Source organism: Streptomyces sp. NPDC044002 (assembly GCF_056434525.1).
Genome location: NZ_JBWKEZ010000051.1, coordinates 1 through 45,528 on the forward strand (window position 1 = coordinate 1; position 45,528 = coordinate 45,528).

47 protein-coding genes are annotated in these 45,528 nt (G+C 74.3%); 31 read left to right on the forward strand and 16 right to left on the reverse strand.

Going from position 1 to position 45,528, the window contains the following annotated elements; translation table 11 throughout:
• Positions 1 to 113 precede the first annotated feature (113 nt).
• Both AC07A6_RS29990 and AC07A6_RS29995 read right to left on the reverse strand, forming a co-directional pair.
• Positions 114 to 623, reverse strand: a complete 510-nt coding sequence (locus AC07A6_RS29990; protein ID WP_362473595.1) for a RidA family protein — start codon at positions 621 to 623, stop codon at positions 114 to 116.
• Entirely contained in the window at positions 620 to 976 is a 357-nt protein-coding gene (locus AC07A6_RS29995) for a MerR family transcriptional regulator (protein ID WP_478779223.1), read from the reverse strand. Before AC07A6_RS29995 ends, AC07A6_RS29990 begins: the two co-directional genes overlap by 4 nt.
• Here AC07A6_RS29995 and AC07A6_RS30000 point away from each other — a divergent pair.
• Together AC07A6_RS30000 and AC07A6_RS30005 are read left to right on the forward strand one after the other, a co-directional pair.
• On the forward strand, positions 897 to 2,132 hold the full coding sequence (locus tag AC07A6_RS30000) for an MFS transporter (RefSeq protein ID WP_478779224.1): 1,236 nt from the start codon (positions 897 to 899) through the stop codon (positions 2,130 to 2,132). The genes AC07A6_RS29995 and AC07A6_RS30000 overlap by 80 nt on opposite strands.
• Before the next feature lie 156 nt (positions 2,133 to 2,288).
• Entirely contained in the window at positions 2,289 to 2,690 is a 402-nt protein-coding gene (locus AC07A6_RS30005) for a hypothetical protein (RefSeq protein ID WP_362473604.1), read from the forward strand.
• Between the two features lie 58 nt (positions 2,691 to 2,748).
• Here AC07A6_RS30005 and AC07A6_RS30010 read toward each other — a convergent pair whose 3' ends face one another.
• Positions 2,749 to 3,762 carry an EcsC family protein gene (locus tag AC07A6_RS30010; protein ID WP_362473607.1) on the reverse strand — a complete coding sequence of 338 codons (1,014 nt, stop codon included), beginning with the start codon at positions 3,760 to 3,762 and terminating at the stop codon, positions 2,749 to 2,751.
• Between the two features lie 196 nt (positions 3,763 to 3,958).
• On the opposite strand from AC07A6_RS30010, the gene AC07A6_RS30015 reads away from it, so the two are divergent.
• Positions 3,959 to 5,896, forward strand: a complete 1,938-nt coding sequence (locus AC07A6_RS30015) for a M28 family metallopeptidase (RefSeq protein WP_478779225.1) — start codon at positions 3,959 to 3,961, stop codon at positions 5,894 to 5,896.
• Here AC07A6_RS30015 and AC07A6_RS30020 read toward each other — a convergent pair.
• A complete protein-coding gene (locus AC07A6_RS30020; RefSeq protein ID WP_478779226.1) occupies positions 5,893 to 6,546 on the reverse strand; it encodes a PadR family transcriptional regulator in 654 nt (217 codons plus the stop codon). The genes AC07A6_RS30015 and AC07A6_RS30020 overlap by 4 nt on opposite strands.
• Before the next feature lie 150 nt (positions 6,547 to 6,696).
• On the opposite strand from AC07A6_RS30020, the gene AC07A6_RS30025 reads away from it, so the two are divergent.
• The 6 genes from AC07A6_RS30025 (at position 6,697) to AC07A6_RS30050 (ending at position 12,168) form a co-directional block, all read left to right on the forward strand.
• A complete protein-coding gene (locus tag AC07A6_RS30025; protein WP_478779227.1) occupies positions 6,697 to 7,635 on the forward strand; it encodes an ATP-binding cassette domain-containing protein in 939 nt (312 codons plus the stop codon).
• A complete protein-coding gene (locus tag AC07A6_RS30030) occupies positions 7,632 to 8,441 on the forward strand; it encodes an ABC transporter permease (protein ID WP_478779228.1) in 810 nt (269 codons plus the stop codon). The genes AC07A6_RS30025 and AC07A6_RS30030 overlap by 4 nt, the downstream gene beginning before the upstream one ends.
• Positions 8,442 to 8,513: 72 nt before the next feature.
• On the forward strand, positions 8,514 to 9,161 hold the full coding sequence (locus AC07A6_RS30035; RefSeq protein WP_386274621.1) for a DUF5701 family protein: 648 nt from the start codon (positions 8,514 to 8,516) through the stop codon (positions 9,159 to 9,161).
• Between the two features lie 417 nt (positions 9,162 to 9,578).
• On the forward strand, positions 9,579 to 10,172 hold the full coding sequence (locus tag AC07A6_RS30040) for a helix-turn-helix domain-containing protein (protein ID WP_478779229.1): 594 nt from the start codon (positions 9,579 to 9,581) through the stop codon (positions 10,170 to 10,172).
• Between the two features lie 213 nt (positions 10,173 to 10,385).
• Entirely contained in the window at positions 10,386 to 10,961 is a 576-nt protein-coding gene (locus AC07A6_RS30045) for an ImmA/IrrE family metallo-endopeptidase (RefSeq protein ID WP_478779230.1), read from the forward strand.
• Complete coding sequence (locus tag AC07A6_RS30050; protein ID WP_362473629.1) at positions 10,954 to 12,168, forward strand: DUF6545 domain-containing protein; 1,215 nt, start codon at positions 10,954 to 10,956, stop codon at positions 12,166 to 12,168. The genes AC07A6_RS30045 and AC07A6_RS30050 overlap by 8 nt, the downstream gene beginning before the upstream one ends.
• A 45-nt stretch (positions 12,169 to 12,213) precedes the next feature.
• Here AC07A6_RS30050 and AC07A6_RS30055 read toward each other — a convergent pair whose 3' ends face one another.
• Together AC07A6_RS30055 and AC07A6_RS30060 are read right to left on the reverse strand one after the other, a co-directional pair.
• Positions 12,214 to 13,551, reverse strand: coding sequence for an FAD-dependent oxidoreductase (locus AC07A6_RS30055; RefSeq protein ID WP_478779231.1), 1,338 nt, complete (start codon positions 13,549 to 13,551; stop codon positions 12,214 to 12,216).
• Positions 13,552 to 13,689: 138 nt separating this feature from the next.
• Positions 13,690 to 13,917: a hypothetical protein gene (locus tag AC07A6_RS30060; protein ID WP_362470945.1), complete on the reverse strand. Its 228-nt coding sequence runs from the start codon at positions 13,915 to 13,917 to the stop codon at positions 13,690 to 13,692.
• Between the two features lie 150 nt (positions 13,918 to 14,067).
• Between AC07A6_RS30060 and AC07A6_RS30065 the strand changes: the two genes are divergently transcribed.
• A complete protein-coding gene (locus tag AC07A6_RS30065) occupies positions 14,068 to 14,784 on the forward strand; it encodes a 2-phosphosulfolactate phosphatase (protein ID WP_478779232.1) in 717 nt (238 codons plus the stop codon).
• A 259-nt stretch (positions 14,785 to 15,043) separates the two neighbouring features.
• Here the strand turns inward: AC07A6_RS30065 and AC07A6_RS30070 are convergent, their stop codons facing one another.
• Together AC07A6_RS30070 and AC07A6_RS30075 are read right to left on the reverse strand one after the other, a co-directional pair.
• Positions 15,044 to 15,598 carry a GNAT family N-acetyltransferase gene (locus AC07A6_RS30070; RefSeq protein ID WP_362470939.1) on the reverse strand — a complete coding sequence of 185 codons (555 nt, stop codon included), beginning with the start codon at positions 15,596 to 15,598 and terminating at the stop codon, positions 15,044 to 15,046.
• Between the two features lie 94 nt (positions 15,599 to 15,692).
• The gene (locus AC07A6_RS30075; RefSeq protein ID WP_478779233.1) at positions 15,693 to 16,517 is read right to left on the reverse strand and encodes a helix-turn-helix transcriptional regulator; all 825 of its coding nucleotides are present in this window, start codon (positions 16,515 to 16,517) and stop codon (positions 15,693 to 15,695) included.
• A 138-nt stretch (positions 16,518 to 16,655) separates the two neighbouring features.
• Here AC07A6_RS30075 and AC07A6_RS30080 point away from each other — a divergent pair, with 138 nt between their 5' ends.
• A complete protein-coding gene (locus AC07A6_RS30080; protein ID WP_478779234.1) occupies positions 16,656 to 17,435 on the forward strand; it encodes an NAD(P)H-dependent oxidoreductase in 780 nt (259 codons plus the stop codon).
• Positions 17,436 to 17,587: 152 nt separating this feature from the next.
• Here the strand turns inward: AC07A6_RS30080 and AC07A6_RS30085 are convergent, their stop codons facing one another.
• Complete coding sequence (locus AC07A6_RS30085) at positions 17,588 to 18,592, reverse strand: LuxR C-terminal-related transcriptional regulator (RefSeq protein WP_478779235.1); 1,005 nt, start codon at positions 18,590 to 18,592, stop codon at positions 17,588 to 17,590.
• A gap of 168 nt (positions 18,593 to 18,760) precedes the next feature.
• On the opposite strand from AC07A6_RS30085, the gene AC07A6_RS30090 reads away from it, so the two are divergent.
• Positions 18,761 to 18,967: a hypothetical protein gene (locus AC07A6_RS30090; RefSeq protein ID WP_362470927.1), complete on the forward strand. Its 207-nt coding sequence runs from the start codon at positions 18,761 to 18,763 to the stop codon at positions 18,965 to 18,967.
• Between the two features lie 117 nt (positions 18,968 to 19,084).
• Here AC07A6_RS30090 and AC07A6_RS30095 read toward each other — a convergent pair whose 3' ends face one another.
• Positions 19,085 to 19,567: a GNAT family N-acetyltransferase gene (locus AC07A6_RS30095; protein ID WP_478779236.1), complete on the reverse strand. Its 483-nt coding sequence runs from the start codon at positions 19,565 to 19,567 to the stop codon at positions 19,085 to 19,087.
• A 94-nt stretch (positions 19,568 to 19,661) separates the two neighbouring features.
• Here AC07A6_RS30095 and AC07A6_RS30100 point away from each other — a divergent pair, with 94 nt between their 5' ends.
• From AC07A6_RS30100 to AC07A6_RS30140, 9 genes are all read left to right on the forward strand, one after another.
• The gene (locus AC07A6_RS30100) at positions 19,662 to 20,690 is read left to right on the forward strand and encodes a phosphotransferase family protein (protein WP_478779237.1); all 1,029 of its coding nucleotides are present in this window, start codon (positions 19,662 to 19,664) and stop codon (positions 20,688 to 20,690) included.
• A 118-nt stretch (positions 20,691 to 20,808) separates the two neighbouring features.
• Entirely contained in the window at positions 20,809 to 20,985 is a 177-nt protein-coding gene (locus tag AC07A6_RS30105) for an NUDIX hydrolase (RefSeq protein WP_478779238.1), read from the forward strand.
• 75 nt (positions 20,986 to 21,060) lie between these two features.
• Positions 21,061 to 21,330: a hypothetical protein gene (locus AC07A6_RS30110; RefSeq protein ID WP_478779239.1), complete on the forward strand. Its 270-nt coding sequence runs from the start codon at positions 21,061 to 21,063 to the stop codon at positions 21,328 to 21,330.
• An 89-nt stretch (positions 21,331 to 21,419) separates the two neighbouring features.
• Positions 21,420 to 21,686, forward strand: coding sequence for a DUF6225 family protein (locus tag AC07A6_RS30115; RefSeq protein ID WP_125817431.1), 267 nt, complete (start codon positions 21,420 to 21,422; stop codon positions 21,684 to 21,686).
• Positions 21,687 to 21,803: 117 nt separating this feature from the next.
• Positions 21,804 to 22,283, forward strand: a complete 480-nt coding sequence (locus AC07A6_RS30120) for a DUF2975 domain-containing protein (RefSeq protein WP_478779240.1) — start codon at positions 21,804 to 21,806, stop codon at positions 22,281 to 22,283.
• Entirely contained in the window at positions 22,283 to 22,522 is a 240-nt protein-coding gene (locus AC07A6_RS30125) for a helix-turn-helix domain-containing protein (RefSeq protein ID WP_007268194.1), read from the forward strand. The genes AC07A6_RS30120 and AC07A6_RS30125 overlap by 1 nt, the downstream gene beginning before the upstream one ends.
• 27 nt (positions 22,523 to 22,549) lie before the next feature.
• A complete protein-coding gene (locus AC07A6_RS30130) occupies positions 22,550 to 24,094 on the forward strand; it encodes a serine/threonine protein kinase (protein WP_478779241.1) in 1,545 nt (514 codons plus the stop codon).
• 107 nt (positions 24,095 to 24,201) lie between these two features.
• Positions 24,202 to 24,708, forward strand: a complete 507-nt coding sequence (locus AC07A6_RS30135; protein WP_362470910.1) for a GNAT family N-acetyltransferase — start codon at positions 24,202 to 24,204, stop codon at positions 24,706 to 24,708.
• 105 nt (positions 24,709 to 24,813) lie between these two features.
• Positions 24,814 to 25,308, forward strand: a complete 495-nt coding sequence (locus AC07A6_RS30140; RefSeq protein WP_478779242.1) for a MarR family transcriptional regulator — start codon at positions 24,814 to 24,816, stop codon at positions 25,306 to 25,308.
• 54 nt (positions 25,309 to 25,362) lie between these two features.
• Here the strand turns inward: AC07A6_RS30140 and AC07A6_RS30145 are convergent, their stop codons facing one another.
• Together AC07A6_RS30145 and AC07A6_RS30150 are read right to left on the reverse strand one after the other, a co-directional pair.
• On the reverse strand, positions 25,363 to 26,355 hold the full coding sequence (locus AC07A6_RS30145) for an alpha/beta hydrolase family protein (protein WP_478779243.1): 993 nt from the start codon (positions 26,353 to 26,355) through the stop codon (positions 25,363 to 25,365).
• Complete coding sequence (locus tag AC07A6_RS30150) at positions 26,352 to 27,275, reverse strand: zinc-binding dehydrogenase (protein WP_478779244.1); 924 nt, start codon at positions 27,273 to 27,275, stop codon at positions 26,352 to 26,354. Before AC07A6_RS30150 ends, AC07A6_RS30145 begins: the two co-directional genes overlap by 4 nt.
• Positions 27,276 to 27,364: 89 nt before the next feature.
• Between AC07A6_RS30150 and AC07A6_RS30155 the strand changes: the two genes are divergently transcribed.
• From AC07A6_RS30155 to AC07A6_RS30180, 6 genes are all read left to right on the forward strand, one after another.
• Complete coding sequence (locus AC07A6_RS30155; protein ID WP_478779245.1) at positions 27,365 to 28,297, forward strand: LysR family transcriptional regulator; 933 nt, start codon at positions 27,365 to 27,367, stop codon at positions 28,295 to 28,297.
• Between the two features lie 111 nt (positions 28,298 to 28,408).
• Positions 28,409 to 28,804: a hypothetical protein gene (locus AC07A6_RS30160; RefSeq protein ID WP_478779246.1), complete on the forward strand. Its 396-nt coding sequence runs from the start codon at positions 28,409 to 28,411 to the stop codon at positions 28,802 to 28,804.
• Positions 28,805 to 29,562: 758 nt separating this feature from the next.
• Complete coding sequence (locus AC07A6_RS30165; protein ID WP_478779247.1) at positions 29,563 to 30,654, forward strand: PP2C family protein-serine/threonine phosphatase; 1,092 nt, start codon at positions 29,563 to 29,565, stop codon at positions 30,652 to 30,654.
• Positions 30,655 to 30,698: 44 nt separating this feature from the next.
• Positions 30,699 to 32,258 carry a lipase/acyltransferase domain-containing protein gene (locus AC07A6_RS30170; RefSeq protein ID WP_478779248.1) on the forward strand — a complete coding sequence of 520 codons (1,560 nt, stop codon included), beginning with the start codon at positions 30,699 to 30,701 and terminating at the stop codon, positions 32,256 to 32,258.
• Positions 32,259 to 32,269: 11 nt separating this feature from the next.
• On the forward strand, positions 32,270 to 36,607 hold the full coding sequence (locus AC07A6_RS30175; protein ID WP_478779249.1) for an AAA family ATPase: 4,338 nt from the start codon (positions 32,270 to 32,272) through the stop codon (positions 36,605 to 36,607).
• Between the two features lie 9 nt (positions 36,608 to 36,616).
• Positions 36,617 to 37,159 carry a hypothetical protein gene (locus AC07A6_RS30180; protein WP_478779250.1) on the forward strand — a complete coding sequence of 181 codons (543 nt, stop codon included), beginning with the start codon at positions 36,617 to 36,619 and terminating at the stop codon, positions 37,157 to 37,159.
• A 9-nt stretch (positions 37,160 to 37,168) separates the two neighbouring features.
• On the opposite strand, the gene AC07A6_RS30185 is transcribed toward AC07A6_RS30180, so the two are convergent.
• Positions 37,169 to 38,044: a GNAT family N-acetyltransferase gene (locus AC07A6_RS30185; protein WP_478779251.1), complete on the reverse strand. Its 876-nt coding sequence runs from the start codon at positions 38,042 to 38,044 to the stop codon at positions 37,169 to 37,171.
• A 145-nt stretch (positions 38,045 to 38,189) separates the two neighbouring features.
• Here AC07A6_RS30185 and AC07A6_RS30190 point away from each other — a divergent pair, with 145 nt between their 5' ends.
• The gene (locus AC07A6_RS30190; RefSeq protein ID WP_478779252.1) at positions 38,190 to 38,891 is read left to right on the forward strand and encodes a DUF4232 domain-containing protein; all 702 of its coding nucleotides are present in this window, start codon (positions 38,190 to 38,192) and stop codon (positions 38,889 to 38,891) included.
• Positions 38,892 to 38,896: 5 nt separating this feature from the next.
• Here AC07A6_RS30190 and AC07A6_RS30195 read toward each other — a convergent pair whose 3' ends face one another.
• Both AC07A6_RS30195 and AC07A6_RS30200 read right to left on the reverse strand, forming a co-directional pair.
• Positions 38,897 to 39,424, reverse strand: coding sequence for a DoxX family protein (locus AC07A6_RS30195; protein ID WP_478779253.1), 528 nt, complete (start codon positions 39,422 to 39,424; stop codon positions 38,897 to 38,899).
• Positions 39,425 to 39,546: 122 nt separating this feature from the next.
• Positions 39,547 to 41,181: an FAD-binding oxidoreductase gene (locus AC07A6_RS30200; RefSeq protein WP_478779254.1), complete on the reverse strand. Its 1,635-nt coding sequence runs from the start codon at positions 41,179 to 41,181 to the stop codon at positions 39,547 to 39,549.
• A gap of 71 nt (positions 41,182 to 41,252) precedes the next feature.
• On the opposite strand from AC07A6_RS30200, the gene AC07A6_RS30205 reads away from it, so the two are divergent.
• On the forward strand, positions 41,253 to 41,882 hold the full coding sequence (locus AC07A6_RS30205) for a TetR/AcrR family transcriptional regulator (RefSeq protein ID WP_362471960.1): 630 nt from the start codon (positions 41,253 to 41,255) through the stop codon (positions 41,880 to 41,882).
• A 10-nt stretch (positions 41,883 to 41,892) separates the two neighbouring features.
• Here AC07A6_RS30205 and AC07A6_RS30210 read toward each other — a convergent pair whose 3' ends face one another.
• Positions 41,893 to 42,318 (reverse strand): subtilase-type protease inhibitor, encoded by a 426-nt coding sequence (locus AC07A6_RS30210; RefSeq protein WP_362471957.1) that lies wholly within the window; start codon positions 42,316 to 42,318, stop codon positions 41,893 to 41,895.
• A 359-nt stretch (positions 42,319 to 42,677) separates the two neighbouring features.
• On the opposite strand from AC07A6_RS30210, the gene lanKC reads away from it, so the two are divergent.
• Both lanKC and AC07A6_RS30220 read left to right on the forward strand, forming a co-directional pair.
• Positions 42,678 to 45,317 carry a class III lanthionine synthetase LanKC gene (gene lanKC / locus AC07A6_RS30215; RefSeq protein ID WP_478779255.1) on the forward strand — a complete coding sequence of 880 codons (2,640 nt, stop codon included), beginning with the start codon at positions 42,678 to 42,680 and terminating at the stop codon, positions 45,315 to 45,317.
• Positions 45,314 to 45,457: a SapB/AmfS family lanthipeptide gene (locus tag AC07A6_RS30220; RefSeq protein ID WP_362471951.1), complete on the forward strand. Its 144-nt coding sequence runs from the start codon at positions 45,314 to 45,316 to the stop codon at positions 45,455 to 45,457. The genes lanKC and AC07A6_RS30220 overlap by 4 nt, the downstream gene beginning before the upstream one ends.
• Positions 45,458 to 45,528 lie beyond the last annotated feature (71 nt).

Below are 45,528 nucleotides of genomic sequence, written 5' to 3' on the forward strand. Positions count from 1 at the left end.
ATTGTTCCCCCTATCTCCTAATCCTCCCTTGGCTCCCCCCCCCCCCCCCCCCCCCCTCCCCCACCCCCCGCCCCACCCCCCCCCCCCCCCCCCCCCCCCCCCCCCCGTCCCGGTCAGGAGCGGGGCGAGACCTTGACGATGGCCTCGATCTCCACGAGCTGCTCGGGGACCGACAGCTCGGAGACGCCGACGATGGTGTCGGTCGTGCGGTGCTTGCCGACGTACTCCTTGTGCAGCCGGGCGGCCGTGTCGAAGTTCTGGCGCAGGTCCTTGGTGAAGATCTTGATGCTGATGATCTGGCTCCGCGGCACCTTGTAGTGCGCGAGGACCTTGTCCAGGTTGTCGAACGACGTGCGCACCTGCTTCTCGAAGTCGCCGGCACCCACGAAGTTGCCCGCCGCGTCGTGGGACACCTGACCCGAGATGTAGATCTCGTCCCCGGCTCTGATGCCCTGCGAGTAGCCGTAGGACTCCTCCCACGGCACTCCGAAGGTGAAGTGGTCCCAGCCGCGGCGTGCCTGGTCCTGCGCGCTGGCGCCCTGCGGTCCCGTGAAGGTGATCGTGGTGGCCACGACCGCGGCCACCATCGCGCCAATGCCGAACCTGCGCCTTGACTTGGTCATTCCTCGTGTCCTTTCGTCCCCAGTGGAGCCCGGAGCCCTGACGCTGTCAGAGCGGAAGGGAGAACACCTCGAACGGGAATCGAGTCGATGGTCCGGCGGATGACGCGGGTGGGCAGCCCGGCGGCCAGCAGGGCGCGGACGCGCCGCACCGTCTCCACCGTCCGGCCGTCGTACTCGCGATAGCCGTTGGCCCTGCGCTCCGAGGCGGCGGCGGGTGGCCGGATCCGGTGCCCGCGGCTGCCGGCGGCGGGGCGGGGCTGGCAGCATCTGCGGGTGCTCGGAAAACGTGGTGTTGTCCTGACCGTGGTGGCGGCCGCGTACGGCATGTCCTCCATGGGGGACCAGATGGCCATCCTCTCCCTGACCCTCCGGCTGCACGACCAGGGGCACTCGGGCGTCGCCGTCTCGGCCCTGGTCATCGCCGGGGTGCTGCCGCTGGTCGTGGTCGGGCCGCTGGCCGCCCCGCTGGTCGACCGGGTCGAGAGCGGCCGGCTGGTCGTCGTGGTGACGGTGCTGCAGGCCCTGGTGAGCGCGGGACTGGTGTTCGTGACCGGCCTGGCCGGCACGCTGGTGCTGCTGGTGCTGCTCGGGGCCGGACTGGCCCTGGCGTCGCCGGCGCTGCTGCTACTGGTCCCGCAGATCGTCGGCGCCGACGACACCGCCCGCGGCTACGCCCGGCTCGACGCCTTCCGGTCGGCCGGCAACGTGATCGGGCCGGCGCTGGCCGGTGTGCTGATCTCCGTGTTCGACGTACGGGTCGCCCTGCTGGCGAACACGGCCACCTTCGTCGCCATGGCCGTGGTGCTGTCCTGCCTGGGGGTCCGGCGCGAGCCCGTGGCGGGGGCGGGCGGGAGCTGGCCCGCGCAGGTCCGGGAGGGCGTGCGGGTCCTGGGCGAGGACCGGCTGCTGCGTACCGCGGTCCTCGCGCTGGCGTCGGCGATCGTGTTCACCGCCGTGCTGAGCGTGGCCCGGGTCTTCTTCATCCGGGACGATCTGGAGGTGTCGGGCACGGGATACGGCTTCCTGGTCAGCGCGCACACCGTCGGAATGCTCGCCTCCGCCACGCTGATCGCCCCGCGGGTCCCGTTGGAGTGGCAGCCGCGGGTGCTGCTCGGGGCCGGGGCGCTGATGGGGACCTCGCTCGCCGTCGGGGCCGCCGTTCCGGTCTTCGCCCTCGCGCTGGTCTCGTTCGTCCTGACCGGCGTCGCCAACTCCCTCCAGGGCCTGGCGATCCGCAACCTCATCCACGCCCGGGTCCCCGAGCGGGTACGCGGCCGGGCCTTCGCCACCTCGGGGGCGGCGCTGAACGGGGCCAACCTGGTGGGGACCGCGCTCGGCGGGCCGGCCACGGCGCTGCTCGGCGGGGCCGGGGCCCTGGAGCTGGCGGGGGCGGGGACGCTGCTGGTGACCCTGGCGGGCAGTCCGGTGCTCCTGCGCCACCGCGTCGGGGAGGATGCTCCGGAGCGGTCCCGGGCTCCGGAACGGGGGGCCGGTCCCGCGCAGGAGTAGGTCCGGATGCGGGTGGCCGGTTTGCGCTCCTGCGCGTTGACGGGCCGTCGAGGCGTCCCTAGCGTCGAAAACCGACCGGTATCGGTCGAGTACGTCGTGTCTGATGATCTCAGAGGGTGCCGGGCGGACCCCCGCACCCGTCAGAGGGGGAAACCCATGTCCAGCACGGTACTTCCCGGCAATCCCGTGATCCGAGAACTGGTGCTCCTGGGCGATTCGGCGCCCGGACGCCGGGGCGGGCGCACCATCGTCGCCCAGTCCCACTGCGAGATCGACCTCACCTCCGACGAGGCGCTGGAGCGCTGCGTCCGGGCGTTGCGCGCCTCCGACGAGCGCCTCGCCGAGCAGTCGGACGGCCCGTACGACTGGCAGCGCACCTGGGTGGAACGCAACGGCGAGGGCGGCGGCAAGGTCGTCTTCGACGTGGCCTGGTACGACGAGGACTTCTTCCGGCAGAAGAAGGACACCTTCCTCGCTGCCGGACACCTCGCGATGTACGCGAACATCGGCGCCGAGGACGGAGCGGTGCAGGTCACCCACTGGCACAAGGTCGACTGACGCACCGCCAGGCGAGGGGTGGGGGCCCGGCCCGGCCGCCGGGCCGGGTCTTCGCCCGCTACGGGGCTTCCGTCGCGGGATCCTCGTCCTGGCCGGTCGCCAGCGCGGCCGGCAGCGGCAGCCCGTACTTGTCGCACAGGAACCGGGTCTGGCAGTACCGCTGGGCGTCGGCGGCCACTCCCCCGAGGACCGCCGAGTTCATGCCGGCACCGATGAGGACGCCCACGAACGGGACGACCTTGGCGACGTTCTGGACCGGCACCCTCGCCCCGGCCGGGCCCAGTTGCCGCATCAGCTTCTCCAGGGCGGCCACGAGGCGGTGGTCGTGGCGGAGCTTCTCCGACCACTTCACCCGTCCCTTGAGCGCCTGCGCCGCCCGCGCGGTCTCGCTCAGCGGTTTGGCCTTGGCGGCCTGCGCCATGAAGGACCGGTGCACCAGGCGCTGGATGAAGGCCTGCTCGGCGGGGTCCTTGGCGTCGTAGCCGTAGGAATACGCGATGCGCGCGGCGATCGACGCGCTCAGGACCTGGATGACGAGGATGTCCGCCGTCATCGCGACGGGTATGCCGGCGACGGGGACCATGGCCAGCAGGCCCATGGCGCCGCCTTCGAACGCGCCGGCGGTGCGCCAGGCAAGGGTGTTGCGGGAGAGCAGCCGGTCGCAGGCCTTGAGGTCCTGTTGCCGCAGTTCGGTGAAGCTGTCGAGGTCGACGCCCCGTTTGCGGGCGAGGTCCTCCACGTTCTTCGGGTCGTTGAGCTCCATGGCCCAGTCGTTGACCAGTTCGACGAGCGACGCCGCGGCTCCGAGTACCGGGCGCATGGCCTTGTCGGCGACCGCGTCGCCCGCACGGCGGATCGGTTGCGTGACCGCCTCCGGCACGGCGTCGGCGACGCGTCTGGCTGCGTTCCCCGCGACCTCGCCGGTGCGGCCGAGGGCCGCGCTCGCCCAGTTCGGCAGACCCCGGCGGTTGTTGCGGCGCTGCCAGTGCTCGTTGAGCGCGTCCCACACCTGCGCCTCGTACTCGCTCATGGACATCGCACCGTCGACGAGTGGGGCGGTGTGACTGCTCATCGGTTCTCCGTTCCGGCCGTGATCGCTGGGTCCACCATGCCCTACCGGCCGCCGCGTTCTCCCGGGATCGGGCTTACGGGCCGTCAGGGACGGGCCGTTACGCCGATCGGGTAAGGGCGGGGCGGCGCGCGCGGTGGGCGGGCCGGGCGCGGGCAGAGGACGGGGTGGGAACCCACACACCTCGGAGGCGCTTCACATGTCCGTGCTCTTCTTCGACATCGGGGCCACGCTGGCGGACGCCCGGATGGAGCCCGACGGCTCGCTGACCCTGCGGCCGCGGCCCCGGGTGGCCGCCGTCCTCGATGCCCTCGCCGGCGTGCCCAAGGGCATCATCTCCAACCCCGGGCCGGGCGAAGGGGCGGCCGACCGGGCGGCGGCGGCCCTCGGAGCGGCGTTTCCCGGACGGTTCACGGACGCGGGTCTCGTGCACTGGGGCGTGAAGGACGGCCGCGGGATCTTCGACCGGGCGGTCGCGAGTGCCGACGGCGTACCGGCCGACGGCTGCGTGTTCGTCGGCGAGGACGCCCAGGAGCGGGCGTTCGCGCGGGAGGCGGGCATGCGTACGGCTCCGCATCCGGTGTTCGCGTCCGCCGCGATGGAGGGCCGTCCCGTGTTCTTCGCGCGGATCGGCCTGCCGGAGGGCCGGGGTCTGCCGGAGCTGGCCGCGGTGGCGGAGACGACCGAGGCCGTTCCCGTGCACGTGGCGTCGGAACGGCTCGTGCTCGTGATGGCGAGCGGACTCGGCGCCGAGGTGCTCGAACGCGCCGGCTTCCCGGTGGAGCTGCGGGAGCCGGTGGAGGACAGGTCGGCCTTCCTGATCCGCGACGAGGGCTCCGGCGGCTCGGCGGAGCAGGCTCCCGGGGTGGCGGCCGGGCGCGCCGAGGCCCTGTACGGGTTCATCGCCGAGGCCCTGGCCGCGGGCGGTGCCCCGCCGGCCGCTCTGCTCGGGCCGGCACCGGGGGGCGTGTACCTCGCCGTGCCCGCCGGTGCGCGGGTCGAGGAGGTGCACCGGCCGGGTGCCCGGCCGGGGGACACCGAGTGCCTGCTGCCGGACCCGGCGCTCCTGTCGCGGCCCGGGGAGCGGGCCGGGGAGCGGGCCGGGGGTCCGGGCCCCGGTGTGCGGGGTGCCGCGTCCGGCAGCGGGCTCCCGTCGGCGGAGGTGGTCGCCGCGGTGCGGGCGACGGTGACCGCCGAGTCCCTGCGGGGCCATGTGGCGCGCCTCTCCGGCGCCGAGCCGCTGGTGGCGGGCGAGCCGCTGACGGTCCGCAGCAGGGACGCGGCCGCGGAGGACAACGCGCTGGCCGTCGAGGCGCTGGCCGGCCGGTTCGAGGAGCTCGGGCTGCGGGTCCGGCGGCACCCGTTCCGGTGGCGGGGGCGGCAGCTCTTCAACGTGGAGGCCGAGCACCGGGTCGCCGGGTCGGATTCCGCCGTCCTCATCACGGCCCATCTGGATTCGACGGCGTCAGGTGGTGAGTTCACGGACGAGGACGGTGCGCCCCGGCCCTACGACCCGGCGGTGGACCCCGCGCCGGGGGCCGATGACGACGGGAGCGGGACGGCGGGGGTCCTGGCGGCGGCCGAGTGCCTGGCCTCCCTGCTCGCCGACGGCGGGCGGCCGGCCCGCAGCGTGCGCTTCGTGCTCTTCAACGCCGAGGAACAGGGCCTGGTGGGCAGCAAGTTCTACGCGCGGGCCGCCGCCGCGGAGGGCGACCGGATCGCCGGGGTCTTCCAGATGGACATGATCGCGGGACTCCAGCGGGGTGCCGAGCCCAGGGTCGAGATCCACGCGGGGTCCGCCGTGCCGGGTCCGGTCGTGGGGGCTTCCGACGCGCTCGGCGACCTGGTCGCCCGGACCCTGGCGGCCTTCGACCCCGCGGTGACGGTCCAGCAGCTCACGGGTCCCGGCGATCCGGCGGTGGGCCGCAGCGACCACGCGAGCTTCCACGAGCGGGGGTGGGCGGCCGTCGCCGTGTCCGAGGACCTCTTCTCCACCCCCGAGGGCGCGCCCGGCACGGGCACCCGGCAGTACCACACCCCGGGGGACACGCTCCTCGACGAGGACCACGACTCCGGTTTCGCCGCGACGATCGCCGGTTCGGTGACCGCCGCCGCGCTGGCGTTCGCGGGGCTCTAGGGGGTGTCCCCCTGGCAGGGGTCTTCGGGGTGGGGGCCGGTGGCGTACGGGTTGGGCTGGTCTTCCGCGAGGACGCCCACGAAGGGCTCGCCCTCCCCCGCGAAGGTGTACGCGCCGCCCTCGATCCGGTCGATCAGGCCGCGGGTCCACGCCGCTTCGCTGTCGGCCGAGTGGACCCACATGTTCATGATCTCGCCGATGTGCCCGAGCTGTCCGGGGCCGCCCTCCGGCGTGTAGTACTCCGTGACCGAGGCCCGCCACTGCCGGAGCCGCTCGGTCCGCTCCTTGAGGAGCGCGACGGCCTCGTCCCGGGGCAGGTCGACGATGAATCCGATGCCGGCCGAGAGGACGTCCATCTTCTGGTCGTAGGAGGTCAGCGCCTGGCGCAGCAGGGTGAGGTACTCCCGGGTACCCTGGTCGGTCATCTCGTACTCGACGCGGGGCGGGCCGCCCGCGGTGCTCGGCGCGACCTCGTGGGCCAGCAGGAGGCCTTCCTTGGCCATCTGCTTGAGGGCGTGGTAGATCGAGCCCGGCTTGGCGTTGGACCATTCGTGGGCGCCCCAGAATTCCAGGTCGTTGCGGACCTGGTAGCCGTGTGCCCGTCCGTGCTGGCGGACCGCGCCGAGGACCAGCAGGCGGATCGCTGACATGGGCGTCTCCCTTCAAGACAAGTTTGACTAGCTTATGGCTCCGCGAGCCGACCGTCGGGCACGAGGCCCTCTAATCAAGTTTGACCAATCCCGGTCGGGCGTCGTACGGTGAGGAGGTAGTCAAGTTTGATCAGTGAATCGGAGGGTGACTTGTCCGACCGCGATGCGGCGATCGTCATCGAAGGACTGCGCAAGAGGTACGGCGCCCGACAGGCCCTCGACGGCCTCGATCTCACGGTCCGCGCCGGGACCGTCCAGGGGGTGCTCGGCCCCAACGGCGCCGGCAAGACCACGGCCGTGCGCATCATGGCCACGCTGCTGCGCCCCGACGAGGGACGCGTCGAGGTGGCGGGGGCCGACGTACGGACGCGGGCGGACGAGGTGCGCTCGCGCATCGGGCTGCTCGGACAGAGCACGGCCGTGGACGAGGAGCTCAGCGGCCGCCAGAACCTGGAGATGTTCGGCCGGCTGCACCGTCTCGGCGCGCGGCGCGCCGGCGCCCGGGCCGACGAGCTCCTGGCCCGGTTCGGGCTCGCGGACACCGGCGGCAAGGCCGTCGGGCAGTACAGCGGCGGTATGCGGCGGCGGCTCGACCTGGCGGCGTCCCTGATCGCCCGGCCGGAGGTGCTCTTCCTGGACGAGCCCACGACCGGGCTCGACCCCCGCGGCCGTACGGAGGTGTGGAACGCGGTGCGTTCCCTGGTGGACGGCGGTACGACCGTCCTGCTGACCACGCAGTACCTGGAGGAGGCCGACCAGTTGGCCGACCGGATCGCGGTGGTCGACCACGGGAGGGTCATCGCCCAGGGCACGGCGGACGAGCTGAAGTCCGCGACCGGCGGCGACCGCATCGACGTGGTGCTGCACGACCCGGCCGAGCTGGCGCACGCGGCGGCGCTGCTGCCCGGCGACGCCGTGGTGGACGAGGACCGGCGGCTGGTCAGCGCCCCGGTCGCCGACCGGATGTCCGCCCTGACGCGGACCGTGCGGGCACTGGAGGAGGCCGGGATCGAGGCGCGGGACGTCGCGGTGCGCCGGCCGACGCTGGACGAGGTCTTCATCCACCTGACGAAGGGGGACGCCGCATGAGTACGACGCTCGACGTGGGCGCACGGGCACGGCTGGGCTGGGCCGCCGCCGACTCGTGGACGATGACCAGGCGCGAGCTGGCGCGCTGGGCGCGCCGGCCGGCTCCGGTGGTGGTCGGTCTGGTCTTCCCGGTGATGATGCTGCTGATGTTCGGCCACCTGATCGGCGGCGGCCGCGGGGTCGACGGGGACTTCAAGGCCTATCTGGTGCCGGGCATGCTCACGATGACCATGGCCTTCGGCCTGGAGGCGACGATGCTGTCGGTCACCCAGGACCTCGGCAAGGGGGTCGTCGACCGGTTCCGGTCGATGCCGATGAGCTCCGGCGCGGTCCTCGTCGGGCGGAGCGTCGCCGACATGCTGCAGTCGTCGGCCGGCCTGGCCGTGATGACCGGGGTCGGATACGCGATCGGCTGGCGGGCGCACAACGGAGTCCTCCCCTTCCTGGGGGCCGTGGGGCTGCTGTTGCTGTTCAGGTTCGCGATGCTGTGGGCCGGAATCCACCTGGCGCTGGTCGCGGGCAAGCCGGAACTGGTGCAGGCGGTACAGATCCTGGTCTGGCCCGTCGGCTTCCTCTCCAACGCCATCGCCTCGCCCGGGTCGATGCCCGCCTGGCTGGGCACGGCCGTGGAGTGGAACCCCCTGTCGGCGACGGCCACCGCGGTGCGCGGCCTCTTCGGCAACCCTGGCGGCGGCGACTCCTGGGCCGCGGCCCACGCGGGGCTGCTCGCGGTGGCCTGGCCGGCGGCACTGATCGCGGTGTTCTTCCCGCTGGCGGTCACGCGGTTCCGGAACCTCAGCCGCTAGTGCGCCCTGCTCTCACCGCCCGGCCACGACCGTCCGATGCTTCGATCACGTACCGAAGGAGTAACCGTGCCCCTGCCCGAACCCGTTCCCGGTGACGCCGCGACCGCGCTTCCGCCGCTCTCCGTCCAGGCCGAGCGCCTGATCGAGCTCGGGGTGCCGGCGATCGCCGGGATCCCCGCCGCCGAGCTGCGGGCCTTCGCGGATGCGGGCGGCGACGGGGTCCTGCTCGCCGTCCACCCGGACCGGGCCCCCGCCTCCGCCCTCGCACCGCTGCTCCGGCGGGAGGGGAAGTCCGGCTTCGTCGTCGCCGACATGCACGACGTCGACCGGTTCGCACCCCACCGGGTGGAGCTGCCCGACGCGCCCCTGTACCTCGTCGGCGGCCTCGACCGCGGTGACCGGATGGCCAACTGGAGCCCGGACGAGGCACTTCCCGTCCTCACCGGGGAGGGGCGCACCCCGCTCCTGCTGACCGAGGGCATCCACTGGGTCCTCCAGCAGCCCGCCGTGCTCGACCGCAACCACTGCTTCATGACGATCGGTTCGCGTCTGATCAAGGCCAACGGCACTCCGGACGCCCGGACTCCGGCGATCTGGATCAGCAACGGGACCGGACGGGACGGCCGCGAGCGGCGCAACGCGCCCAAGGTCGGCTGGTGTTGGTGGAACAACCGGCACACGTGGCTGGGGTTCGCCTCCGCGGCGGACCGCCGGGCGTAACCCGCCGGAAAATGCCGTGCGCCGCCCTCGGGCTTCGGTCCGGGCCGCAATCATGCTGCCCGGCACCGAAGTTGCGAACCCTCCCCCGTGGAGATCGCGGCCTTCGGGCGGCGCGTACAGCCATACGGAAGGCCCCTCGCGAAGGCGGGGGGCCGCCCCATTGGCGGCATGGGCAAGATCCTGCTGCACCAGCCTGCGGCTGTCAACAATAGTTTGCACATACCTCAACTCGCAGGTGTTTCGGGGATCTTGTCCCATGCCCGGCACCGGAACCGGCTGCCGGTGGGCCGCCGTCGGCGCGGGGGGCTTTAGACCCTTCCCTGCCAAGGAGAAAGCGGCGATGATCGTGGCACTCGCCATCCCGGCCGCCCCGCGCGCCGGTGCCGGCAGCCGATCGAGCCAGCAGGAAAGAGACCGATGAGCGGCACGGGGGACGAACGGACGTCGCTGATCTCGGCACGTCTCGACTTCCTGTTCGCGCACATCTTCCCGAGGGAAGGCGGTCCGCAGTCACAGGACGCCGTCAGCCTCGCCACAGGGGTTCCGGCCGGCCTCCTGCAGCGCCTCCGCGCGGGCGATCCCGTCACGGAGTGCGTGGACGACGACCCGTTCATCGCCAGGCTCGAACACCTGCTGAAGACCCGGATGACCGCCGAGGGCAAGCCGCACACGATCACGGACGTGGCGCGGGCCTGCGGGAAGTCGCGGACCTGGCTCTACAACCTGCTCGACGACAGGAGCAAGCCGAGCCTGGAGTCCACCAAACTGCTCTGCAAGATCTTCGGAGTGGACCCGTCCTTCTTCACGGACGGCCCCCTGGAGGCCCTGGCGCGGCACTTCGGCATCGAGGCGGGAGCACGGTTCTTCGTGCTCCCCGAGGACGACGACCTGGTGCGGGAGACGAAGAGCCAGGTGGAACTGGTCGCACTGCTGAGGGAAGTCGGTGCCCCGGCCGTCCTCAGCCGCTACCTCGGCAACCTGCCCCCGGGTACGCCCCGCGCCGGGGCCTGACCCGCCGGTCCGAGGGGCGCGGCCGGACCCGGACGCCGGCGTGGCGCGCCGCCGGAAGCCCCGGGCAGCCATTCGGGGCCCGCTCCTTTACGCTGCCGTGAGGTCACAGTGGGCGGTCCGCGGATGCGGCGCCGGTCCCGAGTGATGCGGCAGACCCGTGGACCGGACGAAGTGCGCGTCCCGCAGCGGGTCTTGTGGGAGGAGAGGCCGGCCGTGGCGGGAATCAGGGCAACCGTCGGGATCGTCGTGGAGACGGTCCGGGAGATCCGTACCCTGCGCAGGTTGCGCAACACCTTCTGCTCCCGGCTGGGGCTGCCCGCGCACCCGACCATCGACGAGGTCGTCTCGGCCGTGTCCGGCCACTGCGGGATGCCGATCCGGATCCTCCACCTGCCGTTGAAGTACCCGCTCACGGGAGGCCTCCTGCAGGGCCCGGGCGAGTTGATCGTCGTGGTCGACAAGGAATCGCCGAGCATCCTGCAGAACTTCGTGGTCGCCCACGAGCTGGCGCACGCCTTCCTCGGCCACGATCCGGAGACGGCGGGGCACGACCTCCAGGACGAGCTGCTCGCCAGCCTGGCCCCCGCGCTCAACCCCAAGGTGGCCCGCATGATGCTGGCCCGTACGTACTTCGACGGGGCCGAACCCGCCCATTCCCACGGCCAGAGTCCGCCCGAGCGGGAGGCCGAGACCCTGGGACGGCTCATCGTCAGCATGATCACCAATACCGGCGGCAACTCGGCGACATCGGCGAGCTCTGCCCTGCGCCACAGGGGGACCGGTGTCTGAAGACACTGCGAACGTCGTCTACCTCATCGTCGCCGCGATAGCGTCGTGCACCACCCTGGCGAAGTTCGTCGCCTGGCAGCGGGAACGCTCCCCCGCCCTGCGGCTGATCGCCGTGTGCTCCGCGGTCGGGGTGGGCGCGTTCGTGTTCGCCACGCCCGTGGTCTACCGCGGCGTCGCCGGGCTCACCGGCGCGCAGAACCTCGCCGAGCTGCTGGTCTTCTTCTGCATCCTCGCCTTCTTCGCGCACACGCACGTCATGTCGCTGGTGTGGCGGCCCCTCGCCGGGCCCGCCTCCGGGCGGAACGTGCTGGTGTTCCCGCTCTGCGTCTACGCCCTCGTCGGCGTGGCCATGACCGCCGGGTTCCTCGCCGGCGGGCTCGACGACGCGCCGCACCCGCTGGACTTCAACATCGCGTACGGCCGGGACCCCGGCGCCCTGGTGATGCTGGCCGCGTTCCAGCTGGGCCTCGGCTACGCGTCGGTCTCCACCGCCCTGCGCTTCCGCCGCAACGCCCTCCACGCCCAGGACGACCCCCGGCTGCGCCGGGCGCTGCAGCACATCGCCGTCGCCACCTGGTTCATCGCCGGATACGTGGCGTGCGTCGGGCCGGCCACCCTGGCCGGCGCCTTCGGCCTGCGCGCTCTGGAGCCCCTGCACAGCCTCGGGCCGGTCTCCGGCACCATCGGAGCGATCATCATCAACTGGGGTTTCTCGGGCGCCGCGATCGCCACCTGGCGCACCGACCGCCGGGACTACCTGGCGCTGGCCCCCCTGTGGCAGCTGACGCGCCGCCCCGACCCCAGGATCGCGCTGACCGAGCCCAACCAGGTCACGCAGCTCGGCCTCGTCTACGTCCGGGACTGGCACCTGGTGACGCGCATGGCCGACATCCTCAGCGGCATCCGCAGCCTGTACCCGTACTTCAGCGACGCCCCCGTCGACCGGATCCGCCGGGCAGCCCCGGGCGCCGGCTGGTCGCAGGACGAGGAGCACGCCGCCGCGGCCGCCGCGGTCCTGCTGCGTGCGGTGGCGCTCGCCGAGAGCGGGGCGGCCGTCGTCAGCGAGCGGGGCCGGCCGCTGCCGGGCGCCGGCCTGGAGCCGGCCGCTCAGCGCGCCCACCTGGTCCGCATGGCCCGCCACCTCGAACACCCCGACGTCCTGGCCGCGGCGGGGGTGGACACGGCCGGCCGGCTGGTCGCCGACTAGGGGCGCCGGGCCCCGGGGCGGGCGCCCCGGGGGGGGGCCGGCGCCTCAACGTCCCGGCTGTGCGGCCTGCGCGCGGAGCGCCGACGCGACGCGCCACCAGAACTCGGGGGTCCGCAGGGCGGCCGGCCGCCGCCGCATGTTGACGACGTCGAGGAACCGCTCGTTCACCCACGCGTCCGTCGTGGAGGCCCGGGCCATCCAGTCCGCCATCCTCCGGGCCATCCGGTAGCCGCGCGGATAGGGGCCCGTGACGTGCGGCTGCGCCAGGTCGGAGAGGGTCGATACCTCCCATGCCGCGTCCACGACGACCCTGACGTGGTGGAAGTAGGCATGGGCCGGCGCGTGGAGGTCCTCTCCTTTGCGCAGGTGGGCCGCCAGGCAGGACGCGTGCAGGAAGGCGCTGGTCATCCCCTGCCCGTACACGGGGTTGAAGGAGGCCACGGCGTCCCCCGCCACGAACAGGCCGCCCGGCAGGCGGTCCAGCGCCCACCAGTTGCGCCGCAGCGAGTGCGACATGCCGTACGTCTCGACGTCGCCGATCATCGCGCAGCGGTCGGCGACGACGCCGAACGGAGCGGCCTCCATCCCGCGCATGCGCCGCAGGAACTCCTCGGGGTCTCGGGAAGGGCGCCTCTCGGCGTAGGCGACGATGACCGCCATCCACTGGTCGCCCTCCACCGCCGCCATGGCTCCCGTGTCGGGCTGTTCGGCGGCGCCCGCGGCAGCGGCGGCGCCGGGCAGCTGGTGTGCCACGCTCACGCCGGGCAGTTCGCCGCCCCGGCGGAAGCGGGCGGTGGCGTAGCCCAGATCGATCCGCATGCGGTCGGCCGGGGGTTCCGGCCATCCCTCCGCCCCGAGCCAGGCCGTCAGCCTGCTCGACCGGCCCGTGGCGTCGACGACCGCGTCGGCGGGCACCACGGTCACGTCGGCCGGGCCGGCGGTGCGTACGCGGACGCCGGCCACCCGGCCGCCCCGGATGTCCAGGCCGCAGGCCTTGCCCACCATCACCGAGACCCCGTCGTCCAGGACGGTCCGGCGGCGGATGTGGTCTTCGAGGAGGGTGCGGCTGACACCGATCAGCTCGTTGCCGGGAACGCTGACCTTGCGGGTTCCGTTCTCGTAGAGCTGGATCTCGTCGCCCGATCCGAGGACCGCTCCGTCCGCCACCAGGTCCTTCGACAGGCCGGGGAACCAGCGTTCGGCCTGCGTCCGGCCCATGTCGAGCAGCGCGTGGAGCTGCCCGCCCTGCGGGACACCGCCCCGTGCGCCCGTCGTGGCGAGTCCGTCGGGCTCGACGACGGTGACCGCCAGGCCCTGGCCGCGCAGGGCTCGTGTCGCTGCGAGCCCCGCGATGCTTCCGCCCAGGACTACTACGTGTTGCACGTGCTCGTTCCCCCTCCTCCACCGGCCGGCCTCCCGTCCGGCGATCCGCGCGCTTGGACTCCGGCCCAATCTAAGGCCGTTCGGGTTGACGTCCAACGCGGAGGGGTGCGCCTGCGGGCGGCCGGTGGTGGCGGTGCGTCAGCTCCCGGAAGGGCCGGGCAGCCGGCGGAGTTCGAGGAGGGCCATCGCGATCTTCACACCGGTGGCGATCGTCAGGGCCTGGAGGAACGGCATGCCCGTGAGCCACAGGGCCACCATCATCACGGTCAGGACCAGGAACGCGGGAAGCAGGTTGGTCCGCGTGATGGCGGCCTTCAGGTGGCCGGCCGTGCCTTCCTTCTCCTCTTCCTCTTCGGCTTGCGGCATCGCCCGCTCTCCTTCCCTCGTGCGGCTCTCCCGCCACGAGCCTCCGGCGCGTCCGGCCCCCTTGCCACTGCTGCCGCCCGCCCCGCCGCCATCCGGCGTACAGGTTCACCGCGACGGCGGTCCGTGCCGGGCGTGGGCGATCATGACGGGATGGACACTCGTTTCCTCGGTATCCCCCAGCTGGCCGAAACGCCGTCCGCGGCGGTGGTGGTCGACGTCATGCGTGCCTACACCGTGGCCGCCTGGGCCTTCGCCCGGGGCGCGGAGAAGATCGTTCTCGCCGAGTCGCTGGACGAGGTCCTGGCGCTGAAGGCCCGCCGCCCTGACTGGGTGGCGCTCAAGGACGGCCCGTCGGCCCCCGGGTTCGACGCCGTCAACTCGCCGGCGCTGCTCCGGTCCGCCGACCTCCGTGGGCGGACCGTCGTGCAGAAGACCACGGCGGGTACCGTCGGCGCCCTCGCGGTCAAGGACGCGTCGCTGGTGCTGTGCGCCGGCTTCGTGGTGGCGGAGGCGACGGCGCGGCTCCTGCGGGCGCGCGGGTGCGGCAGCGTCACGTTCGTGGTGACCGGCGAGGACGGGCGCGCCGACGAGGACCTGGCCTGCGCCCAGTACATCGCCCGGCGGGCCACGGGGGCCGCGACGGACGCGGCGGACTTCCTCCGCCGCGCCGCCGCCTCACGCGCGGCCGCCGAACTGGCGGAGGGCGTACGGGAGGGGTCCCACCCCGATGACGTCGCGCTCTGCCTGGAACTCGACCGGTTCCCCTTCGCCATGGTGGCCGCGCTGGAGGACTCGCACATGGTCCTGCGCCCGTTCGACGGGTCCTCGGCTGCCGAGGGCGTTCCGGCCGGCCCCTCCTCCCGGTAGGGGCGGACCGGGGGTCGGCGGCGTCAAGATCGACATCACGCCGGTCAGCGTCCGAGGGTGTTCATCAGGATGATGGCGACGAGGTCCAGCAGGATGACGGTGATCACGCCGCCGATCATGATCCAGGCCCTGCGCGATTCGTCCACGTCCGCCACCTCCCGGCTCCGCCGCTACCCGCCATGGTGGCGCGGTTCCGCGCAGGGCACATCTCGGGCGGGCGGAGCCGGAGCCGGTCAGGCCGGCCGGTCAGGCGGGCCGGTCAGGCGGGCCGGTTCAGGCCCCAGGTCTGCAGGACGAACGGGCGGCCCTTCTCCTCTCCCGTGATCAGCGGGACGTCGAGCAGGGCGAAGCCCGCCTTCCGCGCCACGGCGACGCTGGCGTCGTTCTCGGCCTCCAGTTCCAGGATCACCTGCTCCGCGCCCATCTGCTCGAACGCGTAGGCGGCCATCACCCGCACCGCCCGGGCAGCCAGCCCCTGGCCGCGGTGCGCCGGGCCGACCGCGTAGCCGATCTCCATGCCCTCGGGCGCGCGGCGCAGCATGATCTCGCCGAGCGGTGCACCGCCGTCGACGGTGATGGCGAGCAGGATGGTCTTGCCCTCCTCGCGCAGCTGCCGGTCCCGGGCCAGCCGGGTGTGGGCGGCCGCCTCGTCGAAGGGGGACACGATCGGCGTCCAGTACGCGATGTCGGGGTGGTCGAACAGCTCCGGCATCGCGGCGAGGTCGGCCTCCGTCCAGTCGCGCAGGACGAGCCCCTCCCCGGAAAGCCGGATCCGCTCGGGCAAGGACGAGGACGAGGACGTGGCACTGCTCATGGTGTGGGACCTCCCGGGACCTGGTCAGGACGAGGCAAGATAACCGGGCCGCGGCAGGGCCGCACAAGATTTTTTCCCGGGCGTCCGTCCCTGCTCAGGAGTGGTTCTCCGGGGCGGGCCCGTCCAGGGACGCGAGCAGGCGGAGGCCGTCTTCGGCCGGGGTGTCCGGGGCCGCGGACAGCACCACGAGTTCCATGCCCGGTTCGTGCGGCAGCGCGAAGTTCTCCTGGTGCAGTTCCAGCAGCCCGACCAGCGGGTGCCGGTAGGCCTTCACGCCGTGGGTGCGGGCGCGTACGTCCGCGCGGGCCCAGAGGCGGCGGAAGCGCTCGCAGCCCATCGCCAGTTCGCCGATGAGGGTGGCCAGGCGGGTGTCCTCGGGGTGTTCGCCGGCGGCCAGGCGCAGGTGTCCGACCACGTCGCGGGTGCACTGCTCCCAGTCCGCGTAGAGGCCGGACTCGGCCTCCTCCAGGAAGAGGTGCCGGGCGATGTTCAGGCCCGGCATGGGCCGGCCGAAGAGGAGCCCGGCGAGGCGGTTCCCGGCGAGCACGTCCATCCGGTGGTCCATGACCATCGCGGGTGCGCCGGCGACCAGGCCGAGGACGCGCAGCAGTTCGGGCCGGACCCGTCCGCCCGGTGCCTTGGCGCGACGCCGGGGCTGCCGGGCGAGCCGGTGGAGGTGGCCGCGTTCGGTCTCGTCGAGGCCGAGGACGCGGGCGAGCGCGTCGAGGACCTGCTCGGAGGGCTGGGTCGCGCGGCCCTGCTCCAGGCGTACGTAGTAGTCGACGCTGACCCCGGACAGGTGCGCCACCTCCTCGCGGCGCAGTCCTTCGACCCGGCGGCGGCTGTCGGTGGGTATGCCGACGGCGGCCGGGGCGACCCGGGCGCGCCGGGTCCGCAGGAAGCCCGCGAGATCGTCCATGCCCTCCAGTATGGCCCGGGTCGTGGGCGCGAGGGTGGTACTGCCGTTCCCAGGATGGCCGGTCCGATGGAAGGTCCGTCCCTGAACGGCGGCCGCGGGGGCGCCCAGGATGGGGGCATCCGATCCGAAGGAGTTCCCGTGAAGACGCTGATCGTCCACGCCCACCCCGAACCGAAGTCGCTGAACGGCTCGTTGAAGGACCTCGCGGTTTCCACGTTGGAGGGTGCCGGGCACGAGGTGCGGGTGAGTGATCTGTACGCGATGGGGTGGAAGGCGGTCGTGGACGCCTCCGACTACGGCCCCGACGCCTCCAGTCCGCTGAAGGTGGCGCTGGACTCGGGCCGTGCCTTCGAGGCCGGGACGCTCACCCCGGACGTCCTCGCCGAGCAGGAGAAGCTGCTGTGGGCGGACACCATAATCTTCCAGTTCCCGCTGTGGTGGTACTCGATGCCCGCGATCCTCAAGGGCTGGGTGGACCGGGTGTTCACGTACCGGTTCGCGTACGGGGTCGGCGAGCACAGCGAAACCAAGTACGGCGAGCGCTTCGGCGAGGGCACCCTGGCCGGGCGCAGGGCGCTGCTGTCGGTGACCGCCGGGGGCCCGGAGTCGCACTACGCGGCCCGGGGCATCAACGGCCCGATCGAGGACCTGCTGTTCCCGTTCCACCACGGCATCCTCTACTACCCGGGCATCGAGGTCCTGCCGCCGTTCGTGCTGTACGGCACCGACCGGATGGGCGAGGAGGAGTACGCGCAGGCCGCCAGGGCCTGGGAGGAGCGCCTGCTGACCCTGGAGTCGACCGAGCCGATCGCGTTCCGGCGGCAGAACTTCGGCGACTACGAGATCCCCTCCCTGCACCTGAAGGAGGGGCTGGAGCCCGCGGGCCGCACGGGTTTCGGGCTGCACGTGCGCGGCTGACGGGCGGGGGCGCCGGGCGTCTCCCGCGCCGGCCCCAGGGAGGGGGTTTTGGCTTGAACTCGCCGTTTTCGGGGTTCCGGGGCCTTCCGCCGCCCGGGGCCGGGGCCCTGCGAGCGCCCTTGCCCGCGGGCGCGCCCTTGGCCGCGGCGCCCTCACGGGAGCAGGCGCTCCGGGGACGTCGCCCACCAGAACGTCAGCTGGGGCACCGTCTCCAGGCCCAGCGCCTCGCGCAGTTTGGAGACCTGGGCCGTCACGGTGCGCTCGCTGAGGCCGAGGTTCTCCCCGATCTGCCGGTGGCTCTTGCCGGCCACGATGCCGCGCACGATCGTCCGCTGGATCTTCGTGGTCTTGGCGTCGCCGTCGTCCTTCGGCGCGCCCGCGTCCGCCTCGCCCGGCAGCCACGGGTCGGCCCGCTCCCACTGCTGCCAGAAGTGCGCGGCGAGCACGGCGCACACGCCGCGGTCCCGGGTGTACCAGGCGGCCGCCTGCTGCACGGTGCCGTCGTCGCCGTAGACCTCGAAGAACGCGTGCTTGCGGTCCACGACGATTAACCGCAGGAAGTCCTCGCCGAGGGTGCGGACCTGGGCGCCGGCCCGCGTCATGGTGGCGACCCAGTCCCGCTGCGTGGGGTTGCTCCGCCCGTTGGTCCGGTAGATCGTCCGTACGGTCACGCCGCGCTGGGCGGCCTGCAGGTCACGCGGCAGCGCGCCCTTGAGGACCTGCGGTTTGCGGTGTCCGGGCTGTGCGGTGAGGATCTCGGACTCGGCGGACTGGATGGTGCGTATCGTCTCGGCGTTGACCTCCGGGACGGTGCGGAGCAGGAGCGTCCCGACCGGGCTGGGGCTGTAGTGGTAGCGCTGCTGCTCGGCTTCGAGCTCGCGCACGTGGGCGGGGACGGCGGCCAGGGCCGCGGTGACGCCGGTGAGTGCCTTGAGGACGGCGTCGGTGAGCTGGGTCTCCAGGTAGCGGGACGGGGCGGGGACGTACGTACCGGGTTCGTGGGTGTTGGCGAAGAGGATGTCCCGGGCGATGAGCGAGGCGAGTCCCGGCTCGTCGTCGGGCAGCACTTCGCCCCGCAAGGCCCTGCGGTACGTGCGCAGTTCGACCGCGGTCAACCGGGAGGTGTCGGGGGCGGCGGCTATTTCCCGTTCCGTCATCAGATCTTTCTTCCTCTTCCTGAACTGCGGGTGGACGCAGTATCGCGAAGGTTGATCGCGCCCTTCCCCCGGTAGAGGCTTGATCCCGTGCCACAGGGCCCGTGGCGCGCAGAAGGCCCCGCTGCCCGCATCGTCCGCGGGGGTCGGGCCGGCCAAGGGAGGAACACCTTGATACCGATCAACATCCGGTCAACCATCACCGCCGTGCTGCTCGCGATCCTCGCGGTCACCGGACTCAGTGGTGTCGCGGCGGCCAGTGGGCCGGCCGGCACCAATTGGGGAATCGCAGCCATGGGTGAGGTGGAGCAGCAGGCCGACGCCCCTGTCGTGTCCGCAGATTCACTGATCCAGCCGCCGGACTCCGACTGGGGATGATCCTCCCGCGCTGCGGCGCACAGCACCCGGTGCAGCGGTAACCCCGCCATGCCGGGTGCGACGCCGTGTCCGGGGCCGGTCCGCCACGAGGAGATCGTGCGCCCTCGTGGCGGACCGTCACGGTGCGGTCGGGGCCGTCGTCGCCCCGCGGGGGACGGTGAACCGCAGCTCCGGGCGCTCCCAGGAAACCTTCGGCGGGACCGGGGCGACCGTCCCCACCCGCTGCGCACCCATGCGCCGGTAGAACCGCTCCGCGGGCGGATGGGACACCACGCGTACGCCGGTCAGCCCGGCTTCCGCGGCCTGGCCGAGCATGTGCCCGATCAGGAGCCGGCCGACGCCCAGCCCTTGCGCCTCGTCCGCGACGAAGGCGAGGTCCAGCTCGGGCGGGTCCAGGACGAGGGAGTAGAAGCCGGCCGTCCGGCCGGTGGTGGCGTCGACGGCCGCGAACACCCGGTGCCGGGTCACGTATTCGGGGGTGAGGCGGTAGCCGGAGATGATCGAGGCGTACCGCCCCCGGTAGGCGCTGGACTGCTGGATCAGTTGGGTGAGGCGCTCCGCGTCCTGCGCGACGGCACGCCTGATCGTTATGGACTGCATCCGCCGGAGTATAGGGGCACTGGGCTAGTGCGACCATTACCGCCGTGGGCGTCGTGGGCGCCGGGGTCGACCGGGGAGGATGGAGGATGGGCGCATGTGGCAGCGGCTGCCGTTCGGGAGCGGGTTGCGGGCCGAGCTGGGGACACCCGGACGCGCTCGCAGGCTGGGCAGCAGCCCCCGGTCGCGGGTGTGGCGGGTCACGCTGCCGGACGTGACGGTGGTGGTGAAGCAGGTCGTCGACGGTCCTGACGCCGACGAGCGCTACACCCGCGAGGTGACGGCGCTGCGGCTCGCCGCCCGGGGGGAGACTCCCGTGGTGCCGGCCCTGCTGGCCACCGATCCCGGTGAACGGGTGCTGGTGCTGGAGCACTTGGAGCACCTGGCGCCGGCCGGGGACTGGATCGTCGGTTACGCGGGCGCGCTGGCGCGGCTGCACGCGACCGCTGGCCCGGAGGACGCCGGGGCGCTCCCCCGGTGGCGGGGCCCGACGCGGGCGGACGCCGACGCGTTCCTGCGGCTGGCCGCGGCCCTGGAGGTTCCCGTGGCGCCCCGCGTGACCGGCGAGCTGTACGAGCTCGTGGAGCGGCTCGGCCGGGCGGAGGGGCACGCCCTCCTCCACGGGGACCCGTGCCCCGGCAACGACCTCCACACCGCTGCGGGGGTCAGGTTCATCGACTTCGAACAGGCTTCGCTGGGCAGCGGCTTGACGGAGCTGGCCTACCTGCGCATCGGCTTCCCGACCTGCTGGTGCGTCACGTCGGCCGCGGAGCCCTTGCTGCGCCGGGCCGAGGGCGCGTACCGCGACGCCTGGCGCGCCGCGACCGGCTCCGAAGCCCCGGGCGACCTCACCGACGCGTGCGCCGGCTGGCTGCTGCGCGGTGACGCGCTCGTCGAGCGGGCCCGCCGTGAAGACGCCGACCACCTGGCCCGGATTCCGCGCCGGGACTGGACCTGGGGCACCGCGACGGCCCGGCAGCGGCTCGTACACCGGCTCGGGGTCGTCGCCGGGATGGCCGCCGGCCACGACTCGCTCGGCGGCCTGGGCGACCTCGGCGCGGCCATGCGCCGGAGCATGCTCGCCCGCTGGCCGGGGCTGGGGCCGGTCCCGGCGAAGCGGCCGTAGTGGCCGTAGCGGGGCCGCCTATCCGAGCCAGACGACGCCCCCGCCCCTCCAAGGTCCTGCGGTGGTGGTGAAGGATGGCCGGATGCCGGGCACGCCGGCACCGCGAGGGGAGTGACGGATGACGAACGGCGAGCCGGCCGCGTTCCACCGGATCAAGATCCGTGTCGCAGGCCTGGTCCTGGACGACCGGGACGTGGCACTCATCCGGCGGACGAACACCCGCGGGACGGCCCACTACTCCCTGCCCGGCGGCAACGTGGAGCCCGCCGAGCCCCTGCCCGACGCGCTGCGGTGAGAGCTCCGGGAGGAGCTCGGCCTGACCCCGGAGGATCTCGCGGAGGCTCCGCGCTTCCTGTGGCTGCTGGACGCCATGGTGAGCCGGCCCGGCTCCACTCCCCCTCGCAAGCTCCACCTCGTCTACCGGGTCCCCCTGCGGCCGGGAGTCCGCCCGGGGCTGCGGGCGTTCGAGGACGATGACGCGGTCGGCCGCGGGGAGGTCGTCTGGGTGCCCTTCGAGCAGACCCGGGGCCTCGCCCTCTTCCCGCCGGTGCCCATCGCCGATCTCGGGCCCTCCGGGGGCGTCGGTGCCGGGTCGGCCCTGCTCCCGCCCTTGGACGACACCAACTACGAGTGGGTCTGACCGGGGCCGGTACGCAGGACGCGGGACCGGTCCGCGGCGTGCGGCGTGGCACGTTCCACCGCGGGAGGGGCCGTCACTACCCTCGGCGCATGGCAGACACGTTCGATCACGCTCCCGCGGTCTGGACCGCGAGGCAGCTGCGCTCCGCCCTGGCCGATGTTCCCGACGACGCCCCGATCAGCATCGGCGTCGCCGGTACCCCCGGCGACTTCGACGAGTACGACGAGTTCGTGCTCGTGGGCGCCGAACCCGTGGAGGTCGACCCCGGCGACGGTGAGGATCCCGGCACGCCGCAGGTCGAGTTCACCCTCTTCGCCGACGCCAAGGCAGGGCTGTACTACCTCGACATGGAGTGACGCAGGCCGGGACCGGTCCGGTCCCGGCCCCCCCCAATCCCGGCCCCCGGCGCCTCACCTTGCCTTACCTATTGAAAATCGATAGATTCACATCGCGATTCGATAGAAGGAGGGGCCATGGGACGACTGACGGTGCAAGCCCTGCGCGCCGTGCTCGTGGTGATGCTCGCCGGCACGGTGTTCGTGCAGGTGCTGATGGTGTGGGCGCTGGCCGCGGACCCGGAGGAGGGGGCACTGCCGCTGACCCCGCTCCGCGTCATCGTGATCCTGGGAGCCGTGACGGTCCAGGTCGTCCTGGTCTGCGTCTGGCGGCTGGTGGCGATGGTGCGGCGCGGCACGGTGTTCTCCCACGCCGCGTTCCGGTACGTGGACACCGTGATCGGCGCGTTCGTGGCGGCCGACCTGCTGGTGTTCGCGGTCTTCCTGGTGGCGCGCTCGCAGATGGAGCCGCCCGGCTTCCTGTTCCTCGGCGGGGTCGGCATCGGGCTCGTCGGGGTCGCGCTCATCGTGCTGGTGCTGCGGCTGCTGCTCGCCCAGGCCGTGGCGCGCGACGTCCAGGCGGCGCACATGCAGGCGGAGCTGGACGAGGTGATCTGATGGCGATCGTCGTCGACATCGACGTGATGCTGGCCAGGCGGAAGATGTCCGTGGGCGAGCTCGCCGAACGCGTCGGGATCACCCCCGCCAACCTCGCCGTGCTCAAGAACGGCCGCGCCAAGGCCGTGCGCTTCTCGACCCTCGCCGCGCTCTGCGAGGTCCTCGAATGCCAGCCGGGCGACCTGCTGCGCTGGGAAGCCGAGGACGCGGTGGAGGAATCTGCTGCATCCTGGGCCTGAACTGCCCTACGTTGCAGGAGGAACCAGGTGAGTCTGAGCGGGCTGCGGGCGGGGGACCCGCAGCGGATCGGCGAGTTGACGCTCGTCGGCCGGCTGGGTGCGGGCGGCATGGGTGTCGTCTACCTGGCACAAGGTCCTGACGGGCGGCTCGTCGCCCTCAAGCGGCTGCGCGAGGAACTCGCCTCGGACGACGGGTTCCGGGCGCGGTTCCGGCGTGAGGCCGCGACGCTGCTGCGCGTCCAGGGGACGTGCACGGCACGGGTGCTGGCGGTCGAGGCCGAGGCGAGCACCCCGTACGTCGTCATGGACTACGTCCAGGGCCCGACGCTGTCGGAGTACGTCGGCGAACACGGGCCGCTGCGCGGGGACATGGCGCGGCTGTTCGCCGCCGGGCTCGCCGAGGCGCTCGTGGCGGTCCACCGGGCCGGCGTGGTGCACCGCGATCTCAAGCCCGCCAACGTCCTGCTGTCCGAGCAGGGCCCCAAGGTCATCGACTTCGGCATCGCACAGGCCTCCGACGGGACGGCGCTGACCCGCACCGGTGTCGCGGTCGGCACCGTGGGCTACATGGCGCCGGAGCAGATCCGCGGGCAGGCCGGCCCCGCGGCCGACGTGTTCGCGTGGGCGCTGACCGTCGCCTACGCCACCACCGGCCGGCCCCCCTTCGGCACCGGACCGGCCGACGCGGTGCTCTACCGGGTCCTGCACGAGGAACCCGATCTGGACGGCGTACCGCCCCGCCTGGGGGCACTGCTGACGTCCGCCCTGGCCAGATCGCCCGAGCAGCGCCCCGCTCCCGCGGAGCTGCTCGCCGAGCTGACCGGCGGCGGGGTCCCCACGGCGGAACTCCCCGCCCAGACCGTCGCCACGGTGCTCGCCGAGGCGTGGCGGATACCCGGGGCGGCGGTGCCGCCGGCTCCGGTGCGGGGGCGGCGCTCCGCGCGGACCGCGGCCGTGGCGGCGGGGCTGGCGCTCCTCGTCCTGACGGCCGGGATCCTGTGGGCGGTACTGCCAGGCGACGGCCGCTCGACAGCCTCGGGGGCGCCCACCGCCTCGGGGCGGACGGCGAGCACGGCCCCGTCCCCGCCGCCGAACACGCGGATGCCGTCCACCGCTTCGGGCACCGGGCCGGCGTCCGCGGCGCCCGGTCCGACGGCCGCCCCGACCCCACCGCCGTCGCCGTCGGCTTCGACGGGTTCGGTCGCCAACACCCACAGCGGGCTGTGCGTCGACACCGACGGCCCGCAGCGGCCCGGACTGAACGTGGTGCTCCGCTCGTGCGGGAGTTTCACCGGCCAGATCTGGCACTACGACGAGACCGACGCGCGCCTCACGAACACGCCCAGCGGACTGTGCCTCGACACGAACGGGAAGCCCGCCGGCGGGGTCCCGGCGGTACTCAACCCGTGCGGCCGGTCCACCGGCCAGCAATGGCGCTACGACACGGCCACCGGGCGGTTCGGCAACCCGGCCAGCGGCCTGTGCCTGGACACCAACGGGCCCCCGGCGCTCAACGTCGGCCTGGTGCTCAACCCCTGCGGCAACTACACGGGCCAGCAGTGGCGCATGTGAGCTCGGCCGGCCGGGGCCCCTTCAACCCGAAGCCCGAAGGCCGAATGCGCCTGACCGCGCGGTCCATATTCGGTGGCGCCGTACGGCGTACGGGGGAGAATGCGGGCATGCGCATCAGAGCCGTACGCCTGGACGAGCTGCCGCTCCTCCAGGACATCGAGAGGGCCGCCGGGGAGTGCTTCCGGGAGATCGGAATGCCGGAGATCGCCGACGACGAGCCGCTCCCCCTCGATGAGCTCGCCCGCTACCACCACGCCGGTCTGGCCTGGGTCGCGGCCGACGGAGCCGACGCGCCGGCCGCCTACCTGATCGCCGACCGGGTCGACGGCAGCCTCCACGTCGAGCAGGTGTCGGTGCACCCGCGCAGCGCGCGCCGGGGCGTCGGCCGGCTGCTGCTGGAGCGTCTGGCCGACCACGCCGCGGGCGAGGGGGCGACCGCGCTGACCCTCACCACGTTCACCGGGGTGCCGTGGAATGCCCCCTACTACGAACGCTGCGGCTTCCGGCTCATGGACGACGCCCGCCTCACCCCCGGTCTGCGGCGGATCCGGGAGCTCGAAGCCGCCCACGGCCTGGACCGCTGGCCGAGGGCCTGCATGCGCCGGGTGCTGTGACGTCCCGGCGGCCGTTGGGCCCTGCGACTCTCTCCCCCTCCGACCTCGACCCGCTCTCGACCTGGCCTCGACCCGGCCTCCAGGGGCCCGTGCCAAGATCACCGGATGGGAACGACCACACCTCCGTCACGTCCGGGAACAGAGCGGAGCTCTGCGGACCAACTCGTCACATACCCCGCCGCCTACGTGACCGGCGTCGCCTACGAGGCGCTCATCGCGTACACCCGCGCCCGGCAGGCCGAGAAGGGCTACACCCAGCCCCAGTTCTGGCTGCTGCGGAACCTGTCGGTGAACGACATCTCGCCCGACGGCGAGGGGATGACCCTGCCCGACCTGCGGGCGGCCATGGCCTCCTACATCCGGGCCGAGGACGACCTGGCGGCGGAGGCCGCGGTGCTCGTCGAGCGCGGCTGGCTGCGCCGCGACGACGAGGACCGGCTGTGGCTCACCGAAGACGGCGAGCGGGCCCGCGTCGACTGCTCGCGCAACGGTCCCGCGATCCGCGCCGCCCTCCACGAGGGCATCGACGAAGCGGACTACGCCACCACCGTGAGGGTGCTCCGGCAGCTGATCCGCAACGCCGGTGGGACGGACGTGTGACGTCTGACGTCTGACGTCTGACGTCTGACGACGGACCCCGCCCGGCCCGGAGCGTCAGGTCCCCGGGGCGGTCAGGGTGCGCGCGAAGTGGTCGGCGAGGCGGGGCAGCCAGTCGGGGCGGGCGTTGCCGAGGAGATGGTCGCCGTGCGGAACCCCGAGGTGGGTGCCGTGCGGGGCCAGCCGGGCCAGGGGCTCGCCGTTCGTGACGCCGGGGATGACGTCCGCCCCGCCGTCGACGACCAGCAGCGGGGCCGTGATCCGGCCCGCCAGGGCGGACAGGTTCACCTGCCGTGCGAAGGCGCGGGCGGCGTCGGCGCCCCCGGTGCGGCGGGCCATGATGTCCCGTACCGGCGGGGGCAGTTCCTCCCAGTCGAGGCGGAAGGGCCCGCTGACGGTGGCGACCGCCGCCACCCGGGGCTCCAGGGCGGCGGCGCGGGCGGCGAAGTAGCCGCCCAGGCTGAGGCCGACGAGGCCGACGCACGGGACGCCGAGCGCGTCGACGACCCTGCCGACGACCCGTTCGTACTCCGGCCGGAGGGTGGTCGTCGCCGCGAGGACGCCCTGGCCCGGGCCGTCCATCGCGAACACGGCCAGCCCCCGGGCCAGCAGCGCGGCCGCCAGGTCGAGGAACTCCTCCTTGGCGGAGTCCAGTCCGGGGACGACGACCACGGTGGCGGGCGCGTCGTGCGGCCCGCGCAGCCAGCCCGCGAAGCCGTCGCCGCTCACGCGCCGCGCGCCGGGCTCCAGCAGGGTCAGCGCGCGGCCCAGGGCCTCGTCCGCGTCGGCGGCGGCGCGGCCGGCGCCCGCGTGCGGGGCGAGCGTGGCGAGGTGGAACCAACGGGCCGCCGTCAGCAGGTGTTCGCCCGCGGAGACGGACGAGGCCGCCCGGTCGGCCCGCGTGAGATGGGTGTGCGCGGTGCGGACGAGGGCCGGGCCCCAGTCGTCGAGGGACGTCATGGCGTCGGTGACGCGCCGGTATTCGTGGGGGTCGACTCCCGCGCCGGTGGCGCGGGTCCACTGGGCGGCGGCGAACTCGTGGACGTTCATCGGGCGGTTCCTCCGGTCAGCAGGACGGCTTTGCCGCGGATACGGCGTTCTCGCAGGTCGACCAGTGTCTCGGCGGTCCGCGTCCAGTCGGCGGTCCGGCCGGTCTCGGGGTGCAGCCGGCCTTGTTCCACCAGGCGCACCAGTGCCGCGAGGTCGGGGCCGTAGGGGGCGCCCGCGTAGTGGAAGTGCCGGATCGTGACGCGCTCGGGTCCGCTCAGCAGGTCGAAGAAGTCGAGGGTGACCGGGGTGCGGCTGGCCTGGCCGAACCAGACGAGGGTGCCGCCGGGGCGCACCCTGGCCAAGGCGGCCGGCAGGGCGGCGCCGCCCGTGGACTCCAGTACGACGTCGAACGGGCCCTCGGCGTCGGCGACTTCGTGGACCACCCGTGCGCCCAGGGCGGTGAGCCGCTCGCCGCGCTGCGGCGTGGCCGTCACGGCGGTCAGTTCCGCTCCGGCGCCCACGGCCAGCTCGGTGACGTAGTGGCCGACTCCGCCCGAGGCCCCGGTCAGGAGGACCCGCCGCCCGGCCAGGGAGCCCGCCGTGCGCAGCAGGCGCAGGGCGGTGATCCCGGCGAGCGGCAGGGCGGCGGCCCGTACGCTGTCGACGGTGTCGGGGAGCACCGCGAGGGAGTGGGTGGGCACGGCCGCGTACTCGGCCCAGCCGCCCTGCGCGGGATGCCCGACCACGCGGGTGCCGATGCCGGGGCCGGAGCCGTCCGCCGCGGGCTGGACGACGAGGCCGGCGATGTCCTTGCCGGGCAGCCAGCCGGGCCCGGGCCGTTCGAGGAGGAAGGTCTCGCCGCGGTTCGGTGCGAACGCGTCGACCTTGACCAGTGCCTCGTCCGGTTCCGGGACGGGCTGGGGGGACTCGGCGAAGGCGACCGGTCGGGCCGGGTCCCCGGTGGGAATCAGTCTCTGCATGCCGGGGATGCAACACCGGCGGCCGCCGGCTGATCCAACAACCGGCGCGCGAGGCCGACAACCAACGGTTGTCGCCTATGGTGAGGGCCATGGATCTTGATGTGGCGCAGGTACGTGCCTTCGTGTGCGCCGCAGAGGAACTGCACTTCGGGCGGGCCGCCGGGATGCTCGGCATCTCCCAGCAGGCGCTGTCCAAGCGGATCGCGCGGCTGGAATCCCTGCTCGGCACCCGGCTGTTCGAGCGCGGCGGCACCGGCGTCCGACTCACCGCGGCCGGGGGGCGTTTCCTCGCGCCGGCCCGGCACACGGTGGCCGCCGCCGACGCCGCGGTCGCGGCGGCCGCGGGGACCGGCCGGCCGCTGCGGGTGGACGTCTGGGGGCACCTGTACGCGCCCATGCGGACGCTGGCCCGGGTGGCCGCGGGGGCCGGTGAGCTGGTGCCGGGGCACGGCCGCGATCTGCCCTCGGTCGCGGCGGCGCTGCTGGCCGGGGAGATCGACGCGGCTTTCGGCCGGGTCCACCCTCCGCTGCACGGCGGACTGGCGCACCGGCTGATCCGCCTCGAACCGGTGGACGCCGTGCTGAGCACCGCCCATCCCCTCGCGGGCGCGGCGGCGCTGCGGCCGGAGCAGCTGCGGGGCAGCGTGCTGTGGGCGCCCGGCACGCCGGACCGCCTCGACTTCCTCCACCGGTTCGCCGACCGGTTCGGTGTGCCGGACCGGGCGTCGGGCATCAACCTCGGGCTGGGCCACTTCCTCGCGGAGGTCGCGGGGGACCCGCGGCGGTTCTCCCTCGTGCCCGCCGACCTGCCCCTCCCGGACGTCCCCGGCCTGTGCCAGGTCCCGCTGGCCGACCCCACTCCGCTGTACGCCTGGTCGCTGCTGTGGCGCACCGGCAACGGGCATCCGGGGCTCGGCCGCCTCACCGCGGCCTGTGCCGCCGAGGCGGGGCGCAGCCGCTGGCTGGAGTACGACCCGTCGCGCGACTGGATGCCCGAGCCGCCGGCGGGCGGCGGGCGCTGACGGGGGCGGCGGGAACGGTTGCGGGCGGCCGTGCGTCTTCCGCGTCGGTGGAGGGCGGTCCGGCGGAGGGGCGGGGCGGTGCGGGGCGGACGGGGTGTCGGGGGCCGGGTGGTGGCACTGGCGGTGGGGGTGCCGCTCGCCGTGGCGGGGATCGTGGTGGCGGCCGTCCTCCCGGGCGACGGCGGGGCCGCTGCGGGCCCGCTGCACGGGGCGGTGGACGCGTACCTCGACGCGGCGGGAGGCGGCGGGGCCGGGCCGGCCGCCGCGCAGGCCGGCACCTGTCCGGCCGGCGGCGGGGATCCTCTCGCGGCGCTCCGCCGGCTCGCGCCGGCGTTCGGGCACCGGATCGTGTCCTCCACGGAGAGCGGGGACCGGGCGGCGGTGAACGTGGACCTGCTTCCGCGTACGGGCGACCGGGTCGCGGTGGTCCTGGAGCTGCGCCGGAGCGGTGAGCGGTGGGAGGTCTGCGCGGCCTCCCCCGGCCATGTGGAGGTCGACCCCTTCTGAGGCCGCGGGTGCCGGGCGGACGGCCCGGCGGGGCGCGGGAAGGGCGGCCATGGCCGCCGCCGGGGCGGGCGCGGACCTGGTGGTACCGGCGCACGCCCTGCACGGCTGGGCCCTGGCGGACGCCCGGCGGTACTTACTGCTCCAGGCCGTCTCTGTCGGATCTTGCCGGTCAGGCCCGCGTCTCCCCCGGCTACCGCTGGGAGGGGCCCCAGGTGCCGTGCACCGGCGCGTCGGCCGGGCGCCCCGCCCCTGTACTGGACGTACTCGGGTGCTCCGCCAACGCGGCGAGGTGCGGTGCCGGGCGGCGCGGGTCTGGGGGCACCTCCCAGCGGAAGCCGGGGGAGCAGGATCCGCAAGAGACGGCCTGGGGGTGTCCGCGAAGTGGCGCCGTCCGCCCGGAGGGCGGGCCCCGCGGCTCCCCCCAGCTACCGCTGGGACGTGCCCCCGGTGCGTGCTCTCGGCGTGCCGGGCGTCGCGGGGCAGGCGCCAGTTTGCGGCCACCCCCCAGGGCACGCCCGTCCCCGGCCACCGCGCGCCCGGCGGCACCACCGCCGTCGCCGACGGGATCACTGCCGCCCTGCCCGACGCCTGCGCGGCCGCCGCCCCGGCGACGCCCCCGGCCCCGTTCACCGCCCACCTGGCGGAGCGCCGCGACCGGGCCGTTCGCCGCCGGATTCGACGCCCTCACGGCCTCCGGGAGCCGATGTCACCGGCCGCACGGGGCGCTATGCCCTGATTGCGTAGATATCCTGTGAACTGTGATCGAGTCCGGACGGCCACGGCTCCGTCGGCGCCCCGGCCCGGGAAGGCTTGTGCGGCTGTCGCCGGTCATCCTGACCGTCGTCATCGCCAGCCTGGCGTACACCACTCCGCCGGAGATGGCCTTCAGCCGCCTCCTGCCCGCCGCCCCGGCCCTCGCCGCCGCCATGTGGCCGGTACTCCCCACCGTCCTGCTCGGTACGGTCTGCCTGATCCTGATGATCGGCCTCAGCCTCGTCTTCCCCGACCTCGGCACGTGGTGGACGGCAGCGGGGATCATCGCCGTCACCGTCGCCGCCGCGTACGGAAGCCACCTGCGGCTCCAGCGCGAGCGCACCCTGTTCCAGGTGAGGCTCGTCGCCGACGCGGCCCAGCAGGTGGTGCTGAGCCCGATGCCCCGCCGTTTCGGCGACGTCGCGATCGAGTCGCTGTACCTGGCGGCCGCGGCGGAGGCGCGCATCGGCGGTGACTTCTACGAGGTGGCCGACACTCCGTACGGGGTGCGGCTGCTCATCGGCGACGTGCGGGGCAAGGGGCTGCCCGCGGTCGGGTCGGCGGCGGCCATCGTCAACGCCTTCCGGGAGGCGGCCTACGACGAGACCGACATGGTGGACGTCGCCCGCCGGATGGACGCCAGCAGCACCCGCTACAACGCCGCCTTCCCCGCCGACGGGGCGACGGAGCGCTTCGCCACCGCCCTGCTCGTCCAGATCCCGCACACTGGCCGGCACATCGACATCCTCAACTGCGGGCACCCTCCGCCGCTGCTCCTGAACCGGGGGGAGCTCCGGGTCCTCGAACCCGCGGCCCCCTCGCCGCTGCTCAGCCTGGCGGAGCTGATCGGCGATCACTACAGCGTCGACAGCTTCGAGTTCTCCCCCGGGGACCTGCTGCTCCTCTACACCGACGGGATCGCCGAGGCGCGCGCCCGCGACGGCGAGTTCTTCCCGCTGACGGCCTGGATGCGCCGGCAGCCCCCGACCCCGCCCCGCGAGCTGCTCACCGCGCTCCACCGGGACCTCGTCCACCACAGCCGGGGCCGGCTGGACGACGACGTCGCCGCCCTCGCCGTCCGCCTGAGCGAACCCTGACGATCCGCCCCCGCACCGGCCCCCGCTGCGTTAGGGTCCCCCGCATGAGGGGTGGGGGACCTGGGGGCACGACCGGCGACGGCACGGGCGCGGCCGCCCCACCGTGGCGCACGGATCCGCCGGCCGCCCCGGACGTGACGCACGACGCGGTCGTCGTGGTGCCCGGCATCATGGGCAGCGCGCTGTGGGACACGTCGAGGGAGCGGCCCGTGTGGGGGCTGAAGCACCCGGCGGCAATGCTGTCGCTGTTCACTCGCGCGGACGGCCTGCGGCCCCTGCACCTCGACGAGCGGGAGCTGGCCGGCGACTACGGCAGGATCCGGGCCACCGGCATCGTGGAGGTCCCGGTCTGGGCGCCGTTCCTCAAGGGCCTGGAGAGCCTCGGCGCACTGCGCCGGGCCGTGCGCGCGAGCGTGGCCGACCCCGCGGCGGTGCTGGAGTTCGCCTACGACTGGCGGCTGCCGGCGGAGGTCAACGGAGCGCTGCTGGCCGAGGCCGCCCACCGCCATCTGGACAGCTGGCTGGCGGACGACGCGTACGACCTGGCCAGGCGGCTGCACCCGGACGGGCGCGAGGCCCGGCTGGTCTTCGTCGCGCACTCCATGGGGGGTCTGGTCACCCGCGCCGCCTTCGAGCACGCCGCCGCCCAGGGCAGCGACCTCGTCCCCCGCACACGGACCGTACTCACGCTCGGGACGCCCTTCCTCGGTTCCCTCAAGGCCGTCCAGCTGCTCAACGGCCACCGGGTCTACCCGGTTCCCGACCGGCTGCTGGAGCACGCGCAGGCCCTCGCCGCCACCCTGCCCGCGGTCCACGACCTGCTGCCCGCCTACCGGTGCGTGGACGCCGGCCAGGAGGTCCGCGGGCTCGACGCCGGCGACGTCAAGAGGCTCGGCGGCGACCCCGAACTCGCCTCCCGGACGCTGCGCCACCACGAACGGCTGCGCCGCCGCGCCGTGCCGATGGGCGTGCACCGGGCCGTCGTCGGCACCACACAGCCCACCCCCCAGACCATCGTCCTGGACAACGGCGTCGCACACGTGCGGTACACCGCCTTCCTGCCGGACGGCTCCGGCGGGGTGGGCCGCGACGTCAACGGCATCCCGCTGCGCCAGGACCGGCGGGGCGACGGGACCGTCTACCGGGACGCCGCCGTCCCCTCCCCCGGCGTACCGGCCGAATACGTGCCCCTCACCCACGGGGCGCTGGCCAAGGACGGCCACGTCCTGGCCCACGTCCGTGCCGTCCTGACCGAACACGAGCTGGGCGCGCTGCAGGGCGACGGCGACCGGGCGTTCGGCCTGGAACTCCCCGACAGCGCCGTCGCCGGATCGGAACTGGAGCTGGAGCTGCTGCCCGCCCCCGACAGCGCCATCGGCAGCATCAACGGCATCACCTGCTCGGTGCACGAGGCGGCGAGCGGACGCCGCGTCGCCACGCCGAGACTCCGCCGGCGGGACGGCGTCGTCGGCGCGTCCGTGACACTGCCCGCGCCCGGCCTCTACCGGGTCCGCGTCAGGGCCGGCGGCCGTAGCCCCCTGACCCAGCTCGTCCTGGCCGTCCCCCGCGACCCGGTCGCGGCGGACGGCGGGGCCGGACGCTAGGCGGCCCCGGCATGGCCACGGCCACGGACACCCCGACGGGCGACGACGGGGGACCGCTGTTCTTCCCGGTGGACATCGGCCGCTACCGGCACCACGCGCCCCTGGACACCGACACCGAGGTCGCCGGCGTCGCCGCCCTGCTCGCACCATTCGGCGCCCGCCCCGAGCCGTGGACCGCCGACCCGGAGGAGCGGGGCGCGGACGCCGTCGACGACCGTCTCGAACAGTGGTCGGTCCGCAGCGCCGCGGGCGACACCGTCCTGTACTGGGTCGGCCACGGCTCCGCCGACGGGGCCTCGACCGCCCTGCTCGCCCACTCCCGCAGCCCGAACCCGCTGACCCGCAACGGCGTCACGCCCCAGGACCTGCTGCACCACCTCAGGACGCGGCAGCTCTCCGAAGCCGCCGGCTGGGCCGTCGTCGTCATCGACACCTGCGACTCGCGCCGGTTCATCGAGCTGATGAGCGCCCAGGCCACCACCGACGCCGACTTCGGCGGCTTCCTCCTCGTCGCCGCCTCCCAGGACGGTGCCACCACGCTCGGCGCGTTCCGGCGGACCCTGGGCAACGTACTGAACGTGACCTTCCGGGCCCAGGACACCATCAACCTGGACGACCTGGCCCGGGAGCTGAACCGCGCCCTCTTCGACCGGGTGGCCATCGCCCACACCGACGGCACCGCCGGACTCCGCCGCGTCTGGCCCACGCACGCCGGGCACATGCAGGCCCCCCTGGACGTGGAGGCCGAGATCGAGACCGTCCTCGCCACGCTGGACGCCGACGAGCGCAGACACTTCGCGGCCAAGGCCGCGGGCGGTGAACTCGGCGAACAGAACTGGTACTTCGAAGGGCGCGAGCAGGAGCGCGACGAGATCCTGTCCTGGCTCGACGAGGCGGCGGGCGGCATGCTGGTGGTGACGGGAGCCGCCGGAGCGGGCAAGTCCGCCCTGCTCGGCCACGTACTCGTGCACACCCGGCCCGAACTCGCCGCCGTGCTCACCCGCGCCGGCCACCTCGCTCCGCTGCCGCCCGGAGCCCCCCGCGCGGCCGACTCGGTCGACCTCGCGGTCCACCTCACCGGGGCCACCGCCCACGCCTTGGTCGACCGCATCGCCGCCGCCGCGGGCCTCGGCCCGGCCCCGGCGGTCACCGCCGTGCCGGAACTGGCGCAGTGGCTCACCGGCGCGCTGGCCGCGAGGCGGAGCGGTGGGACGGCGGCACCGGCCCGGCCCTTCACCGTCCTCGCCGACGCCCTCGACGAGGCCCAGCAGCCCCTGGCCCTCGCCGCCGAGATCCTGGGACCGCTCTCCCGCACTCCCGGCGTACGGGTCCTGGTGGGCACCCGCCGCTCCACGGACGAGGGCCCCGACCGGCCCGCGCCCCGCGGACGGGACCTCCTGGACGCGCTCGGGCCGGGCCTCGCCCGGGGGAACGGGAGCGGCACGAAGCTGGTCACCGTCGGCCCCGACCCCGATGCCATGACCCGCTACATCCGCCGCCGGCTGCACGTCGCGCGGGAGAACGGCTCCCTCCCGGCGGCCGGTACCGCGGACCTCGACGAGACCGCCCGCGTCCTCGGCGCCCTCGACCGCGAGTTCCTCTTCGCCCGCCTTGCCGTGCACGAGATCCTCAGCGCCCCGGAACTCGCCGCCGACCCGGCCCCGCTCCGGGACTGCGACCACCGCGGCCTGTTCGCCCGTGCCGTCGGCCGCCTGACGGCCCAGGACCCCGTGGGCGGGCCCCTCCTGGAGGCGCTCGCCCTGGCGCGGGGGCACGGGATGCCCGACCGCGACGGGGTGTGGGCCACCGCGGCGGCCGCCCTCGCCCCGGAGCCGGGCGGCCCGGCCGTCACCGCCGCGTCCGTCACGGCCCTCACCGTCGCCGCGGCGCCCTACCTGATGGCCGACACCGAGCACGGCCAGACCGTCTACCGGCTCGCCCACCGCACCTTCGCAGAACACTTCGCCGCCCCGCACGACGGCCCCGACGAGCGCCACCGGCGCATCACACGGCACCTCGCCGGCCGTGCGGACACCCGGCTGCCGGACACCCCGCCCAACCCGTACCTGGTCCACCACCTGCCCGAACACGCCGCCCTCGCAGGCCCGGACGGCTGGGAGACCCTCGCCGCCCACCCGCGCCTCCTCGACCGCCTCGACGTCCGGTCCCTCACCACGAACGCGGTGCTCGCCGCGTTCGGCCGCCACCCGCTGCCGCCGGCCGTCGCGGGCGTGGTCGCGCACCACCACCTGCTCGCGGACGCCGCCCCGGGGGACAGGACGGGCATTCGGCAGCTCGGCACGGTGCGGATCAGCGGTGACCGCATCCCGCCCGTGGAGGACGCCCCGGACCCCCGGCGCACCTGGTCCGTGCGCTGGGCGGACATCGCGTGGGAGCCGCTCCACGTCCTCCTGAACGGGGCGTCGGGCCACGTCTTCAAGATGGTCTCGTTGACCACACGGGACGGCTCGCCGCTCCTCGCGACCTTCGGCAGGGAAGACGACACCGTACGGATCTGGGATCCCGTCGCGCTGAGCCAGACCGGCCCGCCGCTCACCGGCCACACCGCGGAGGTGACCGCGATGGCCGCGTTCACCGGCGAGGGCGGCCGTCCGCTGCTCGCCACGGCGGGCGCGGACGGGACCGTACGCGTCTGGGACCCCGTCACGCACAGCCAGGCCGGCCCGCCCCTCACCGGCCACGAGGGCGCCGTCCGGGCGCTCACCACCTTCACCGGACGGGACGGACTCCCGCGGATCGCCACGGGGGGCCAGGACAAGACCGTGCGCATCTGGAACCCGGCCACGGGCTCCCGGTCGGAGGCCGTGCTCAGGGGACACGAGCACGCCGTCGACGCGATCACCACGTTCACCGGCTCCGACGGACGGGTCCGGCTGGCCAGTCTCGATCCCTACACCGTCCGGATCTGGGACCCGGGCACCGGGAGGCAGTCGTCCCGCCCGTTCATCGACACGGACCGCGTTCTGGACTGCCTTGTCGCCTTCACCGGCCCCGAAGGCCGCGACCTCCTCGCCTCGGTCCGCCGCTTCACGCGTCCTGGGGAGATCATCGTCCTGGACCCGGACACCGGCAGTCGGCACGAGATCGACTGGATCGGTCCGGGGCCGAGGCCCCGCACTCCCCCGGACACCTTCATCCCCGAACCCAAGGGGCAGGCCGTCATCGGGATCCCCGGACCCGACGGACACACTCTCCTCGCGGTCCAGGCCGAAGGCAGGGTGGGACTGTGGGACCCCGTCAACCGGTGTGAAACAGCTCCGCTCGTCACCGGCACCATGGGGGCGCTCGACGCGCTGGCGGTCTTCCCCGGACCGGACGGGCGCACCCTCCTCGCCACCGCCGACCGGGGCCGGCTCCGCGTGTGGGACCGCGTCACGACCGGCTCCGGCCGGGCGGCCGAGGACAGCCAGGACCCCGAGGTGAGGGTGTTGGCCTCGATCCCCTCGTCGGGCGGCCGCGCCCTCCTCGCCGCCTCCGGCGGGGGTGACTCGGTCAGGATCTGGGACACCGGAACGTCAGCGCCGACCGGGCCCGCCCTCACGGGCCACACCTTCGGCGTCACCGCGCTGACGGGATTCCGGGGAAGCGCGGGAGAGCCCCTCATCGCCAGCGCGAGCTACACCGGGCAGGTGCTGGTGCGCGACCCCGTCACCCACGCTCAGGTGGGGCGGACCGTCTCCAGCCGCTTCGGCGACGCGCTCAAGTACGTGAGTTCGATGGCCGCCTTCACCGGAGCGGACGGGCGGACCCAGTTCCTCGCCCTCTGCCTGGGCAAGGCGGTGCGCCTGGTCAACCTGGCCACGCGGAAGCAGATGAGACGGGCCCTCCGTCACCCCGACTCGGTGTACGCGGTGGTCGCGTTCGCCGGTCCGGCGGGGCGGCCGTTGCTGGCGACGGGCGGCGGCGACGGCGCCGTTCGCATCTGGGACCCCGGCACCCGTACCCTGACCGGGCCGCCCCTCACGGGGCATTCGGAGCAGGTCCATGGCCTGGCGGTGTTCACCGGCCCGGACGGCCGGCTCCTCCTCGCCAGTGGCAGCGCGGACGGGACCGTGCGGATCTGGGATCCCCGCGCCCATGCCCCTGTCGGACCGCCCGTTACGGAACACGGTGGGGGCGGGTGCATGGTGGTGTTCCCCGGACCGGGCGGAAGGGACCTCCTCGCGACGATGAGCGGCCCCGGCATCCTGATCTGGGACCCCGTCAGCAGGAGGGTCCACCACACCATCAGGCTGCCGGTGAGGGTGCGGGAGCTGGCCGTGGCGGGACCGGATCTGGCGGTCGCGGCACTGGAAGGGCTGGTGGTGGTCAGGGTGGAGGGCGGCTAGCCTACGGGCATGGCGTCCCCCTCCCGGCCCGGCCGTACGCGCCGCATCGTGCTCATGGCCGCCGGCGCCGCGGCCGCCGCGGCGGTCGGTGCGGCGCTGTTCCAGGACCTGGCACGGCAGGACGGCTTCGCCGCGGACACGCGGCCCTGCGCGCTCGTGTCGGCGCAGACGGCCCGGCTGGTGGCCGGGCCGGTCGAGGGCGTGGAGGACGGGTCCGTGTGCACGTGGCCCGGCCCCGGACCGCAGCCGGTCCTTCAGGTGCAGGTGACCCGGCTGGGGACGCCGCAGGCGCGGGAGGGCTTCCGGCTGGTCAAGGAGGAGGTGCCGCCCGGGAAGACGGGGCCGATGACGGCGGAGCTGACGGACTTCGGCGACGAGGCGTTCTCCCGCATCCGGTATCCAAGCGGGGGCCGGGTGACGAGCGAGGTCTGGTTCCGCCGGGGCGACGTGGTGGTGTCGGTCCGGTACGCACCGGTCGACGGCGACATCGACCCGTCCCACGCGGGCGCCTACGAGGTGGCCACGGAGGCGGCGGCCCGGCTGGGGGACTGACCGACCGCGCTAGGACGCCGGCGGGAGGGTGTAGGAGTGGAGGAGGTCGACCTCCCTGAAGCCGGCCGACCGGTAGAGGGCGGTGGCCGCGGTCCGGTCGTCCTCGGCGCCCGGGACGGTGTCCGTCTCGACGTAGAGGAAGGCCTCGCGGGCGCCGTGCGCACCGAGGGCGTCCAGCGCCGACCCCAGCAGCGCCCGGCCGAGCCCCCGGCGGCGCGACGGCGGCCGGACGCCGATCCACCACAGTGCTCCGGCGCCTTCGACGGGCAGGCCGATCACGGCCTCGGCCTCGGCGGCGGCTTCACCCCGGCGGATCTCCAGACGGCGGGCGTGGCTGTCGCCGGGCTCCGGGGCGGTGCGTACGCATGCGGCGGGCGGCAGGTCCGGCGCGGGCAGGTCGATCAGGAGGTACCGCCACTGCGGCTCGCCGCGGAACCCGGCCCGTTCCAGGGCCGCGTGGGTGGTCTCCCGGTGTGCCCGCGGCAGCGCCTCCAGTCCCCGGGTGAGCGCGGTCGCCAGCCGGAAGGCCTCCACGGGGCGCGGGCCCAGTGCGGTGAGCGCCCCGAGGAGGAGGGCGTCGGCGGCCCGCGGGTCCTCCCGGCAGTGCAGCCACAGGATCAGGCCCGTCCCGTCCTTGGGCCGCAGAGCCCAGGAGACGGCGCCCAGTACGGTGCCGTCGGGGCCGGCCGCGACGTGGGTGGCGGGCGGGTCGAGTTCCGCCCACCAGCCCCCGTCGATCGGCGACCGGCCCGCGAGGGCCTCGTGGAGCATCTCCGGGGTCGCCACCGGCTGTCCGGGGAGGCGGTCGGCGTTCACCAGGGACAGGACCGCGCCGGCGTCGGCCGGGGCGTAGGGGCGCAGTGTCAGGCGTGGGGCGGAGGGCACGGTGACGACTGTGGCAAGCGCCGGCGCCGCTGTCGAACGAGTTGTGCGGCGGGGCGCCGCGGAGTGTCGGCGCACCCGGTCGACTCCCTTGTACGGGGCACCGGTTACGGTTCCCGGACACACGCACCACACGGGGAGTTCCACCATGCGCATTTACCGGAGCCGTGCCGCGGCCCTGGCCACCCTCACCGGGTTCGTCCTCGGCCTGACCGGCTGTCAGGGCGGCGGCGCGGCGGCCAAGAGCCCCGCGACGAGCCCGAGCGCCAGTACGGCGGCCTCCGAGACCGCTCCGGCCCCGACGCCCACACCGACGCCGACGCCGTCGGGCTCCGGCACGCCGGCGGCCGACGCGAGTGCCACACCGGCCGCGCCGGACGGCAAGGGAAGCGGCGGGCCGGGCACCGAGGACAGCTACGCCTACACCCACCCGTGCTCCGCACGGAACATCACCGTCAAGGTGACGTCGCCGGAGGGCTTCCCGGCCACGGTCCGCGTCGTCACGGTGACCAACAACGGCTCCACCACGTGCGGGCTCTCCTACTTCCCCGCCGTCGGCTTCAGCGCCAAGGGCGCCGCCCTCGGCATCCAGGCCAAGGCCCCCGAGGGCCTCGGCGGTGCTCCGGCGCATCCGGTCCGGCCGGGAGCCACCGCGTACGCGGCGGTGGACCTCAACCCGTCGGGCGGCGGCGGACCCGTCGCCGACGAGATCAACGTCCTGGCGGACCCGGACCACATGCCGAACGCCGACAGCGTCCACTTCCCGCTGGCCACCCCCGGCACGGTCGCCCGCCCGAAGGTCGGCCTGTACCACTTCACCGCCCGGGACTCCTTCAAGACCCTCTCGTAGCCGGGTCAGCCGGTCTTCCCGTCGGCGTCCTGCTGCCCCTTCGCCCGCTTGGTGACGACGGCGGCCGCCGCGACGGCGCTGGCGGTGAAGGCCAGCGCGAGCATCCACCGCTGGTCGAAGGTGTGGCCGGTGGCGTGGTCGAGGGAGTAGCGGCCCGCGCCGGCGAGGCCGATGGCGGCCGCGGTGAACCCGAGGAACGCCGGGTACTCGAATCCGCCGGACTGCGCGAAGAAGCCGGCCGGGGCGTGCACGGACACCGCGCCGGCCATGGCACCCGCCGCCGCGGCGCCGGCGGCCGGGGTCGCGAGCCCCAGGACCAGCAGGGCCCCGCCGCCGGTCTCACCGAGCCCGGCGGCCAGGGCGCTCTGCCGGCCGGGGGTGAAGCCCATGTGCTCCATGGCGGCGGTGGTCTTCTCCAGACCGCCGCCGCCGAACCAGCCGAACAGCTTCTGGGTGCCGTGTGCCATGAGCACGGCCCCGGTCCCGGCGCGGAGGGCCAGCAGTGCGAGGTCGCGTCGGTTGATGCAGCTCATCGGAGTCTCCCTGGGACGACGGTGCCGGATGCCGGATGCCGGGTACATCCGTAACCGTTCCGGGCGGCGGCGCCCCGCGTGCGGGAACAGGTCCGCCGATCGGGCGAGCGGCCGGCGGCCCGTCAGCCCACGAGGACGCCGGGGTTGAGGATGCCCCGGGGGTCGAGCGCGTCCTTCGCGGCCCGCAGGGCGAGGGCGAAGGGTTCGGGGCGCTGGAGGTCGTAGCCCGGCCGGTGGTCGCGTCCCACGGCGTGGTGGTGGGTGATGGTGGCCCGGTACCGGTGCAGGACCTCGCCGGCGACTGCCTTGAGGTCGTCCCACAGGGCGACTCCGTCGTCGGGCCGTCCTGCGGCGAGGACGGTGAAGTAGGGGGCCGCGCCGTCTGGGTAGACGTGCGTCAGGCGGCAGTTGACGGTGGCGGGGTGTCCGGTGGCCTTGAGGGCCGCCGCGCCGACCTCGGTGCGTACGGCGTCGATCAGGGCGGGGACGCGGTCCCAGGTGGCGGCCGTCTCGAAGGTCTCCGCCACCGCGCCCATCCGGACGAGGCCGTCGCGGAGGTAGGGCATCCGCAGGAAGGCGGCGCGCCAGGCGCCGACGGCCGCGTCATCGGCCGGCGTCCCGTCGGCGTGTCGTTCCGGGCCGGTGTTCCCGCCGGGGCGGCCGCCGTGGGAGCGGGCCAGTTCGACGGCGCGGGCGAGCCTGCCGTCGACCGGTTCGTGCGCGGACTCGAAGCCGAGGACGAGGACGGAGCCGCCGTCGTGGGCGGCGCCCGACAGTGCCGCCTCGCCCGGGTCGAGGAGGCGGCAGTTGGCGGGTGAGAGGTCGGACTGCGCGAGGTCGCGCACCGCGCGGAGGGCTGCGTGGAAGTCCGTGAAGGAGACGGCGGCCGAGGCCTTGTGGCGGGGGCGTTCCTGCAGTCTCATCCACGCCTCGGTGATGACGCCGAGCGCGCCTTCGGAGCCGAGGAAGAGGCGGTCGGGCGACGGGCCCGCACCGGAGGCGGGCAGCCGCCAGGAGCCGCTGGTGCCGGCGGGGGTGACCACGCGCATCGACTGGACGAAGTCGTCGATGCGGGTGCGTCCGGTGGCGTAGTGGCCGCCGGCCCGCGTGGCGAGCCAGCCGCCGAGGGTGGAGAACTCGAAGCTCTGCGGGAAGTGGCGCAGGGTCAGGCCGTGCGGGCGCAGCTGTGCCTCCAGGTCGGGCCCGAGGGCGCCGGCCTGGATGCGCGCGGCGCGCCCTTCGGTGTCGACCTCCAGGACGCGCCGCATCCCGGTCAGGTCGAGGGACAGCACGGCCCGGTGGGCGTCTCCGCGGTACTCCACTCCCCCGGTGACCGAGGAGCCGCCGCCGTACGGGACGACTGCCGTCCCGTGGCCGCCGGCCCAGTCCAGCAGGTCGGCCACGTCCTGCTCGGCGGCCGGGCGGGCGACGAGGTCGGGGATACGGCCGGGCTGCCCGCGCAGGGCGCGCGCCACGTCGCGGTACGCCTTGCCCATGGCGTGGGCGGCGCGGTCCGCGGGGTCGGCGGTGACCAGGTGGGCGAGGGCGGGCGGCGGTTCGACGGCGGGGGCCCCGATGCGCAGGCCGCGTACGAGGTCGCGTACGTCGGGGACGGGCAGGGGGCGGGCGAGGGTGCCGGGGAGCAGGGCCCCCATCGCGGCGCATTCCGCGTCGGCGGGGTGCGCGTCGGCCCAGCCCCAGCCCCACCAGGAGCGGGTGCGGGTGCGGGGGGCCGACCGGGGGGTGGTGCCGTCCATGGAGGTGCTCCAGAGGTCGCCGGGCCATTGAACTTACCTTGAGGTAAATTACCTACTGGTAAGATCGGTCCATGGCAACCCCTTCTTCGAAAGCCGGCACCAAGGGAGTCCCCCGCGAACACCGTGCGCGGCAGATGCTGGACGCCGCCACGGAGGAGTTCGGCACCCGCGGCTACGCCGCGGCCTCGCTGCCGGCGATCGCGGCGCGGGTGGGCGTCACCAAGACCCTGCTGCACCAGTACTTCGGCACGAAGGAGGACCTCTACGTGGCCTGCCTCGTGCCGGTCGGCGACCGGCTCCTGGGGGCCGTCCGCACGGCGATGGGCCCGGACGGGACCACCCCGCAGACCCCGTTGCGGGTGCTCGACGCGATCTTCACCGCGCTGGAGGGGCGGCGGGAGTCGTGGTTCGTGCTCTACGACACCACCCTGCCGCCCGGCGGGGAGGCGGCGCGCACGGCCGCCGGGTACTGGTCGGCCATCGACGCGCTGGCCGCCGCCGGCACCGCCGAACTGCTGCGCGGTGCCGGATCCGCCGACCCGCTGGACGCCGACGCGCTCATGTACGTGTGGCGGGACCTGGTGGCCACCCTGGTCCGCTGGTGGGTCAAGCACCCGGAGCAGACCCCGGAGGCCATGACGCGGCGCTGCGCCCGCCTCTTCGCGGCGGCCGCGGCACTCGCCCCCGAGGGCGGCCGCTGATCCCTCGGCGTCAGAAGGCGTAGAGCGGGTTGCCGTTCAGGGTCGCCGCCATCTCGCAGGGGTTGGGGAAGGTGTGCTGCCAGGCGATGCGGCTGCCGCGCCAGACGCCGTCGGCCGTGACCGTGACGGGGGCGTACTGCCGGGGGCAGGGGCGGTCCGGGGCCGGGGCGGCGAGCAGGCGGTCGAGCTTCCCGCCGGTGGCGCCCAGGGCGTCGCACGCGGCCCGGGGGTCGGGGTGCGTGCCCTCGGCCGTGTAGGCGCAGCTGAGGGTGACGGCCCGCTGGGCGGTGCCGGTGGCGGCGTCGCGGCCCTGGACGACACCGAGGACCACGGCGGACGGACCGTGCGGGGTCGCGGGCGCGGCCTCCGCGGCGCCCGTGGCGCCGGCGAGGCAGAGGAGGGCGGCGGCGGAGACTGCTGCTAAGCGGTGACGCACGACAGGACTCGCTTTCGATTCAAAGGTTGAAACTGGATCTATCTCTGCTATCCAGCGGCCAGTTGGGGGTGACACTGCCAGATCCGAAAGGCCTCCGCATATCGAGGATCGATTTACGGACGGGCCGTTCGGATATCGGATGCCTGGTGGCGGCGGCCTCCGGTTCGCCGAGGGGCCGTCCAGCGTGACCGGATCGGTGCGGCGGCGGAGCCCGCGGCGACGCGGACGACTGGCGGACCAGGGCGTGCGAGGCCCGGGTGACCCGTGCGTACCGCACGTCGGGCTGATGACAAACGCGACTGTCGCGGGCTCCTCGCCGCGTGCCACCTTTGCTCCCGTCACCGACCGAGGGAGCAGGTGTGAACAACGGGCACGCGGCCTTCTGCGACGCCGACCGCTGGTTCTACGACGCCCCGTACCGGCGCGCCGGCGAGGAGTTCCCGGCGGCCACCGCCCCCGTTCCCGAGGGCTGGCGCTCGCACCGCAGCGGCGACTGGCTCGCCCTGCGGCCCCTCGGCCTCCGGCTCCCCTCCCAGGGCTGGAAGATCCACGTGTCGGCCTGCCTCGACAACGCGGAGTCCGTCCTCGACCGGGTCCACGGCTACTGCGTGGAGCGGCGGACCGCCTTCAAGTTCGTGCCCAGCCGGTACCTGCTGCACCTGCGCAACGCCAAGTACGCGGACCGCGCGGCGAGCGGCAAGTTCATCACCGTCTACCCCGACGGCGCGGACGCCTGCCGGAGCCTCGCCGAGGACCTGGACGCCCTGCTGGCCGGCGAGCCCGGCCCGTACGTCCTCAGCGACCTGCGCTGGAACGACGGTCCGGTGCACCTGCGTTACGGCAGTTTCACCCTGCGGCACTGCTACGACGAACACGGTGAGCTGGTCCCCGCGATCGAGGAGCCCGGCGGACGGCTGGTGCCGGAGGTGCGCGGTCCGGCGTTCCGGCCGCCCGCCTGGGTCGAGCCGCCGGACTTCCTCCGGCCGCACCTGGAGCGGCGCTCCGCCGTCACCCTGGAGGGCATGCCCTACGCCGTGGAGCGCGCCCTGCACTTCTCGAACGGCGGCGGGGTGTACGCGGCCCGCGACACCCGCACGGGAGAGGCGGTCGTCCTCAAGGAGGCCCGCCCCTTCGCGGGGCTGGCCGCCGACGGGGCGGACGCCGTGGCCCGGCTGCACCGGGAGCGCAGGGCGCTGGAGCGGCTGGCCGGGCTGGACTGCGTACCCGCCGTCCGCGGCGCCTTCACCGTCGGGGACCACCACTTCCTGGCGCTCCAGTACCTCGACGGCAAACCCCTCAACACCTACTTCGCCCGCCGCCATCCGCTGATCGAGGCCGACCCCGGCCCCGCGGAGCTCGCCGCCTACACGGACTGGGCGCTGAAGATCCACGCGCGGGTGACGGAGGCCGTCGACGCGGTCCACGCCCGCGGCATCGTCTTCAACGACCTGCACCTGTTCAACATCATGGTCGCGGAGGACCCGGACACCGGTGAACCCTCCGTCGCCCTGCTCGACTTCGAGGCCGCCGCCCACGTCGACGAGGGCCTGCGCCAGACGGTGGCCAACCCCGCCTTCGTCGCACCGCCCGGCCGGCGCGGATTCGCCGTCGACCGGTACGCCCTGGCCTGCCTGCGCCTGGCCCTGTTCCTGCCGCTGACCAGCCTGCTGGTGATGGACCGGGGCAAGGCGGCGCACCTCGCGGACATCGCCGCCGAGCAGTTCCCCGTACCCCGTTCCTTCCTCGACGGGGCGGTACGGGAGATCCTCGCCGGGCCCGACGGGGGCTCCCCCACCCGGCGGACACCCGCCCCCGCCCGGCCGTACCTCCCGGCCCGCCCCGAGGACTGGCCGGCCGCCCGCGCCTCCCTGACCGCGGTCCTGCGCGCCACCGCCACCCCGGAGCGCGAGGACCGCCTCTTCCCCGGCGATCCGGCCCAGTTCGCCACCGCCGGCGGCGGAACGGCCTTCGGCCACGGGGCCGCCGGGGTCCTGTACGCGCTCGCCGAGACGGGCGACGCGCCCTGGGCGGAGGCCGAGGAGTGGCTGCTCGCCCGGACGCGGGACCCGGCCTCCGGGACCCCGCTCGGCTTCTACGACGGCCTCGCCGGACTGGCCTGGACCCACCACCGGCTCGGCCACCACGAGCGCGCGCTCGCCCTGGTGGAGCGCCTGCTCGGCCAGCCGTGGCAGTCCGCCGGACCCGACCTGCACGGCGGACTCGCCGGCATCGGGCTCGCCCTCGACTCCCTCGGCACCGCCACCGGCGACGGCGCCCTGCACGACGCCGCCCTGCGCTGCGCGGAGCTGGCCGACGCCGCCGGCCCCGGGCTGAAGCGGGCGGGGCTGCTGTACGGGCACAGCGGGATCGCCCTGCTGCACCTGCGCCTGTACGAGCGCACCGGCGACCCCGAACTGCTGCGGCGTGCCGGGCACTTCCTGCACCGGGACCTGGACCGCTGCGTGACCAGCGCCTTCGGCACCCTCCAGGTGGACGAGGGCTGGCGCACCATGCCCTACCTCGGCGCGGGCAGCGTGGGCATAGGCATGGTCCTGGACGACTGGTCGCGGCACGCGCGGGACGACCGCTTCGAGAAGGCCCGGCCCGAGATCGTCCAGGCGGCCCAGGCCACCTTCTACGCACAGCCGGGCCTCTTCCGCGGCGCCGCCGGCATGATCCTGCACCTGTCCCGGACCACCACCCCTGGCCCGGGCACCGGTCCGGGGGACATCGGCCGGCAGATCGAGGCCCTGGCCCGCCACGCCCTGCCGTACCAGGGGCGGCTCGCCTTCCCCGGCGAGCAGATGATGCGCCTGTCCATGGACCTGTCCACCGGCACCGCCGGCGCGCTCCTGGCCCTCGGCAGCGCCGCCACCGGCGGACGCGTGCACCTGCCGTTCCTCCCGCCTCCGCGCACCGCGGCGGCCCCAGAGCCGGTCCCCCTCCGGGGGGCCGTGACCCATCGGAACACACCAGCGAAGGAAAGGAACCAGCCATGACCCTTCTCGACCTGCAGTCCATGGAGACCCCGAAGGAAGAGACCACCGAGGCCGCGGAGTTCGGCGGCGGCGGTGGCGGCAGCCGCGCCAGCCTCCTCCTCTGCGGCGACAGCAGCCTGAGCATCACGACCTGTAACTGAGCAGGTCCCTGTGGGGCGTGGCGGGGCCCCCGCACGGGACGAGACCCCCCCCCGGACACCCCACTCCCTGT

Coding starts and splice junctions, on each gene's coding strand:
- AC07A6_RS29990 (WP_362473595.1), bottom strand. CDS start 623: ATGACCAAGTCAAGGCGCAGGTTCGGCATTGGCGCGATGGTGGCCGCG.
- AC07A6_RS29995 (WP_478779223.1), bottom strand. CDS start 976: ATGGCCATCTGGTCCCCCATGGAGGACATGCCGTACGCGGCCGCCACC.
- AC07A6_RS30005 (WP_362473604.1), top strand. CDS start 2,289: ATGTCCAGCACGGTACTTCCCGGCAATCCCGTGATCCGAGAACTGGTG.
- AC07A6_RS30010 (WP_362473607.1), bottom strand. CDS start 3,762: ATGAGCAGTCACACCGCCCCACTCGTCGACGGTGCGATGTCCATGAGC.
- AC07A6_RS30015 (WP_478779225.1), top strand. CDS start 3,959: ATGTCCGTGCTCTTCTTCGACATCGGGGCCACGCTGGCGGACGCCCGG.
- AC07A6_RS30020 (WP_478779226.1), bottom strand. CDS start 6,546: ATGTCAGCGATCCGCCTGCTGGTCCTCGGCGCGGTCCGCCAGCACGGA.
- AC07A6_RS30030 (WP_478779228.1), top strand. CDS start 7,632: ATGAGTACGACGCTCGACGTGGGCGCACGGGCACGGCTGGGCTGGGCC.
- AC07A6_RS30040 (WP_478779229.1), top strand. CDS start 9,579: ATGAGCGGCACGGGGGACGAACGGACGTCGCTGATCTCGGCACGTCTC.
- AC07A6_RS30060 (WP_362470945.1), bottom strand. CDS start 13,917: ATGCCGCAAGCCGAAGAGGAAGAGGAGAAGGAAGGCACGGCCGGCCAC.
- AC07A6_RS30065 (WP_478779232.1), top strand. CDS start 14,068: ATGGACACTCGTTTCCTCGGTATCCCCCAGCTGGCCGAAACGCCGTCC.
- AC07A6_RS30070 (WP_362470939.1), bottom strand. CDS start 15,598: ATGAGCAGTGCCACGTCCTCGTCCTCGTCCTTGCCCGAGCGGATCCGG.
- AC07A6_RS30075 (WP_478779233.1), bottom strand. CDS start 16,517: ATGGACGATCTCGCGGGCTTCCTGCGGACCCGGCGCGCCCGGGTCGCC.
- AC07A6_RS30085 (WP_478779235.1), bottom strand. CDS start 18,592: ATGACGGAACGGGAAATAGCCGCCGCCCCCGACACCTCCCGGTTGACC.
- AC07A6_RS30095 (WP_478779236.1), bottom strand. CDS start 19,567: ATGCAGTCCATAACGATCAGGCGTGCCGTCGCGCAGGACGCGGAGCGC.
- AC07A6_RS30100 (WP_478779237.1), top strand. CDS start 19,662: ATGTGGCAGCGGCTGCCGTTCGGGAGCGGGTTGCGGGCCGAGCTGGGG.
- AC07A6_RS30105 (WP_478779238.1), top strand. CDS start 20,809: ATGACGAACGGCGAGCCGGCCGCGTTCCACCGGATCAAGATCCGTGTC.
- AC07A6_RS30110 (WP_478779239.1), top strand. CDS start 21,061: ATGGTGAGCCGGCCCGGCTCCACTCCCCCTCGCAAGCTCCACCTCGTC.
- AC07A6_RS30115 (WP_125817431.1), top strand. CDS start 21,420: ATGGCAGACACGTTCGATCACGCTCCCGCGGTCTGGACCGCGAGGCAG.
- AC07A6_RS30120 (WP_478779240.1), top strand. CDS start 21,804: ATGGGACGACTGACGGTGCAAGCCCTGCGCGCCGTGCTCGTGGTGATG.
- AC07A6_RS30125 (WP_007268194.1), top strand. CDS start 22,283: ATGGCGATCGTCGTCGACATCGACGTGATGCTGGCCAGGCGGAAGATG.
- AC07A6_RS30135 (WP_362470910.1), top strand. CDS start 24,202: ATGCGCATCAGAGCCGTACGCCTGGACGAGCTGCCGCTCCTCCAGGAC.
- AC07A6_RS30140 (WP_478779242.1), top strand. CDS start 24,814: ATGGGAACGACCACACCTCCGTCACGTCCGGGAACAGAGCGGAGCTCT.
- AC07A6_RS30145 (WP_478779243.1), bottom strand. CDS start 26,355: ATGAACGTCCACGAGTTCGCCGCCGCCCAGTGGACCCGCGCCACCGGC.
- AC07A6_RS30150 (WP_478779244.1), bottom strand. CDS start 27,275: ATGCAGAGACTGATTCCCACCGGGGACCCGGCCCGACCGGTCGCCTTC.
- AC07A6_RS30155 (WP_478779245.1), top strand. CDS start 27,365: ATGGATCTTGATGTGGCGCAGGTACGTGCCTTCGTGTGCGCCGCAGAG.
- AC07A6_RS30170 (WP_478779248.1), top strand. CDS start 30,699: ATGAGGGGTGGGGGACCTGGGGGCACGACCGGCGACGGCACGGGCGCG.
- AC07A6_RS30175 (WP_478779249.1), top strand. CDS start 32,270: ATGGCCACGGCCACGGACACCCCGACGGGCGACGACGGGGGACCGCTG.
- AC07A6_RS30180 (WP_478779250.1), top strand. CDS start 36,617: ATGGCGTCCCCCTCCCGGCCCGGCCGTACGCGCCGCATCGTGCTCATG.
- AC07A6_RS30190 (WP_478779252.1), top strand. CDS start 38,190: ATGCGCATTTACCGGAGCCGTGCCGCGGCCCTGGCCACCCTCACCGGG.
- AC07A6_RS30195 (WP_478779253.1), bottom strand. CDS start 39,424: ATGAGCTGCATCAACCGACGCGACCTCGCACTGCTGGCCCTCCGCGCC.
- AC07A6_RS30200 (WP_478779254.1), bottom strand. CDS start 41,181: ATGGACGGCACCACCCCCCGGTCGGCCCCCCGCACCCGCACCCGCTCC.
- AC07A6_RS30205 (WP_362471960.1), top strand. CDS start 41,253: ATGGCAACCCCTTCTTCGAAAGCCGGCACCAAGGGAGTCCCCCGCGAA.
- AC07A6_RS30220 (WP_362471951.1), top strand. CDS start 45,314: ATGACCCTTCTCGACCTGCAGTCCATGGAGACCCCGAAGGAAGAGACC.